This is a genomic window from Nonomuraea sp. AD125B, assembly GCF_041402765.1.
GTDB lineage: Bacteria > Actinomycetota > Actinomycetes > Streptosporangiales > Streptosporangiaceae > Nonomuraea > Nonomuraea bangladeshensis.
Map to the genome: position 1 here is coordinate 268770 of NZ_JBGLOU010000004.1, position 54370 is coordinate 323139.

A 54370-nucleotide genomic window follows, 5' to 3' on the forward strand; every position below is an offset into this window, starting at 1 on the left:
GGCGCCCGACCGCGTCCGTAGTTCATGCACCCTGCGTACGTCCCACAGGTGACGATGCAGGTCGAGCCGGAAACACCGATGAGGCCGCGGATGCGGATGCGCGCGCGCCACCGGCCGGTCCGCGTCCCACAGCTCCAGGCCGAACCGCTGCCCCGCCGCCGCCCGGACCGGCGGCGTACGCGCCACGAGCCGCAGCCCGGGCGCGTACCTCGCGAGCGCGACGGTCAGCCCGGGCCGCAGCAGACCGTCGGGCGCCACCCGCGGCAGGTGCCAGCGCAGCAGCTCAGGAGCCAGATGCCGGAGATCATCCCGTACGCGCGCCGCGACCTCGTGCCCATGAACGCGGGCCACGGAACGCAGGTCGAGATCGACGTCCACGCGCGCCGCGGCGCACGCCCCCGCCCAGTCGCCGACGGCACGGCGGGCGGTCGCACGTTCGATCATGGTGGGCGGCACGGCGAACTCGCGCACGCGCAGCCAGAGAAGAAGGCGAGAATCCTCGTCCGCGATCATGGAGCGCATCAGCACTCACCTTGCGCGAACGGGACCCCCAATCTGCTGAAAGAGAGGTTCATCCCGATCAGGATATAGCCACGGCCCCCGTCTCGATCAAGCCCGAATCCGTCCACAATCCCAGAGCGACCTCGACGTGCCGTACGACCTGCAACAACTCCCACGACTGGAGCCGCGACTCGACCTCCCTGATCCGTCCCAGGAGAGCATCACGTTGCCCGGCCGTCGCCCGAAGGCATTCCTCAACGCATTCAACGAGCTCCGCCGGCATCAACTCACTCGGACGACGCTCACGCCAGAACCACAACGCGAAAAGAGCGGCTTCGCGAGGAGCGCCGTACCAGTAGAAACGCGCCTGAACATTCGGATCGATTTCCCCTGCCCCCGGCACCCGCCAACCACGTTTCTTGGCCTCCAGCCGCCTCGCCGCATAATCCCGCACCGCGACCTGCCGAGCCGCCCGACTGGCCTCGACCAGCTCCAACGCCCGCAACAACGCCGACTCCTCCCGCTGGAACCGGCCCGCCTTGGCCTCCAAATAGCCCAGCGTCGCCCGAAATCCGAGCGGCCTGTACAACTGCACGCAGGAACGCAAAGCCGACACCCGCCACCGAAAAGGCAGGGCAGGATCACGCACCCTGCGGGCGTAATTACCGAAGCTCACGGGGCTTGTCGAACCACCGCCCGGCCGAGGGCAACAAGAGCAGAACGACCACCACCCAGCCGAAACTGTTTCCGACGACCACCGACCGCCAGTCGACGGTGGAATAGAGGACCATGTCCACGACCTCGACGCCGGCCGGCACCACCTGCATGGCGACGAGCGACCAGCGCAGGTAGATCCGGCGACTGTTCCACCGGCTGAGCAGCCATCCGAGAAGGGCCGTGCTTCCCGCGACGAACGCCAGTACGAGCAGGTACACCCAAACAAAGCTTGAGAAGAAAAGAGCCAGGAAGAGCCCGGCGCCCACCAGGCCGAATGCCACCTGGATCGTGATGAGAATGCGAGCCGCCTTGAGGGTGACCGGCATGGGGGGTGCCTCAACGGAATTCGCCACAGCGCCATTCTCCCGGACGGAGGAACCTTCTGGCGATGCCATCAATGCAGCGAAACGTACGGTTCCCACATCACAACGAGCACCGCCACCACCGCGAGCGCCACGCCCTGCATCACCACGACCCCGTGACGCCGCCGCCTCCAGGCGACGACGGCGATGACCACCAGGGCCAACGCCACGAGGGCGTAGGAGCCGTACGCGACGGCGGAGCGAACGGCCATCTCCGCATCCCACTGCTCGGGAGTGGGGTCCCCGCCCGAGCAGAGCCTGCTGGCACCGTCGCACAGGACGCCGCGATTACGAACCCAGAGGATGGCGGACCCCGCCGCCAGCAGCAGGCCGACATTCACGGTGAAGGCACCGCCGACGCCGAGGAGGCGTCCAGATGAGCCGTCACCGTTCACGCGCGAAAGCCTGCCAGCCGATCGGCATCGCCCGCCACTCGACCGCCCATCTTCCGCCGACGCGAGGCCCGTTCCAGGGACCTCTGGGAGTGGGCCTCGCTCATCGGCGCCGGCGCCTCTTGATCAGGGGATGTAAACCTCGTAGTAGTAACCCGCCCGCCAAACGCCGCCTCCGCGGAACCAGTGACAGCCGACGAGCGCGGTGTATTGACCGTTCTGCGCAGCGTCCTCGAAGGCGACTTCGCAGTCGGCCAGGGTCGAGTAGGGGCCTTGCAGATACCAGTCCGGCGTCGGCCAGCCGCCGGTGGCCACGGCCGTGCTGGTCTGGGTGCCTGCGACGGCGGGTGCGGCACTGATCAGGGCACTGGCGCCGAGCGCCACGGCGAGCACAGCGGAACGTAATCGGCGGACCTTCATGGTGGGTGACTCCTCGCATCCGGGAAGGAGAACACCTTCAAGTGATCACCGGCCACGACAATCGTCAAGACCTGTGGTCAAGACGGCATCTCCCGCAAAACCCGCGACCGAATGCGCCTCGATGCGAAGTCCGACTCCGATCACCGCACCTAATCATGATCAAGGTGCTGTGGCTGCACGGCCAGTGGGTGCTTCCTCCCGATAAGCGGCGACCGCGAGCCGGACGAACGAGCGGATCAGCGGATTCGTGTCGCCCTCGTTCCACGCCACCACCGCGCGGCTCGGCGGCATGTCGATCAGCGGCACCACGGCGAGCCCGTCCGCCTGCGGGTGGTTCAGGAGGGTCATGCCGACCGTGCCGTTCCAGAGAACGGCCTGCCTGCATTCCTGGACGGCACGCACCACCGGGCCCTCCCGAGGCGTCCCTCCGTTCCAGTACGTCTGCCAGGCGGGGTCCGTGCCCTCCGGGAACAGGAACCAGCGGCGGTCGGCCAGATCGGCCAGCTTCACGCTTTCCCGGCCGGCCAGTGGATCGTCCGCGCGCACCAGCGCGCCCACCGGGTCGGCGCGCAACTCCCGTACGGTCAGGCCGGTCTCGTCGAACGGCCCGCGGGTCAGGGCCACGTCGACCAGCCCGGCGTGCAGGCCGCAGGTGGGGTCGGTCAGGTCGGTCTCACGGATGCGGACCTCGACCTGCGGGTGGAGACGGCGGTAGGCGTCGGCCAGCCGGGCCGCGGCCGGGTCGGAGGTGTCCCCCAGGAGACCCACCGTGATGGCCGCGGCGCCGGCCGCCGCGGCCACGCGTACGCGCAACCGGTCGGCCTGGTCGAGCAGGGCCCGCGCCTCGTCCAGCAGCACGGCCCCCACCGGGGTGAGCGAGACGCCGGAGGGCGCGCGGTCGAACAGCGCGGCGCCGACCTCGTTCTCCAGTTGCTTGATCGCCCGGCTGAGCGGCGGCTGACTCATGTGCAGCCGGGCGGCGGCCCGGCCGAAGTGGAGTTCGTCGGCGACCGCCACGAAGTAGCGCAGCGTGCGTAGCTCCATGGTGCGACGATACCCGTACGGTATCGGCGGCACAGAACAGATCTTGGACAGCCGCAGTGCGCCGACGGTGGGATCGGGACATGACCGATCGACTCACACCCGTATCAGTGGTCGGCCCGGACGACGGCGAGACGATCGTCCTGGGCACCACGCGACTGCGCATCCTCGAAGACGGCAGCAACACCGGGCACCGCCTCGGGATCGCCGAATCCGTCCTCGCGCCGCACACGCCCGGACCGCCGCAGCACCGGCACGCCCAGCACGACGAGGGCTTCTACGTCATCTCCGGCGCGGTGCGGTTCACGGTCGGCGACGAGGACCACGACGCGACGGCGGGGACGCTCGTGATGGTCCCGCCCGGAGCCCCGCACACCTTCGCCAACGTGACCGACGAACCGGCCGTCATGCTCAGCACGTTCACGCCCGATCTGTACGTGCAGTACTTCCGCGACCTGAAGGACATGATCGCCGGTGGCCGGGCGATGACGCCGCAGGCCAACATCGAGACGATGCGCCGCTACGCCACCGAGCCCGCCACTCCTGGATGGGCGCCGTGAACGTCGCGTACTGGATCGTCGCCGGCCTGCTCGCCCTCTTCTACCTCTACGCGGGCGGGGTGAAGGTGGTCAGGAGCCGCGAACGGCTCCGGCCGATGATGGCCTGGGTGGACGACACGCCGATGCCGGCCGTCAGGGGCATCGGCGTGATCGAGGTACTCGGCGCGATCGGGCTGATCCTCCCGCCGCTGACCCGCATCGCGTCCTGGCTCGCCCTGGCCGCGGCCATCGGCTTCGTGGTCCTCCAGATCGGCGCGACCGCCCTGCACCTGAGACGCGGAGACCGCCAGATCGCCCTCAACATCACCCTTCTCCTCGCTGCGGCTCTCACTGCCTGGCTGGCGACGACATGGCTGTGAACAGGCGTGCCGCGTCGCATCCCTCCCGTCCGGGGGGTGTCACGGCGGACCTTCGTAGTCAGCCGGTGGCGTGTCGGCGGTGTACGGGGAAAGAGGCAGGGACCGGTCGGCAAGGAACGCGGTGATGGCCTTCGGCACCATCGCGTGGCCACCTTGGTAGACGTTGTGACCGGCGCCGACCAGGTAGATCAGGCGTGAGTTCGGCAGCAGATCGCGGTACGTCACCGCGGACCTCCAGGACAGATAGTCACACGAGCCCTTGACGATCAAGGTCGGAGTGGGCAGGCCGGCCAGCGCCGGACGGGGGTCGCTCGGCGGCGGGGCGGCCGCTGACTGCGGATACTGCATCGCGTAGAAGCCCGTTCCCCGTACCGGCGGCCGGTCCGGGAGAGTCGCGCCGCGGCAGTACAAGGCAGGCTCGCTGAGTTCCACCACCCTGTCGTTGACGGCGTCGGCCTCGGCGTCAGGCAGGAAGGCGTGCGCAGCCCGCGGGTTGACCTGCAACAACAGATAGCTCAGCAACGAGCGGGGGGCGAGCAGACGGGCGTACAGCCGCACCTTCCGATCGCTGTCGAGGCGACTGCTGACGAGATCGCCGCTGTGGTCATCGGGATCGGCCGCTCCTGGAGAGGTCAACACCAGCTTGGAGACGCGGTCCGGGTGAGCGGCCAGGTAGCGCGCGGCGATCTCGCCGCCGTAGGAGTGGCCGATCACGATCACCTTGTCCAGACCGAGTCGGCTGCGCAGACCCTCCAGGTCGGCTACCGCACGCTCGCGGGTGTAGCCGCGCGGATCGGCCAGCCGAGCCGAGCCGTCGGCGCCGAGTTGCGCATAGAGGTAGACGTCGAACCCCTGGTCGGCGAGGAAGGCGAACGCCTCGGCGTTGTCCCGCAGCTCGGGCACTCCTGGACCGCCGTGCACCACGATGATCGGTGGACGGCTCGCCGCCGCCCGTACCGGCAGCTTGATCACGGTGAGCCGGGATCCCGTGGACACCTGAACCGTCATGGCACCGGGCACGGACATGAACGATGAGGGCACAGGCTGCGGCGTCGACACGGCCCAGGCGAACACCGCTCCCGGCAGGAGCGAGCCTGCCGCGAACACCATCCACCGCGCCGCTCGCCGCCGTTCCGGCGGCACTCGCCAGGCCGCGACCACCGCCGCACCGCTGTAGCCGATCACCAGGAACGCCCCCACGCCCGCGATCATGAACAGCGCCGGCATCGCTGTGATCGTCGCGACCGCGAACAGCGCGGCCATACCGCCTGCCGCAGCCACCAGGGTCACGGCGGCCGCGGCCAGACATGTCACCACCCGCGACCGCCGCGGGCTCGCGAGCGGGGGTTGTCGCTCCGCGCCGACGCCCTGTGTCGCTTCCGGAGACATGGAGGCAGGTAAACACGGCACAGGCTCATCACGCCCCCGGGAAACACCTGAGTGGTCCCCTTGCCGGACCCTGAGAATGCCGTAGGGGTACGGGAACTTGATCGGACGGCGAGGTGGCGATCGGCCGCCATCTGCCGCAGCCGCCTGCTCTTCGCCCCCCGTTAGTCTGTGCGTGTTGACCCTTCACCCGGGAGAAGCCATTGCGATCGGACATCAGCCTGGATGAAATGGCTACTGAACTGTCCCGGCTCGCTGATCTCTCGACGGCTGTTCCGCTGCCGGAATCCGAGGTCGTGGCCCTGGAGAAAGTGATCGGCGCGCCGCTTCCTGACGAGTTCCGGTCGTTCCTGCTGCGTTTCGGCCGGGGAGTTTCGCCCGGCCACTTGCTCGACCTGCGTTGGATCGTGGAAGAGACCCAATGGGAGCGTGAGTGTTTCCAGGAGGAACCTGAGGTGGCTGCCTACCCTTGGGAGCCCTTCCCGGTGACTCGGGATGATGTGCGGCAACTGCGGCGCCTCGCCGCCGATGGGGCGGATCCCACCCTGTGGATGGACAAGCCCGCGCCTGGAACCATGTTCCTGTGCAGCCACGGGTGCTCGTGGATCAGCATGCTCGCCATGAACGGCGAGTACGCCGGCACCGTCTGGCTCACCGAGTGGGGTCAGGCGAAGGACATGTACTGGTGGCCATCGGCTCCCTGGAGGGATGTCGAGCCGTCGGGCCGTCTGCATGGAGGCTGGAGCGAGCCGGTGCCGTTCCTGGACTGGTACATGCGCTGGACCCAGCGGCTCGTCAGCTGACGTCGGCGCTCGCGGCAGCCGGACTTGCCTTGACGGCAGAGACGTTCAGGCTGCCTTCAGCAGACACACGAAGGCCCGCTCCCAGGAACCCCTGGTAGCGGGCCTTGCTGCTGTGCGCGGCCGAGAGGACTCGAACCCCTAACCTTCTGATCCGTAGTCAGATGCTCTATCCATTGAGCTACGGCCGCTCGCTGCGTAAGCAAGCATAGCGGGTTTCGGAGAGTGCCTCGAACCATAAACCGCGATCTCGTGTCCGCCGTCCAGATCCACGCAGGTCGCGGGCGTACGAAGGAGGGTGATCCCGGGATGGCGGCGGGGTGGTGGGATGGAGGGATGAGGCGGACGGTGTGGGGGGCCGGGCTGGCGTTCGCGATGGGGATGTTGCTCATCGCGGCGGGGTCGCGGCTTGAGCGGGGCGTGCCGGAGTGGGTGCTGGTGGTGCCGTTGGGCGTCGCATGTGCCGGGGTGCTGGTACGGCGGCGGGCCCCGGTCGTCTGCCTGGGGCTCGGGGTGGTGGCGGTCGGGCTGGACGCGGTGGTGGGGCCGTCGCTGGGGACGGTGCTGGTGTTCACCGACAACCTGTACGCGGCCGCCCTGTACGGGCCGGCCCGGCTGGCGCGCGGGCTGCTGATGGTGACGGCGGTGCTGGCGATCGGGGCCGGGGCCGGGGCGGGGTTCTGGGCGGCGGACTGGCGGCTGCCGGCGGTCATCGGGGTGCAGGCGTCGCTGGTGCTGGTGACGCCCGTGCTGACCGCCCTCCTGATCCGCGAGCAGCGGGATCGGGCGGCGGTCGAGCGCGTACGGGCCGAGCAGGTGGCGCGGCTGGCGGAGCTCGACCGGCGCGCGGCCATCGCCGCGGAGCGGACGCGGATGGCGCGTGAGCTGCACGACCTGATCGCCAACCATTTCAGCGCCATCGCCATCCAGTCCACGGCGGCGCTGTCGCGGACGGATCTCGATGCGGGGACGGTACGGAAGATCATGGAGTCCGTACGGGAGAACAGCGTGGAAGGGCTGGCGGAGATGCGGACCATCATCGGGCTGCTCAGGGAGGAGGACGCACTCCCAGGGAGTGGGGACGGGGAGCGGCCCGAAGGTGAGGCCGTGCGGCTGCGGCTGGCCGAGGTGGAGGTGCTGGTGGAGCGGGTCGTGGCGGCGGGCATGGCGGGCTCGTTGCGGGTCGAGGGGACCGTACGGGAGGTGCCCGCGGCCGTCGACCTCGCGGGTTACCGGATCGTGCAGGAGGCGCTGACCAACGCGCTCAAGCACGGCGAGTCGCCGGTCGAGGTGGTGGTCTCGTACGAGGTGGGCCGGGTGGTCCTGCGGGTGTGGAACGCGGTGGGCGGCGAGCGGCGGGCGCTGCCCGGGGCCGGGGCCGGGCTGGTGGGGATGCGCGAGCGGGCCGCGCTGGTGGGCGGGTCCTTCGAGGCCGGTCCGTCCCCGGCCGGTCCGTTCGAGGCCGGCCCGTCCGAGGCCGGGCCGGGCTGGGAGGTGGTGGCGGTGCTGACGACCGAGGAGCGCAGCCCCGCGGCCGCGGAAGGCATGGGCGGCCTGTCGTCGCAGGTCGTCGGCCTGGTGTTCCCGCGAGGAGCCGCCTCATGACCCCGCCCGTACGCGTGCTCGTGGCCGACGACCACGCCGCCGTCCGCGCCGGCATCGTGCTGATCCTCGACGGCGTCCAGGACATCGAGGTCGTCGGCGAGGCCGGCGACGGGGAGCGGGCCGTGGCCATGGCCCGCGAGCTGCGGCCGGACGTCGTGCTCATGGACGTCCGCATGCCGCGCCTCGACGGCATCTCGGCCACCCGCGAGCTGGCGGGGGTGTGCGACGTGCTGATCCTGACGACGTTCGACCTCGACGAGTACGTCTTCGGCGCCCTCCGCGCGGGCGCGGCCGGGTTCCTGCTGAAGGACACCGACGCCGAGTCGCTGGTCGAGGCGGTACGCGTGGTCGCCCGCGGCGACGGCCTCATCTCCCCGTCCGTCACCCGCAAGCTGATCTCCGCCTTCGCGGAGAGGAGCCGCGGGCCCCGGCCGAGGGAGCGGGCGCCCGAGGGCCTGACGCCCCGCGAGCGCGAGGTCCTGGCCTGCATCGCCCGCGGCCTGTCGAACGCCGAGATCGCCAAGGAGCTGGACATGGCGGAGGCGACGACGAAGACGCACGTCAGCCGCCTGCTGAACAAGCTCGGGCTGAAGAGCCGCGTCCAGGCGGCCATTCACTACTCAGAGAGCACTTAGGACCGTAATGTGAGCGGGGTGAACATGCCTCCGCCCCCACCACCTCCACCGCCGCCGTTCCCGCCGCCCCCGCCGCAGGGGCAGGGGCCGGAGCCGCGGAACACCGGGGTGATCGTCGGGCTGGCGTTCGCGGGGCTCTTCGGCTATGTCGTCATCAACTTCTTCGTCGGCCTCGTGGCCATCAGCGTGGCGCACACGGCGGCGATCGCGGTGGCCGCCGGCTTCCTGGCGCTGCTGGGGCTCGGGGTCGGGGTGACGTTCCTGCTGCTGCGCAAGTCCTGGTCGATCGGGCTGGGGCTCGGGCTGATGATGGGGTGGGCCCTGGTGTCGATCGTGTCAGCGGGTTACTGCACCGGGCTCAACCCCGGCATGTACACCTGACGACCCGCCGATGCCCCCCTACCATGAGATCTTCGTCGGCCTCGGCGTGCTGGCGGCGTCCGTCGTGTTCGTACGTGAGGCCCGCCGCAGAGGCGCGCTGAACGAGCACTCCCTCATCGCCGTGACCGGCGCCCTCGTCGGCGGCGCGATCGGCATGCGGCTCGCGGGCTGGCTGGAGACCCTCGACCTCAAGGACCTCTGGCTGTACGGCTCCCGCAGCATCCTCGGCGGCCTCACCGGCGCCTACGTCGGCGTCCTCGTCGCCAAGAAGATCAGCGGCTACCGCGAGCGCACCGGCGACCTGTTCGCCCCGGCCGTCGCGCTCGGCATGGCGATCGGCCGCATCGGCTGCCACCTCACCGAGGCTCCCGGCCGTCCCACGAGCCTGCCCTGGGGCGTGCACGCCCCGCCGACGACCCCCGACTGCCCCGGCTGCCTGACCGGCGCGGCCATGCACCCGTCGTTCCTGTACGAGATCGCCTTCCAGCTCGCCGCGTTCGCCGCGCTCATGTGGGCGCGCGGGCGGCTGACCCGGCCGGGGGAGCTGTTCACCCTCTACCTGGCCGGGTACGCCGTCTTCCGCTTCCTGGTGGAGTTCACCCGGGCGAACGAGACCCTGTGGCTCGGCCTGACCGGACCCCAATGCTTCCTGGCGATCGGCCTGCCGCTGCTCGCGGTCCGGGTGACGATCGGCTACCGGCGCGGCTACTACGATCCACTCATCTCCCCTCGAAAGGTCACGTCATGAGCGCAGGGATGAGCCTCCGGGGCGACCGCATCCTCAGGTACGTCAACGCCTTCTGCCCCCACTGCCACGGCCGTGACCTGGACCGGATCGAGCGGCTGAGCGGCTATCTCGCCGAACGCGACGGCAAGGTGTGGCTGGAGCGCGGCTGCCGCGAGCACGGCTTCATCCGCACCCTGTACGACGAGGACCCGGAGATCCTCGCGTACCTGGAGGAATGGACCGCTCCCACCAAGCAGCACATCCCGGACGTCCAGGGCAACTTCGCGCCGGTCCCGCTCGCGTACCTCGACGGCCTCCCCGAGATGCAGACCCAGCACACCTGCATCCTCCTGGAGGACATCGCCGAGACCTGCAACCTGCGCTGCCCCACCTGCTTCGCCGACAGCTCGCCCGACCTGTCCGGCGTCGTCCCCGTGCCCGACGTGCTCGCCAACGTGGACCAGCGGCTCGCCCGCGAGAACGGCAAGCTCGACGTGCTCATGCTGAGCGGCGGCGAGCCCACCCTCCACCCCGAGCTGAAGACGCTGCTCGCCGAGCTGACCGCGCGCCCGATCACCCGCATCCTGGTCAACACCAACGGCGTGCTCGTCGCCAGGGACGACTCCCTCCTCGACCTGCTCACCGAGCACCGGGAACGGGTGGAGGTCTACCTCCAGTACGACGGCGTATCGGCCGAGGCGTCCAGGCACCACCGCGGCGGCGACCTGCGTCAGCTCAAGGCCCAGGCGCTGGCCCGCCTGTCCGAGCGGGAGATCTTCACCACGCTCGTCATGACGGCCGCCCTCGGCGTGAACGACGGGGAGATCGGCGACGTCGTACGCCTCGCGCTCGAAACCCCGTACGTCGGCGGCGTCTCCCTGCAGCCCCAGTTCGGCTCGGGCAGGTCGGGCGCCATCGACCCGATGGACCGGCTCACCCACACCGGCGTGCTCAAGCGCCTCGGCCCGCAGACGGACGGCCTGGTGACCTGGCGCGACCTCACCGCCCTGCCCTGCTCGCACCCGCACTGCTGCTCGGTCGGCTATCTCCTGCGCGACGACGCCGGCCAGTGGCGCTCGCTGACGGCGCTCATCGGCCACGACCGGCTCAAGGCGAACCTCGGCCTGGTCTCCAACCGCATCGCCGACAGCGAGATCCCGCGCGAGCTGCGCCTCGCCGTACAGGAGTCGCTGCTCGGCCTGCTGTCGGAGCAGTCGTCGCTGTCGCATCCCCAGGTCGGCGACCTGTGGCGGAACATCTGCGAGAACTGCGACCTCGGCATCTCCACCCTACTCACCCTCGCCTCCTCGGCCCTGCCGGGGCGGCGCAGAAAGCTGCGCCGCATGCTGGCCGAGCGGGTGGTGCGGATCACGGTCAAGCCGTTCATGGACGTCTCCACGATGATCGAGGAACGCCTCACGCAGTGCTGCGTGCACGTCGGCACCCGCGAGGGCGAAAGCGACCAGTGCGCGCCGTTCTGCGCCGTCCAGGCGTGGCCGCAGCTGTCCCGGCAGCGCCTGTCGCTGGTGGCCCGATGAGCGCGCAGCCGGAGGGCAGGGCGCCGTACGATCCGCTGCGGCTGTGCGTGTACGCCACCGTCGCGCTGCTGGCGTGGCTGCTCGGGCCGTGGGCGGTGCTGGGGTTCGCGGCGCTCGGGTTCGCCGGCTACTGGAAGGCGCGGCGGGCCGGGCTGACCCGGAGCAAGTGCCTGCTACGGGACACCCGGCTGGTGCTGGCCTATCTGGGGCTGCTGGCCGCCGTCGCGGTCGTGGCGATCATCGTGTGAGTGCAAGCAGGTTGAGCACCGTCCACTCCTTCCCGCCTAGGGTCGTCGGCGCGCACGTCTTCTCGGCGCAGGTCGCGGGAGGCTGCGCGTCCGCGTCCCAGTGGAGGACGGTCGCGGACGCACTCTTCGACACCGCGATCGGCGTGCCCAGCGTGCCGGGCCGCTGCTCGCCGAGCCCGATCGTCGTGCCGGTCTCCAAGTCGAAGAGGACGGCGAGCGGCCCTCCTCCGGTCTGCGGCGGCGTCTCCGGGACGGTGAGCACGTACCGGTCGGCGTAGGGCGCGCGGGGCGCGTACAGCCGCAGCCCGAGCAGCAGCATCGTGGCGCCGGTCCCGTCCACGCGCTTGACCGCCAGGCCGCCGTTGTGTGCCCCGGCGCACCAGCGCGGCCCGCACCGCAGGAACCGCGTCCCCTCCGGCGCCCGTACGTCGAAGGAACGGCCGGTCTCCAGGTCGACGGCCCGGTCCTGGTTGGCGAGCGGGCTCCCGCTCCCGCTGCGGTGCGCCGCCCACGGCCAGGAGGTCAGCGTGAGCCCGTCGCCGCCGGGCACCCGCGCCGGCGTCCCCCCGGTCAGCGGCACCCGGAGGACGCCGCCGTTCGAGGGCGACCAGACGAGGGAGTCGTCCGTGACCCCGAACGCCGCCACGTTCCCGGTGGTCGTGACCACGCGGGTGGCCGTCCCGCCGGTGCGCGGCACGGCCCAGAAGGTCGTGGTGCCGCCGGTCGTGACATACCAGGCGATGTGGCCGGGGCCCGCCGTCACGCTGTCCGGCCCGTCCTTGCCCTTGACGGCCGGTACCTGGGCGAGCGTCCTCGTCGTACGGCGGGTCATGTCGTACACGTCCAGCCGGGACGGCTTCCCCTTGGCCGGCGCGGCCACGAGCAGCAGCACCTCCGCCGGGCTCAGCGCGGTCACCGGCAGGATCCGCGCCCCGCCTGCGGTCCTGGCCGGCACCTTGGCCAGGGCCTGCGGCCGGCGCTTCTCCACCTGCGGCCACGGCTCGTCGACCTTCGTCCACCGCTCCTCGACCTGCGTCCACCGCTCCTCGGCGCGTCGCTCGGAGCCGGACGCGACGGACAGGGCCGCCGTGGTGCCGCCCGCGACCGCCACCGCCGCGACGGCCGCGAGCGCCATCCGCACCCGCTGCCGGATCCGGCGGGCGTGCCGCCTGGCGGCCACGCCCTGCGCGAGGTCCACCTGCTCGACCTGGTCGGCGGCGGTGCGCAGGGTGCGGATCAGGTCCTGTTCGCCTCTCATCGTGCCTCCTGCAGCACTCGCTTGATCCGGAGCTTGTCGAGGGCGCGGGCGGCCTGGCTGCGTACGGTGCCGCGGGAGACGCCGAGGAGGTCGGCGATTTCCTGGTCGGACAGGTCCTCGTAGTAGCGCAGCACGAGCACGGCCCGCTGCCTGCGGGGGAGTCGCTGGAGCTCGGCCCACAGGTCGGCGTCGCCGTAACGGTCGTGGGCGCCGTGGTCGGGGACGGTGGCGACCAGGCTCTCCCTGCGCCGCCTGCGCCAGGACCTGATGTGCAGCCGGACCATCGTCGTGCGGACGTACCCCTCGGGGTCGTCTTTGTTGCGCACGCGGGTCCAGGCGTCGCCGAGGCGGGCCAGAGCCTCCTGTACGAGGTCGGCCGCGTCCTCGGAGTTGCCGGACAGCACGTAGCCGTACCGGAGGAGGGCGTCGCCCCGGGCCCGGACGAACTCGTCGAAATCTTCCACGAACCCAGGGAGCGACTGAGGGGTCTTACTGTTGCACGTGAAACGTCGCCGCTACTCGGCGGGGACGTACAGCGAGAGGGTCTCGGCGACGCAGGCGGGGCGCTTCTCGCCCTCGATCTCGATCGTCATCTTCAGGTTGGACAGGTAGCCGGCCGGGGTGCCCTTGACGTCGGTGAGCTCGCCGACGGCCCGGATGCGCGCGCCCACCGGCACCGGCCGCGGGAAGCGGACCTTGTTGAGGCCGTAGTTGACGCCCATGGCGATGCCCTCGACCTTGACCAGCGAGAACATGAACGACGGCAGCAGCGACAGCGTCAGGTAGCCGTGCGCGATGGTGCCGCCGAACGGCCCCTCCTTGGCCCGTTCCACGTCCACGTGGATCCACTGGTGGTCGTCGGTGGCGTCGGCGAAGGTGTTGACCTGATCCTGGGTGACGGTGCGCCACTCGGTGGGACCGAAGGTCTCGCCGACGGCCGCCTTGAGCTCCTGAACGTTCGCGAAGGTCCGCATGACGCGAAACGCTATTGCCCGGCCGCCGCGGCTGCCAAGTCGCCGGGTCGTCCGCGCGGCGTCGCGACCGTTGCGAAGATCTTTACCCGAAAACCATCGCATAGGTGTTCGAGTCCGCGCTACAGTCTTGGGAGCGGCAATCGAACAAGGGTTCGGCCTGGTGAGAGGGGGTGTGTCCGATGGCGGTGCTCGCGCCACCCCGCGCCCGGACACGCCGTAGCACTTTCTTCCCAAATCTAAGACGGCCGCTATATCCGGCAATAAAGTCCGAGAGCGTGGACCCTGTGCGAAACCCCTACGCTCCCGGCGCGGGACAGCGTCCCCCGGAGCTCGCCGGCCGTGACCGAGAGCTGCAGCAGTTCGAGGTGGTGCTCGAACGCGTCGCCCGTGGCCGTCCCGAGCGCAGCATGGTCGTCACCGGGCTGCGCGGTGTCGGCAAGACCGTGCTGCTCAACACGTTCAAGTCCATGGCCATGCAGCGGCTGTGGGGCACGGGCAAGATCGAGGCCCGGCCCGACCAGTCGATCCGGCGGCCCGTCGCGGCCGCCCTGCACATGGCCATCCGCGAGCTCGCGCCGCGTCACCGCGCGCCCGAGCGCATCGAGGAGTTCCTCGGGGTGCTCAAGGCGTTCGCGATGCGCGACCCGGCCGCGGCCAAGGGCACCTCGCACTGGTCGCCCGGCATCGAGGTGCCCGCCAGCCGCGGGCGCGCCGATTCGGGCGACCTGGAAATCGACCTCACCGAGCTGTTCGTCGACGCCGCGAGCGTGGCGACCGACCTCGCGGTCGGCATCGCGCTGTTCATCGACGAGATGCAGGACGTCCCGGCGTCCGACGTCTCGGCGCTCTGCGCCGCCTGCCACGAGCTGTCGCAGTCGGGCGGCCCGCTCATCGTCGTCGGCGCGGGGCTGCCCCACCTGCCGAGCGTGCTGTCGGCCAGCAAGAGCTACTCCGAGCGCCTCTTCCGCTACGCGCGCATCGACAAGCTCGACCGGGAGGCGGCCGACCTCGCGCTGATCCTGCCCGCCCGCGAGGAGGAGGTGGAGTTCACCCGCGAGGCCCTCGACGCCCTCTACGAGGCCGCCGACGGCTATCCCTACTTCGTCCAGGCGTACGGCAAGGTCGCCTGGGACCTCGCGCCGCGCACCCCGATCACGCTCGACGACGTCAAGGTCTCCGCGCCCGAGGCCGAGGAGGAGCTCGCGGTCGGCTTCTTCGGCAGCCGCTACGAGCGCGCCACCCCGGCCGAGCGCGACTACATGCACGCCATGGCGCAGATCGGCGACGAGCCGGTCGCCACCGCCGAGGTCGCCGAGGCCCTCGGCCGCAAGCCGTCCAGCCTGTCGCCCGCCCGCGACAGTCTGATCAAGAAAGGGCTGATCTACAGCGCCGAACGCGGGTTGATCGCGTTCACGGTGCCGCATTTCGGCAGATTCCTGCGCGCCCAGCCGGTGTGAGCCGGGCACGCTCCTAGTCCTCTATTGGGCTGTCTAGAGGGGAAGCTAGATAGCCCAATAGAGTCATATCCGCATGGCCGTCGAGGCTTCTCTACGGCTGTCTAGCCTCAGGCCGATACAGGGCTATATTCCGGCAGAGACGAGTCGCTGTCCTCGCCGCTGACCACCGCCATCCGCACCGCCGGTCGCCGCCCGCTGAGATAGACGGCGAACACCACGTCGTCCTGCTGCTGGTTGCGGAAGGAGAAGAAGCGCCAGCACAGCTCGCGCCAGCTGTCGTACGGCTCGGCCGAGGTCAGCTCGTGCCGGTGCGCCCGCCAGGTGCCGCTCGCCCGCAGCCGGGCGAGGGTCGTCGACTCGGCGGGCCCAGGGCGCTGCTCGCAGGGGGCGCGGTAGCGCACCCGGTCGAGCAGCTCCTCGATCTCCGGCGACAGCGCGGCGAGCACCAGCGCCCCGGCCGCCGTCAGCCACGACAGGCCGGTGGCGGCCGTCCAGCCGGTCACGGGCGCCCACACCGACACGACGGCCATCCCGGTCAGCACCACCGTCCTGGCGATCGAACGCAGCCCCACCGGGGCCGAGCTCACCTCGCCGAAGCAGCCGCAGCCCGCGTCCGGCCGCCGCCTGCGCAGCTCCAGCAGCACGTACGTGGACATCGCGAAGAACGCGACCGTGCCCCACCGGAAGAACGGATGCGTGGAGAGCGCCAGCCCGGCCGCCAGCACCGCCTCGACGACCGCGCACACCAGCAGCGCGGGCGCCTGCAACCGGCCGGGCATCAGCACGGCCGGGCCGAGCCGGGACAGCGCGCCGGGCTCGCCGCCGGAGCGTACCGTGACGATCTTGGCCACCGTGCCCAGGGCGAGCAGCACGACGAGGATCGGCAGCTGTGATTCCAGCACGCGGGTCACCCCAATCCGATCTGAGCGTTGAAGCAGCCTTTCACCAAATCACCGCCGAGCTCCACGTACGAGTACGGCGAGAGCTCGGCGACCCGCCCCCGCGGCGAGGTGTCGCACTCGACGCAGCGGTCGCAGAACCGCCCCGCCAGGCAGCCGCAGGCCACCACGGGGACGTTGGCCGAGCGGCCCGAGCAGACGTTCCTGATCTGCAGGAGCGAGCCGAGGGCGAGGTACGGCAGTCCGGCGCAGGACACCCCGGCGTCCGCGCAGCCGGTGTCGGAGCGCTCCAGCATCGGGTAGGCGGCGCCGCGTTCCTCCTCGTCGAAGGTGTCCGACCAGGTCGCGGTGCCGGCGATGCGCTGCTGCACGCCGGCGTACGCGGGGGGCGGGGGCGGCACGGCGCGGGCCGGGTAGGGCGGCTGCGAGGTCGCCGGCAGCAGCGCCTGGCTCGCGCCCTCCTGGCGCAGGCCGATCGCGTCGAACAGGTAGCCGGGCTCGAACTTCGGATGCCGCACCTGGAGCCGTCCCGACGCCCGGTAGGGGATGACGATCGTGCGGTGCCCGCGGTGCGGCCCGCAGTCCAGCTCGACCGTGAGGTCCTTACGTCCGTCGATGGACTGGATCGTTCCGGTGATGCGGGTCGTGTCGGCCCAGATGCGCTCGACGACGCGGCCCTCGCGCAGGGTGCGCATCATGACCAGCGACCCCACGGGCAGGGCGGCGGGGGCGACGTCGGCGCCGTGCCAGGCCGTCGCCCAGGGGGCGATCACCAGGCGTTCCTGGGCGCCCTCAGGGGTCTCGATGATGATCAGGTGCGGGCTGATGTCGAGGATCTCGCCGGCCACCGCTCGCAACGGCCCGCCTCCGGCTTCGCCTGATTCCTTGGGATTGTCGGGGCCCGGGAGACCGGGCTCGCGGCCGAGCGCGGCCGCGGCGAGCACGCGGCGGCGCTCGATGATCGGATACCCCATCCGCCCTCCCTCGCTCGCCTACTAGGGTCACACGACTCGCGAGTGGATCACGCCCTGCGGCGCACAGGGGAGCAAAATACGCAACCTTGAGGAAGTGCCCTGACATCCGGCGGTGGAAGGATCGCCACCGACCTGGACGGACTTTTGTCGTCGGCGGGCCGAAACCTGAATTGCAGTTCAGCCCGAAAAGGGCATCCGGCTGCGATTCTGGCCACGATGCAGACCACGGACTGGGAAGAAGAGTTCCGCGAGTACGTCACGACCCGCGGTCCCGCCCTGCTGCGCGCCGCGAACCAGCTCACCGGGCACCCCCTGGACGCCGAGGACCTGCTGCAGAACGCGCTCACCAAGACGTACCAGGCGTGGGGGCGCATCGAGGACCGCCGGGCCTTGGACGGGTACGTGCGGCGGGCCATGGTCAACATCAACATCTCCCAGTGGCGGCGGCGCAAGCTGGAGGAGTACCCGTCGGGGGACGAACTCCCCGAGGTGGTGGCCGCGGCGGAGGGGGCGCCGAGCGGGGAGATCCACGAGCGGCTCGAGCAGGCGCTGAGGGAGCTGCCCGAGCGGATGCGGGCGGCGATCGTGCTGCGGTACTACGAGGACATGACGGAGCCGGAGATCGCCCAGACGCTGGGGATCAGCGTGGGGACGGTGAAGAGCACGGTGTCACGCGCGATGAGCAAGCTCCGCTCCGCCCTGGGGCTCGCGGGCTCGTAGGCTCGGCCTCGCCGGGCCGGGCTCAGGGCGCGGCCGGGTTCAGGGCGCGGCTGGGTTCAGGGCGCGGCTGCGACGGCGGCGTCATCGCATCCGGATCCGGTCGTGGCCTCGCATCCGGCGGCGTCCGTGGCGAGGTCGGCGCCGGCGGTCGCACAGGGGCGTACGACGTCCCTGATCTTCCTCAGACTGGCCAGGAAGGTCTCAAGCTCCTCATCCGGCAGCAGCCTGGTGAACGTCCTGTCGATGTCCTGGAGGTGCTCGGGCAGCACGGACTCCAGCCGGTCCTGGCCGGCCGGCGTCAGGACCGCGTACGAGGCACGCCGGTCGCTGGGACAGGCCTGCCGCGCCACCAGCCCTTCCCGTTCGAGCCGGTCGACGACCCGGGTCACCCCGCTGGTCGACAGCCCGGTCTGCGCGGCGAGATCGCTCATCCGCAGCCGCTGCTCGGGGGAACGTGCCAAACGGATGACGGTCTCGAAATCGATCTCCGACAGGCGGGCGCGCGCCAGCGCGGGATGCAGCCGCGCCATGATGCCGGCGTGCACCTCGGTCAGCAGGCCCAGGGCCGTGAGCCGGGAATCGTGGTAGTTCATCACGCTCATAGCATAGACGACGATAGTTGACGTGCGGAATATTCCTCGTGTAGAAAGTTGTTGCAGCAGACATCCGCACCGCGACTGTCACGAGGAGAACACCATGAGCACCCGTACCTGGGAGAGCCTGACCATTCCCGCCGCCGGCACGTACAACCTCGACGTCGCCCACACGCGCATCGGCTTCGTCGTCAAGCACATGATGGTCAGCAAGGTCCGAGGACATTTCGGCACCTTCAACGGCTCGGTCACCATCGCCGAGAACCCGCTCGAATCCTCCGCCGAGCTCACCATCAAGACCGAGAGCATCGACACCGGCATGCCCGACCGCGACGGTCACCTCCGCAGCGACGACTTCCTCGCCGCCGACAAGTTCCCGGAGATCACCTTCAGGAGCACCCGCGTGACCGGCCACTCGGGCGACGAGTTCACCGTCGTCGGCGACCTGACCATCCGCGACGTCACCAAGGAGGTCGAGCTCACCGTCGAGTACGGCGGCGCCGGTACCAATCCCTGGGGTGCGGCGGTGTGGGGCTTCTCGATCACCACGGAGTTCGACCGCGAGGAGTTCGGCCTCACCTGGAACCAGGCCCTGGAGACGGGCGGCGTCCTGGTCGGCAAGAAGGTCAAGATCGAGATCGAGGGCGAGGCCAACCCGGCCGCTTGATCACGCGATCGCGTAGGGTTATCCACAGCCCCGAAGCCCGCCCACGCTCTGGGCGGGCTTCATCCACAGCCAGTTACCCACAGGCTGTTGATAACTCTTGGTGAAGGCGGGAGCGGATTCGCTTTGCCGCCTCGCCAGAAGGCCGGTACTCTGTGCTGAGCCGCACCGGCTACCAGGAGGATTCGCCTAGTCAGGTCTATGGCGCCGCACTGCTAATGCGGTTTGGGTTTAACGCCCATCCGGGGTTCAAATCCCCGATCCTCCGCAGACGAAAGGCCCTCTTCCCGATCACACGGGGAGAGGGCCTTTTTCGATCTCTGTGGACAGCAGTGGAGGGCCGTCACAGTCTCTGGCGCGTGTACCGCTGATCAGGTTCTTCGAACTCCATGCCGTTCTCGTCGAGAGCGTTGTAGATCGTCAGACGGTCGTGAGGGAAGAGGAATCCGACAGCGACCGTCCCGTGCGCCAAGTCGTCGCCCTTCCACTCGAGGAGCTCCACGGCCTGCAGTCTCTGCCCCTGCAAGTTCGCCAGCTCGTCAGGGACGCCCTCTCGCCATGCCAGCCGCAATCCTGTCCCCGCCCAATCCAGTGGCTGAGCCGGATCGACCGCGTTCCACGTGATCGAGATCTCATCGAATTTCTGGTGGACGATCTCGACCTGCTCGCCCTCGAAGTCCAGCAGGACCAGGCCGTCGGAGAACCAGACATCCTCGTCGAGGTCCCACACCAGCAGGGCTCGGGTCAGCCTCCGCCCTTCCAGCATGGCGAGTCTTCCACCATGAGCGGTGGCGACGGCGGAACTCCCGCTCAACCATGCGGGGCTGTATCCGCTGATTCCGAAGTCGAACATCTGGCGATCATGCCAGGAGTCGACGTGGGGAAGCCCAACTTTCACGAGCAAGCTCCGGCGCTGACAGAGGGTGCCGGCACCCGCTCCTAGCTTCACCCTGTTGCGCGATCATCGGGTGATGAGAGCACAAGTGGCTGCCTTCCGATGGCCGGATCTCGAACTCGGAGGAAGCATCGACGATCCTGCCCATGCCTGCGAGCTGCTGGAGATGTACGTCGGCCCGCAGGGAGAGCCGGGCGAGGAGCGGTTCCGGCTCACCGTCTGCACCCCGTCGGCCCTCGCCGATCAGCTGCGGCAGCATCCCTTTCTCGTCGGCCGCCATTGGCTGTTCGTGCCCGAGCTGCGTCCCGCCGAGGTGGCCAAGTGGCTGAGCGACCGGATAGCGGTGCTGGAGGCTCCGACCTGGAGCGAACTCGCCGAGAAGATCGGCCGGATCGGAGAGTGGGAGTTCGAAGACTACGACGGTTGAGGCCCTCGGGTCGGGTTGCAGCAGTTCACCGCTGTCCCATGCCGTTCCAGACGGAACGGTCAAGATCCGAGCTGCTCATGCGGTTTGGGTTCAACGCCCGTCCGGGGTCAAATCCCCGATCCTCCGCAGATGAGCAGATGAGAGGTACTCGTCCAGAGCATGAGGAGGGGCCTTTCTGATCTCCGGAAACTCACTTGCGGCTCTCAGCGTGAGTCCCGCGGCGCCGGGGAGCGGGCAAGCTCCTCCAGGCCGGATACCCGACGGCCCCGTGGGTCGCCTGGCCTGGGCCTTCGCCTGGCTGACGGTCGCCGTTCGGCTGGACTGGCAGTGGTACATTTTTGATCATCCGCCATGATCTTGGGCGAATTTTGCCCAGCCGAAATGAGGTCCTCCATGAAGAGAACGAGGGTACGTAGGGCTGGAGTCGTGGCGCTGGCCCTGACCAGCCTGATGGGGGTGGGCGCCGCCGCGGCGCAGGCCGACGCCCAGCGGCTCGCCAGCTCCTGCCTGTCCAGCTTCTGTCTGTACGAGCACGACAACTACGCGGGCGCGGAGCAGGAGTTCCTCTTCACCTCCAACAACACCTGCGCCAATGTGACCACGCTGAACAACAAGGCCAGCTCCATGAGGAACCCTTCGGCAGGCCGGATCCAGTTCTACAACAACGCCAACTGCTCGGGTTCCTACGGCTACGCGGCCGCCCCGAGGTCGGCTGACAGTGACCTGACGAACAACGGCTTCGACAACCTGACGAGCTCCGTGAAGCGGGTCAGCCCGTAGCAGGATCGGCCGGCGGTCCTCGGCGGATCGGAGGAATCCAGGTGTCTGTCCGGGCGTGGGGAGCGACCGTGGTCCTTCTGACCACGGTGACGGCCTGTGCGGGGGCGGGAGCTCCGGCGCCCGCCCCGGTGCCGGCGCCGGGGGTGGAGGCGCGCGAGCTGTCCGTGCCCTTCGACCGGTACAACCTCTCCGCGGCGGACATCTCGATTCTCGACAACGCCGAGGACCTCCTCGTCCGTGACTGCATGCGGGGCAGGGGCATGGCGTGGCAGACGCTGCCGCCGGCGGTGGAGAGCGACCTGGACCCGCCCAACCGCCGTCGCTACGGTGTCGTCGAGCCGGAGATAGCGCGCCTGTACGGTTATCACGTCGCTCCTGATCGCCCCTCCGTGGCCCGGCGAGCCGCGGCGCGCGAAAGCCGCGCCGCACGCCTGTCGGACAAGGAGCGGCAGGCCGTGTACGACGAGGCCGGCGGCTGCCTGCGACAGGCGCGGGACCGCATCGAGCAGGGGGCGCCGCAGGTCGACGCGGAGCTGTTCAACAAGCTCATTTCGCAGACGTTCGGGCAGTCCCAGCGAGATGCGAAGGTCGTCCAGGTCTTCCAGGACTGGAGCGCGTGCATGCGGGCCGAGGGGCTGCGTTATGCCGACCCACTCGCCGCCATCTCCGACCAGCGGTGGCTGGGAGGCGGCCCGCCCACGCCGGAGGAGATCCGCGCGGCCCAGGCGGACGTGCGGTGCAAGGTGAAGACCGGTCTCGTCTCCGTCTGGTCGGCCGCCGAGAAGCGCATCCAGGACGATGTCGTCCGTGCCCATCCCGAGGAGTTCGAGGCGCTGAAAGCGGCCAAGGACCGGCAACTCGAGTCCGCCCGCGGGATCATCGCCGGGGCCCGGTGAACCTCACAGCTCCAGACCATGGCTTGTAAGCCTTCCGTCGGTTCTCACCAAGTACGGGTGTAGATCGACGAAGGGAGCAAGGCCGGTGCGTCTCAGACGGGGGAAGCTCGCCACCGACCCCGTGGCGTTCGAAGCCTTCTACCGGCGGCACATCGACGCGGTCACGCGTTTCCTGTCGCGCCGGGTCGACGACCCGCACACGGTCGCCGATCTGGCGGCCGACGTGTTCCTCGCGGTGTTCGACTCGGCGCACACGTACCGTCCGGGCAAAGGCAGCGAGATCGCGTGGCTGTACGGCGTCGCGCGCAACACGCTGTCGGCCGAGCGGCGGCGGGCGTTGCGGGAGTCCCAGCTCACCCATCGGGTGAGCGGGCGGCGTCCGCTCGACGGCGACGACGTGGCCCGGCTGGAAGAGCAGATTGACGCGGAACAGCCCGCCAGGGCGGCCTTCGAGGCCATGGCCGGGTTACCCGACGGGGAGCGCGCTGTCCTGGAACTGGTGGTTCTGGAGCAGCTCACGCCGTCAGAGGCGGCGGTGGCGCTGGGAATCCGGCCGGGGACCGCCATGGTGCGACTGCACCGCGCCCGCAAGACGCTCCGCGACCTGCCCTTCGTCATGGAAGGAATCCCACGATGAGATTCGAGGAGCAGTTGCTGATGGACCTCAAGACCGAGATGGCCGCGCGGAACGAACGCAGCCGCCGCGTCGGCCGCCGCCTGCTCGCGGGGGCGGCGGTGGCCGGGCTGGCAGCCGTGGCGGCGGTGGCTGTGCCGCTGCTCACCGGGCCTGAGCCGGCGTACGCGGTGAGCAAGAACGCCAACGGCACCATCACCGTGGAGCTCAAGGAGTTCAGGGACGCCGACCAGCTGGAGGAGGACCTCAACGAGCTGGGCGTGACCGCCGACGTCACCTACCTCAAGCCCTACACGAAGTGCAAGGACGACCGGGGCGCGCTCGTCGGCGGTGAGTACGACACTCCGGAGGAGTGGCGCGCGTCCGCGCACTACAAGGTCGCCAGGCCGGGGCCGAAGGGTTTCGTCATCGATCCCCGCTATGTGGGGAAGGGCCAGACGGTGGTGCTGGAGTTCACCGAGAACCCGAAGGGACCCGTCAAGTCGCAGCTCAAGGCGGAGGTGATCGAGGGCCGCGTCAAGCCGTGCGTCCCGGTGCACGACCCGACGCAGCTCGGCTGACCGGTGGCTGTGCGAGGCCGGTCCACGCGTCGGGGTGGTCGGTGTGCCCCCGACGGGCCGGTCTCGCCCGTCCCCTGCTCGTCTCGATCACGTGGTCGTCTTCACCGGGGGCAGCCTTTTGTCTGCCGGCCTGAATCCCACGACACCATCGAGAGCGCAGGCCCTCTTCCCGAGCACCCGAGTACGGGGAGAGGGCCTTTCTGATCTCTGCGGCCACAGGGTGAACCCCAGAGCCTTCTCGTGGAGCGCCGGACGTGACCAGAGATCAGGACAGGGTGTCCTTGACCTTGATCTGGCCGTCGTCGATCACGAATAGCTGGTTGTTGTTGGGGACGCACTGCCACAGATATACCTGCGCGCCGTTGGTGCGGTTGTTGGTGACGTCCAGGCATATGCGGTTGCCTGAGTTGAGGGTGGACTTGAGGATGATCATGCCCCTCTGGACGACCCAGAGCTGGTTGGCGTTACTCACACACTGCCACTGGTACACCCGGGTGCCATTGGCGCGATTGTTGGAGGCGTCCAGACACATCTCCTGGCTCTTACCGATGGTGTCCTGCACCTTGATGAGGCCGTCCTCGATGACGAACCTCTGGTTGGGGTGGTCCATGCACTGCCACAGGTGGAACTGGACGCCGTTGCCACGGCTGTTGGTGGTGTCGACGCACATCGCGGGCCCGGCCAGGGCGGTGCGGCCGGCGCGCTGGTGAGCGGAGGCCGCGGCGGGCAGGATGGTGGCCGCACTCACTGCGGCGGAGGTGACGGCGACTGTCAGCAGACGGCGAGCAAGCATGGTTGCCTCCCGGAAGAGTTTGGTCGGAACTCCAACATCATGCTGTGACAGATAGTTATTTATCAAACACTCTCCGTATGCAATGTCGCGAGTGGCTCCACCACGAGTGGCCGGGCACGTTGGGCAAGGCTGAACGGCCGCGAAGGGCCGAGATCCGACCTGCTGGTGCGGACCGGCCCAAGACCGTCAGCCTGGACCGGCTCCTGGCTCACCGAGGCATCGAGGTCGAGCCGCGGGTCGGTCACGAGTCAGGACAGCCTCCGGTGCCGTCCGCCGTCTGGCACGCCCGGGGCCCGAGAGCTTCGTCAGGCGCGCCGTGAAGCTGCGGAGGGGTCAAGCTCCGCCGTTCGCGGGAGCAGTCTTCTGTCTGCCGGCCTGAAATGCCATGACACGGTCGAGAGCGCCAGGAGAATGAGCGCCGGGAGTAATTCATACCAGGCGTCGCCCGAGGCGACATGCGAGAACACCCCTCCTGTGAAGAGGAAGAAGAGCCCGGCATAGGCCCATTCCTTGAGCAGCGGATATCGGGGCAGGAGGATCGCCGCCGCGCCCAGGAGTTTCCACACCCCCAGTAGTGTCAGGATGTAGACGGGGTATCCCAGTTGCACGATTCCCCATGCGTAGGGCGGCGCCAACGCCCCTTCGCCCTCTGTTCTCAACAGCTGCTGGACACCGGAACCGACCAGTCCCAGGGCGACCGCGATGGTGGAGAGCCAGTAGATGGTTCTGCGCTTGTTCGCCATGCCCACCGACGCTATGGCGAGTTCGTCGGTCCGTGCTTCTCCATTCCTGATCGATCCCGTGGGAGGCAAGGCAGTGGGCAAATCATGTTGGGGTGGAGCGGGCTTTCGTCGCGGAAGCTCCGATTCCCGCGCGGATGGATCACCAAGAACCGCTAAGTGAGAACGGCACCTAGGGGCGCGATCCACCTACTTGTCCTGAGACGGCGTGGCTATACCGGAAGGGTCACGTACGACCAGGGACAGGAAGGGGCCACCCGCCGTGGACGCGAACGGCATCGACGCCGCGCCCGGGTACCGGGCCGCGCTGGCGGTGGCGGACGCCGTCCTGTACGAGGGCTACCTGCTGTACCCCTATCGCCGTTCCTCGCCGAAGAACCAGGTGAGGTGGCAGTTCGGCGTGCTGCTGCCGGAGCCGTGGGCCAGGGCGCACGGGCTGGAGGGCGGCGGCGTGGCGGGCTCCGCCGAGTCGTGGTGGCAGCAGACCGAGTGCCTGCTCGTCGCTCCCGCCGACGCGGTCGTGCGGGGCCGGCTCCGCTTCCTGCAGCTGCGCCGGCGTACGCCCGAGGAGCGGTTGCCGGACGGCGGACACCGGGAGGCGGACCGGGTCGGCGAGGCGCTGAGCTTCGACGAGGCGGTTCCGCGCGAGCTCGACGTATGGGCATCCGTGGCGGAGCTGCGGTCCGGTGAGAAGCGGCTCGACCTGGGGGTTCCTGGCGGTGAGACGGTCACTCCGCTGCCCGGCTCGGCCGGGCGGACGCGGTGGCGTGAGTGGCCGCTGAGCGCGCGGGTGACGTTGTCGCTGAAGCCATGTGAGGCCCCTGCGGCGCCGCTGCCTGAGGGGGAGACGCTCTACAGGCTCCGCGTACGGACCGAGAACGCCGGCCGGGAGCCGTCGTCGCCGGAGACGCCCAGGGAAGAGGCGCTCCAGCACGCCCTGATCGCCTGTCACACCCTGCTCACCGCGCCAGGCGGCCGGTTCGTCTCGCTGCTCGAACCCCCGGACTGGGCGCGGGACGCGGCCGGCGCGTGCGTCAACGCGCACACGTACCCGGTGCTGAGCGGCGACCAGGTGGTCCTGTCGTCGCCGATCCTGCTCTACGACAACCCGCGGATCGCGCCGGAGAGCCCCGGCGACCTGCACGACGCGGCCGAGATCGACGAGATCCTGTCGCTGCGCACGCTGACCCTCACCGACGCCGAGAAGCGCGAGGCGCGCGCCACCGACCCGCGCGCCGCCGCCATCCTCGACCGGGTCGAGGCGATGACCCCGGAGGACCTGGCCCGCCTGCACGGCACCACCCGCGATCCGGGACCGGCCGGGCCGGTGCCCTGGTGGCATCCCGAGGCGGACGCCGGCGTGTCGCCGGAGACGGACGCCGTCGAGGTGGCCGGGACGCTGGTGCGCAAGGGCAGCCGGGTGCGGCTGCGCCCCAGGCTGCGCGGCTCCGACCCGCAGGACATGTTCCTGGACGGCAGGACGGCTCTGGTGGAGGCGGTGCTGCTGGACGTGGACGGCGCCCGCCACCTCGCCGTGACGCTGGAGGACGACCCGGCGGCCGAGCTGAACCAGTGGTACGGCCGCTACCGGTACTTCGCGCCCGAAGAGACCGAGCCGCTGGACGGGTCACTGGACGGGTCACTGGACGGGCCACTGGACGGGGAGCCCGCATGAACCGGGTGCTGGTGGCCGGGATCGGCAACGTGTTCCTGGGCGACGACGGGTTCGGCGTCGAGGTGGTCCGGCGGATGGACGCCTCGGCCCTGCCCGGGTCGGTGGTGGTCGCCGACTACGGCATCCGCGGCGTCCACCTGGCCTACGAACTGCTCGGCGGCGCGTACGACACGCTGATCATGGTGGACGCGGTCGAGCTCGACGGCCCGCCGGGCACCGTGGCCGTGCTGGAGATCGACGACGAGCCGGCGCCGGACGCCCTGCCGCCGGTGAACGGGCACGGCATGCATCCCCAGGCCGTCCTCGACCTGCTCGGCAAGCTGGGCGGCAAGGTGCCCAGGGTGCTGCTGGTGGGCTGCCGGCCCCAGACCGTCGACGAGGTCATGGGCCTGTCGGAGCCGGTCGCCGCCGCCGTCGAGGGCACGGTCGCCGCGGTGACGGCGCTGGCCCGTGACGAGACGTACCGACAATCCGACAGGGAGCGCGCGGATGCATGAGACGGGAATGTGCGACGAGATCGTCCAGGCGGTCCTGCGAAGGGCGGAGGGACGGCGGGTGGCCGCGGCACGCGTCCGCGCCGCCTTCGCCGGGCACCGGCCCGATCCGGCGGTCGTCGAGCAGGGCTTCCGCGTGGCCGCGGCCGGGACCCCGGCCGAGCACGCGCGGATCGAGCTGGTCACCGAGCCGCCCGCGGTGAGCTGCCGCGACTGCGGCGCGCGGACGCCCGCGGCCGACGCGCTCGCACTCGTCGCCTGCCCGCGCTGCGGCGGCGTCGACGTCGAGATCGCGGGCGACACCGGTGTCGTCGTCGAGTCGATCACCTACCAACCGGACGTTCATGCGAGCGAGGTGCGCACATGACGCAGACGCAGCAGCAGGGCGGCCAGACCGCCGCCGGCTACGACGAGATGCACATCCTGTGGATATCCGAGGGCATGAGCTGCGACGGCGACACCGTCTCGGTCACCGCGGCGACCCAGCCCGCGATCGAGGACGTGGTCGCCGGCACCATTCCCGGCCTGCCCAAGGTCCACCTGCACAACAAGGTGCTGTCGCCCAGCCTCGGCGGCGAGGACTACCTGGCTCCGTTCCGTGCCGCGGCCCGCGGCGAGCTGGAGCCGTTCATCCTCGTCATCGAGGGCTCGGTGCCCAACGAGAACATCAACGGCGACGGCTACTGGACGTCGTTCGGCAACGACCCGCACACCGGCCAGCCGCTGACCCTGAACACCTGGATCGACCGGCTCGCCCCGCAGGCGTGGGCGGTCGTCGCCATCGGCACCTGTGCCACCTACGGCGGCATCCACGCGATGGCCGGCAACCCGACCGGCTGCATGGGCCTGGCCGACTACCTCGGCTGGGACTTCCGGTCGGCCGGCGGGCTGCCGATCGTGAACGTGCCCGGCTGCCCGGTCCAGCCGGACAACTTCATGGAGACCCTGACCTGGGTGCTCTACCACGCGGCCGGCAGCGCGCCGCCGCCCCCGCTGGACGAGATGCTGCGGCCCCAGTGGCTGTTCGGCAAGACGGTCCACGAGGGCTGCGACCGGGGCTCCTACTACGAGCAGGGCGACTTCGCCCACGACTACAACTCCCCGAAATGCCAGGTGAAGGTGGGCTGCTGGGGCCCGGTGGTGAACTGCAACGTGCCGAAGCGCGGGTGGATGCGCGGGATCGGCGGCTGCCCGAACGTGGGCGGCATCTGCATCGCCTGCACCATGCCGGGGTTCCCGGACAAGTTCATGCCCTTCATGGACATGCCGCCCGGCAGCAGCCTGTCCTCGACGTTGATCAAACCGTACGGCGCGTTCATCCGCCGGATGCGCGGCATCACCAACCACACCGCCAACAGGGAACCGCGGTGGCGGCACAACCGTGAGGCGCTGACCAGCGGCTACGACCCGCGCTGGCGCCCGTAGGCCCGTCGGCGCGCACGAGAGAGAAGAGCACTGCGGATGGCCATCGAACAGCAGGAGAGAGTCACGCCCAAGCCGGGGCAGCTCGTCGAGATGTCCTGGGATCCGATCACCAGGATCATCGGCAACCTCGGCATCTACACCAAGATCGACTTCGAGAACCAGCGCGTGGCGGAGTGCCACAGCACGTCCTCGCTGTTCCGCGGCTACTCGGTGTTCATGAAGGGCAAGGACCCGCGCGACGCCGGGTTCATCACCAGCCGCATCTGCGGCATCTGCGGAGACAACCACACGACGTGCTCGATCTACGCGCAGAACATGGCGTACGGCATCAAGACCCCGAAGCTCGCCGAGTGGATCATCAACCTCGGCGAAGCGGCCGAGTACATGTTCGACCACACGCTCTTCCAGGACAACATGGTCTTCGTCGACTTCTGCGAGGCGATGGTCAAGGGCACCAACCCGAGCGTCCTGCGCCGGGCCGCGACCACCGACGCGCCGAACGCCGCCATCCACGGCAAGCGCACGATCGCCGACATCATGCAGGCGTTCAACCCGTTCGAGGGCGACGTCTACAAGGAGGCGCTGACCATCAGCCGCGTCACCCGCGAGATGTTCTGCCTGATGGAGGGCAGGCACGTGCACCCGTCGACGCTCTATCCGGGAGGCGTCGGCACGATGCCGTCACCGACGGTCTTCACCGACTACCTGGCGCGGCTGATCAACATCGTCGACTTCGTCAAGAAGGCCGTCGCGCTCAACGACGACGTCTTCGACTTCTTCTACCAGGCCCTGCCCGGCTACGAGGAGGTCGGCCGGCGCCGGGTGCTGCTGGGCTGCTGGGGGGCGTTCCAGGACCCCGACGTGGTCGACTACCGCTATCAGACGATGAACGAGTGGGGCAGGGCGATGTACGTCACCCCCGGCATCGTCGTCGACGGCGAGCTCATCACGACGAACCTGATCGACATCAACCTCGGCATCCGCATCCTGCTGGGCAGCTCCTACTACGAGGACTGGGTGAACGAGAAGCCGTTCGTCACCCAGGACCCGATCGGCAACCCGGTGGACATGCGCCACCCGTGGAACCAGACCACGCTGCCCGCCCCGCAGAAGCGCGACTTCGACGGCAACTACAGCTGGGTGATGAGCCCGCGCTGGCTCGACCCGCGCACCGGCGACCACCTGGCCCTGGACACCGGCGGCGGCCCGTTCGCCCGCCTCTACACCACCGCGCTGGCCGGGCTCGTGGACACGCCGTACGTGAAGTCGACGGGTTCGAGCGTGCAGATCAACCTGCCCAAGGGGCCCGACCTGCCGGAGATGACGCTGGAGTGGCGGATCCCGCAGTGGTCCAACGCCATCGAGCGCAACCGGGCCCGGGTGTACTTCGTGGCGTACGCCGCCGCGATGGCCGTGTGGTTCGTCGAGCGGGCGCTGGAGCGCGTACGCGGCGGCGACACCAAGGTGTTCCAGGACTTCGACGTGCCGGACCAGGCGATCGGCGTCGGCTTCCACGAGGCGGTGCGCGGCGTGCTGTCGCACCACCTGGTGATCGAGAAAGGCAAGATCGCCAACTATCACCCGTACCCGCCGACCCCGTGGAACGGCAGCCCGCGCGACCGCTACGGCACGCCGGGGCCGTACGAGGACGCCGTGCAGGACATGCCGATCTTCGAGGAGAACGGCCCGGAGAACTTCAAGGGCGTCGACATCATGCGCGCGGTCCGCAGCTTCGACCCGTGCCTGCCCTGCGGCGTCCACATGTACCTCGGCAAGGGCCGCACGGTGCGCAAGCTGCACTCGCCCATGTTCGGCGGCGGCCATGACTGACCCGCCCAGCCCGCCCAGGCTGGACGAGCGCACCGTCGCCGGGCGCCTGGAGCTGCTGGAGGAGCTGCTGAGCGGGCTGGAGACGACCTCGGGGCCCACGGCGGAGCGGGCGCTCGACGCGGTCGCCACGCTCGCCGAGGTGTACGGGGAGGCGCTGGCCCGCGTCGTGGACCGCGTCACCGCCGCCTCTCCCGAGCTCGCCGTGGCGCTGGCGGACGACGTCCTGCTGGCGCACCTGTTCGTGCTGCACGGGGTGTCCGTCGGCAGGGCTCCGGCGGGTGAGCCGGGAGCGGCGTTCATCCCGCTCGACACGCTCGTCCGGCGGCCCGCCACCTCCACGGCGGCCCCATGACCGCGAGCGCGCTCGGCCGGGTGATCGGCCGGCCGGTCGCCGGGCGGCGGCGGGCCGCCGAGCCGTGCGAGCTGTGCGGCGAGCCGCTGCCCGGCGAGCACGCCCACCTGCTGGAGGAGCGCAAGGACCTGGTGCTGTGCGCCTGCCGCGCCTGCGCGCTGCTGTTCGAGCAGGGGGAGGCCGGGCCGGGCCGGTTCCGGCTGGTGCCTGACCGGCGGCTCCGTCTCACCGGGCCGTCGCCGTCCGAGCTGGGCGTGCCGGTGGGCCTGGCGTTCTTCGTCCGCAGGTCCGACGGCACGGTCGTGGCCTGCTATCCGAGCCCGGTCGGCGCCACCCGGTGGGAGGTGGACGCCGCCGCGTGGGAACGGCTCGCCGGCCGGTACGCGGAGCTGGAGTCGATGCGGCCGGCGGTGGAGGCGTTCCTGGTCGCGATCGTGCGCGGCATGGACGAGCGCTGGCTCGTGCCGATCGACGACTGTCACCGGCTCGTCGCCCTGGTACGCCAGGAATGGACGGGCATGTCCGGCGGCCCGCGGCTCTGGGAGCGGATCGCGACCTTCTTCGCCGAGCTCGACCGAGCCGAATCGAACAGATGAGGAGGACGACATGGCAGGCATCCGCGTAGGCAAGCCCGACGTGAAGCCCGACACGCCCTCGCACGTCAAAGGCGTGCGGCAGGGCAACGCGAAGGGCGCCTACCGCCATCAGGCAGGCCACCACGGGGACGACACCGCCGACGCGCGGCGCTCCACGGGCGTGCGCCCCGGCAAGGAGAACCCGATCCTGCCGGTCATGCCGAACCTCTCGCCCAGCTAGACCGAGAGGAGGTGGAGATCGACATGCGGCATCCAGGCAAGGTGCTGGCCCTGGTCGCAGGGGTCGCGGTCATGACGATGATCATGCGGGAACTGCCCGCGCTGAAGCGCTACATCACCATGAGCAGAATGTGAGAGAGGAGCGAGGCGGCCGATGTGCCTGGGCATTCCCGGCGAGATCGTCGAACTCATCCCCGGACAGCCCGAACTCGCCAAGGTCGAGGTCGCGGGCGTCCGGCGGGCCATCAACGTCGGGCTGGTCAACCAGGACGGCATCCGTACCGGTGACTGGGTGCTCGTGCACGTCGGCTTCGCCATGTCCAAGATCGACGAGCGGGAGGCGGCGGCCACGCTCGAGCTCCTGCGCGGTCTCGGACAGGCGTACACCGACGAGCTCGACGCGCTCGCGGAATCCGACATCACCTGAGAGGCGGGACAGTGCGGTTCGTCGATGAGTACCGCGACGCGGGCGAGGCCAGGAGGCTGGCGGCGCGGATCCGGGACCTGTGCGAGCCCGGCCGGCGCTACACGTTCATGGAGGTGTGCGGCGGCCACACGCACACGATCTACAAGCACGGGCTGGAGGACCACCTGCCCGAGCAGGTGTCGCTGGTGCACGGGCCGGGCTGCCCGGTCTGCGTCATCCCGATGGGGCGGGTGGACGACGCCATCGCCATCGCCCGCGAGCCGGGCGTGATCATGACGTCCTTCGGCGACATGATGCGGGTCCCGGGCGGGCAGGGCTCGTTCTTCGACGCCAAGGCCGCGGGCGCGGACATCCGCATGGTGTACTCGCCGCTGGACGCGCTCAAGATCGCCCGGCAGAACCCGGACCGCACGGTCGTCTTCATGGCCATCGGGTTCGAGACCACCGCCCCGTCCACGGCGATGACCGTGCTGCGCGCCGCCGCCGAGGGCATCGGGAACTTCGCCGTCTTCTGCAACCACGTGACGATCATCCCGGCGATCAAGGCCATCCTGGACTCGCCCGACCAGCGGCTGGACGGCTTCATCGGGCCCGGTCACGTCTCCACCGTCATCGGCTGCCGGCCGTACTCGTTCATCGCCCGCGAGTACGGCAAGCCGCTGGTGTGCGCGGGGTTCGAGCCGCTGGACGTCCTGCAGTCGGTCTACATGCTGCTGCGGCAGCTCGCCGAGGGCCGGGCCGAGGTGGAGAACCAGTACACGCGGGTGGTGCCGTGGGACGGCAACCACCGGGCGCTGTCGGCGATCTCGCAGGTGATGGAGCTCCGGCCGCACTTCGAGTGGCGCGGGCTGGGCTTCATCGCGCACTCCGCGCTGCGGATGCGGGAGGCGTACGCGGCCTACGACGCAGAGACCCGCTTCCCCGTGCCGGGGGTGCGGGTGGCCGACCCGAAGGCGTGCCAGTGCGGCGAGGTGCTGAAAGGCGTGCTGAAGCCGTGGGAGTGCAAGGTCTTCGGCACCGCCTGCACGCCCGAGACGCCCATCGGCACCTGCATGGTGTCCTCGGAGGGCGCCTGCGCCGCCTACTACAACTTCGGCCGCTTCACCCGGCGCCGCGAGGTCGCGCCGTCGCCTGGACTGAGGAGCGGCGGGAGCGCAGCGACCAGAGCGACGAGGGAAGGCGGCGGGTTTGAGCGACCGAGCAGCCTCACGAAGTGAGGCCATGAGTACAGCATCCCGCGAGGAGCAGGTGCTGGAGCGGATCGAACGCGTCCGCCGCCGCAGGCCGAAGCTCACCGAGGAACGGGTGACGATGGCGCACGGCGCCGGCGGCAAGGCGTCGCGCACGCTGATCGAGGCCGTCTTCGTCGACGCCTTCCGCAACCCGGCGCTCCAGCCGCTCGACGACGGCGCCACGCTCGACCTGGGCACCGGCCGGCTGGTCTTCACGACCGACGCGTACGTGGTCTCGCCGCTGTTCTTCCCCGGCGGCGACATCGGCGACCTCGCGGTCAACGGGACCGTCAACGACCTGGCGGTCTGCGGGGCCAGGCCGATGCACCTGTCGGCGGCGTTCGTCCTGGAGGAGGGGTTCCCGATCGCCGACCTGCGCAGGATCGCCGCCTCGATGGCGGCCGCGGCCGAGCGGGCCGGCGTACGGGTGGTGACCGGCGACACCAAGGTGGTCCAGCGCGGCAAGGCCGACGGCTGCTACGTGACCACGGCCGGCATCGGGGCGCTGGAACGGCCGGTCGCGCTGGGCGAGTCGCAGGTCAGGCCCGGGGACGCGGTGATCGTGTCGGGGCCGATCGGTGAGCACGGCATCACCGTCATGATCGCCAGGGGCGACCTGGACATCGAGGCGGACCTGGCCTCCGACACCGCGCCCCTGCACGACGCCGTCGCCGCGCTGCTCGACGCCGTACCGGTGCGGATGATGCGCGACGCCACCAGGGGCGGGGTCGCGACCGTGCTGAACGAGGTGGCCCGGGGCGCCGGGGTGGCCGTGACGCTGGACGAGCGCGCGGTCCCGGTGCGCCCGATCGTGACCGGGGCCTGCGAGCTGCTCGGCCTGGACCCGCTGTACGTGGCGTGCGAGGGCAGGTTCGTGGCCGTGGTCGACGGTGACCACGCGGAAGCCGCGGTGGCGGCGCTGCGCCGGCACCCGGTGAGCGAGGGCGCTGCGGTGGTGGGCTCGATCGAGCCGGGGCCTGCGGGGATGGTGCTGCTCAACACCGCCTTCGGCGGCACCAGGATCGTGGACCTGCTGGTCGGGGACCCGCTGCCGCGCATCTGCTGAGTGCGCTGATCAACGGCGGTCGTTCGCCGCGGCGACGACCGCCTGCCCGAGCGCGATGCCGCCGTCGCCCGGCGGCACCCGGGAGTGGACCAGCACCTGGAACCGCTCCCGTTCCAGGCCGGACACCACGGCCTCCAGCAGGACCGTGTTCTGGAACACGCCGCCGGACAGCGCCACCGTCCGCAGTCCTGTCCCTTCACCCAGCACCCGGACCGCGCGGACCACCGCCGCGGCCAGCCCACGGTGGAACCGCGCGGCGACCCGTCCCGTGTCCACCCCGGCCGTGACGTCCTCGGCCGCAGCCTGGACCAGGTCGCCCGCGGCGATGACCAGGGGCTCGCCCTCGATCAGCCGGGCCGAGTACGCCCCCCGCTCGCCGGGATCCACCCGGGCCTCCAGCTCGGCCGCCGCCTGCCCCTCGTACCCGATCACGTCGCGCACACCCGCGATGGCCGCGACCGCGTCGAACAGCCGCCCGGCGCTGGAGGTGAGCGGCGAGTTCAGCCCGGCCCGCGCCATCCGCACGACCGCCGGCCACTGCTCCCGATGCCGCTCGACCACCGCCAGGCCGGGCAGCGCGTCGCCGTGGATCCGGTCCAGCCAGGCCGCCGCCATCCGCCACGGCTGCCGCACCGCCGCCGCGCCGCCCGGCATCGGCACCGCCTCCAGGTGCCCGGCCCGCGTGAAGGACACCAGGTCGGCGACGAGCAGCTCCCCGCCCCACAGCGTGCCGTCCTCGCCCAGCCCGAGCCCGTCGAACGCCACCCCGATGACGGGCCCGCCGTGACCGTGCTCGGCCAGGCAGGAGGCGATGTGGGCGTGATGGTGCTGGACGGCGATCAGGTCCACGTCCTCGCGGTCGCGCGCGTACGCGGTCGACAGGTACTCCGGGTGCAGGTCGTGGGCGACCACGGCCGGGCGGACGCCGAAGATCCGGCAGAAGTGCTCGACGCCCTCGGCGAACGAGCGCAGGGTCTCGTAGCTCTCCAGGTCGCCGATGTGCTGCGACAGGAACGCCTGGTTGCCTCTGGCCACGCAGAAGGTGTTCTTGAGCTGGGCGCCGCAGGCGAGCACCGGCCGGGGAAACCGCCACGGCACGCCGACGGGGGCGGGCGCGTACCCTCGCGATCGGCGGACGACCAGCTCCCGGCCGCGGAAGACCCGCACCAGCGAGTCGTCGGCCGGCGCCTCGATCCGCCGGTCGTGCACGAGGAACCCGTCGGCGACGCCCGCCAGCCGCCGCAGCGCCTCCTCGTCGCGGTAGGCGATGGGCTCGTCGGTGAGGTTGCCGCTGGTCAGCACGTACGGCACGGCCAGCCGGTCGGCGAGCAGGTGGTGCAGCGGCGTGTACGGCAGCATCACCCCGAGCTCGCGGGCCCCGGGCGCCACGGCGCCGGCCACCGGGGCGTCACGGCGGCGCGGGGCCAGCACGATCGGGCGTGACGCGCCGGTGAGCAGCCGTTCGGCCGCCGGTTCCAGGTGGACCAGCGTCCCGGCCGCCGCCGCGTCCGGCGCCAGCACGGCGAACGGCCGGCTCTCGCGCCGCTTGCGGGCACGGAGCGCGGCCACGGCGGCTCCGTCGGCGGCCAGGACGGCGAGGTGGTAGCCGCCCAGCCCCTTGATCGCCAGGACCCGGCCCGCCTCCAGCCACCCGGCCGCCACCTCGACCGGATCCCCGGCCGTCGGCAGACCGTCCGCGCCGAGGGCGCGCAGTGACGGGCCGCACGCCGGGCAGCAGACGGGCTGGGCGTGAAAGCGCCGGTCACCGGGGTCGCCGTACTCCCGCGCGCAGGCGGCGCACATCTCGAAGTCGGCCATCGTCGTGGCGCACCGGTCGTACGGCACGCCGGTGACGATGGTGAACCGCGGCCCGCAGCCGGTGCAGTTGGCGAACGGGTAGCGGTGCCGGCGGTCGCCCGGGTCACGCAGCTCGCGCAGACAGGCGGCACACGTCCCGGCGTCCGGCGACACCAGCGCGCCGTCCGGCTGCTCGCCGCGCCGGCTGGCCACGATGCGGAACCCGGACCCGCCCACGGGCTCCGCCGGCTCCACCGACACGCGCTCGACCAGGGCGAGCGGCGGCGCCTGCCCGGTCAGGCCGGCCGTGAACGCGTCCAGCACGGACGGCTCGCCCTCCGCCTCGATGAACACCCCGCCGGGGTCGTTGCCGACGAACCCCGACACCCCGTACGCCCCGGCCAGCCCGCACACGAACGGCCGGAACCCCACCCCCTGCACCAGCCCCTCGACCCGCACCCGGATCCGGCGCGCCCCCGTACCGGACACGTCACGTCTCGCCGGTCAGCACCCGCTGGGTCAGCTCCCACAGCACGTGGCAGAGGGTGATCTGCGCCTCCTGGATGCGGTGCACGGACGCCGACGGCACCACGAACAGGTGCGCCACCCGATCCTCCTGCGCCATCGGCCCGCCGTCGTAGCCGACCAGCCCGACGGTGAGCATGCCGCGCCTGGACGCCTCCGCCATGGCGTTGAGCACGTTGGCCGAGCCCCCGCTGGTGGACAGCCCCACGGCCACGTCGCCGGGGCGGCCGAGCGCGGCCAGCTGCCTGGCGAACACCAGCTCGTACCCGACGTCGTTCGACAGCGCCGTGAGCAGCGCGACGTCCTGGGCGAGCGGCACCGCCGCGACCGCGCGCGCCGGCTCCGGCGGGGCCGCGAACACCTGCGCGACGGCCTGGGCGTCCGTGCTGCTCCCCCCGTTGCCGAAGGCGAACAGCCGGCCCCCCGCCTCGAACGCCGCCGCCATCGCCCGCGCGCACGCCACCAGACCCTCGGCGTGCAGGTCGACCAGCGACCGGCGCAGCGCGACGATCTCCTCGGCCTTCCTCCGGGTGGACGCGCACAGGTCGGCGACCACGGCTTCCCGATCGGCCGGCGCCGGCGCGAGGAACGGATAGAGGGCCTCGATGCCGCTCTCCTCTCCGCGCGGGCCGATCGCGATGGCCTCCTTGGCGTGCACCAGGACGACGTCGCCCGGCCGTACGTCCACCAGGGCCACGCTGACCTCCTCCGGCCCCGACTCCGCCTCCACCAGGGCCAGCCCGTCCTCCAGCAGCCGCAGGACGCGCATCGGCACCGCCGCGTCGGAGCACGTGACGCAGACCTCGTCGTGGCACGGCTCCGTCATCGGACCGCCTCCAGCTCGTGGAAGACGTGCACGAGCTCCCACAGCACGTGGTACATCGTCATGTGCACCTCCTTGACGACCAGCGGGTCGGCGGAGCGGACGGCCAGCACGTGATCCGCCTCGGGCGCCCCCCGCCCTCCGGTGAGCGCGACCGTGAGCAGCCCCATCGCGCGCGCCGCCGCGAGCCCGTTGCGCACGCCGGCGCAGTCGCCGTCGGCCGACACCCCGAGCGCGATGTCGCCCGGCGCGGCCAGCAGCCGCAGCTGGGCGGCGAAGATCCCGTCCAGGCCCTGAGTGCGGGCGATCCCCGTGGCCACGGCCATGTCCGTGGTCAGCGAGATGGCCGGGAGCGCCGGCTTGCCCATGACGACCGGGTGCGCGAACTCGACGGCGACGTGCTGCGCGTCGGCCACCGACCCTCCGGTGCCGAACACCAGCAGCTTGCCGCCCCCGCGGAACCGCTCCGCCATCTCCTGGCAGGCGCGCACGATCCGCTCGGCGTCCTCCCCGAGGGCGGTCGCCGGCCCCACCCGTCGCTCGAACGCGGCGGACACGGCGCTCATCGCCTCGCCCATGACGCCTCCTCCCACCCGGTCTCCTCCCGTACGTCCGGGAGCCCGTGGCCGCCCGTCTCCTGGCTGACCCGCGCCCATCTGACCAGACAGGTCTCCAGCAGCTGCCGGACCTCGATCAACCGGCGCATCCACGCCTGCAACTCGGCCATGCCGCCGGTGGTCAGCTCGTAGCGCCTGCGCGCCGGCCCCGCCTCGGAGGCGACCCAGGAGGAGGCCAGGTGGCCCGCGCGTTCGAGCGAACGCAGTGCCCGGTAGACCTGTCCGGGCTCCGCGTCGGACGCCCCCAGCCGCGCCAGCCGCTCGATCAGGTCGTACCCGTGACCGGGCCGCTCGCAGATGAGCAGCAGCAGGAAGGGAGGGAGCAGGCCGCGCACGTCACTGCCCGACATGGATCCCCTCCTCCGGTGCGGTCATGGCCGGTCGTGAGGACAGTAGGTCGCCGCCCGCCACGGGGGCGGGCGGCGCGTCCGGCATTTGCACGACTCTTCGCCGTAGCCACGCCAAGAATCTCCCGGACGGTCCTCAGCCGGTCAGGCGCAGGCGTAGCCGGACGGCAGGGCGGTGTCGCCGTTGGGCCTGCTCGCCTGGAAGCCGAAGCTGGTGCTGGCGGCTCCCGGCGCGAGCGTGCCGTTGTGGCCGACGCTTCTGACCGTGACGGTCTGGCCGCTGGTGGTGACGGTGGCGTTCCACGAGCCGGTCAGGGTGTGCCCGGCCGGCAGGGTGAAGGTGACGGTCCAGCCGGTGATCGTCGAGGTGCCGGTGTTGGTGATGGTCAGCGGTTGGATCACGTATCCGTTCCCCCACTGGGACTGCACGGTCGGGGTGGCGCGGCAGGCGCCGGTCGTACCTCCCTGGGTGGTGATCTGGACGGTGCCGGAGGCCGCCGAGACGTTGCCGGCGGCGTCGCGCGCCCGGACCTGGTAGCGGTAGACGGTGCTCGCGGACAGGCCCGTGTCGGTGAACGAGGTCGTGGCCGAGGTGCCGACCTGGGCGAACGTGCCGCCCGTCGCCCCGGGGGCGCGCAGGATCTCGTAGCCGGCCAAGCCGGAGCCGCCCTGGTCGGTGGAGGCGGTCCAGGTCAGCGTGGCGCCGGTGGCGGTCACGCCGGACGCGACCGGCGTTCCCGGCGTGGTCGGCGGCGTGGTGTCGGTCTGACTGGTCGTCAGGCCGAAGAACTCGACGGCGTAGCGGGCCATGCCGCTCTGCGGGAGAACATGCCCGGCGCCCTGGATGCTGTACGCCTCCACCTGCACGGTGCCGGACGGATCGGCGTACCGGCTGCGGCTCCAGCCCGCCTGCGGGGTGTCGGTGCCGGTCGGGGTCTGGCTCAGCCCGAACACGTTGGTCCACTGCTCGATCGACTCCCGCAGCAGCGAGTAGGGCACGAGGGTGTCGCTGGTGCCGTGCCACAGCTGCATGCGCGGGCGGGGCCCGGAATATCCCGGGTACGCCTGGCGGACCGCGTCGCCCCACTGCTGGGGTGTCCGGTCCATGCTCCCGCCGGTGCACCGGCTGCTTCCCGGCGGGTAGTCGGAGGCGCCGGCGAAGCAGTTGAAGGGCACGCCCATGAAGGAGGCCCCCGCCTTGAACAGGTCCGGGTAGACGGCGAGCATGTGCTGGGTCATCATGCCGCCGGACGAGCTTCCCGTGGCGTACACCCGGTTCGGGTCTCCCCGATAGGTCCGCTCGACGTAATTGATCATCGAGACGAGCGAGACGGGATCGCTGCCGCCGCCGCGCTGCTTGGCCGCGTCCGACCAGGTGTCGAAGCAGTTGCCGAACCCCGCCGACTGGGTGGCGGTCGGGTAGATGACGATGAAGCCGTACCGATCCGCCAGCGAGGCGAACTCGCTGCTCTGGTGGAAGCCGGGGCCGGAGCCGCCGCAGCCGTGCATCGCCACCACGATCGCCGGCGAGGCCGGGCGCGAGTCCGGCACGTAGACGTGCATCCGCATGTTGCCCGGGTTGTCGCCGAAACCGGTCACCTCCACCAGGGCGGCGGCGACGGCCGGCGATCCGAGTGCCACGGTCATGACGGCAAAGAGCGCCGCGGCGCAGGCACCGGCCAGCACCGTGGTCAAACGTCTCATGCGCGCTCCTCCTCTCCACATCCGCGGCACGCGCCGCGGACTGGAAAGTAAAAGGACGACGATCCACCGTCAACGCCCGCTCGGTGCGCATGCCGGCCGGTTGACCTGGCACAGAGCCATTTCCCCTGGTTATCAAGTAACTTGCTATCAAGCTCCTTGATAAGGGGGCGCGAAACTTACATCGGAGCCCGTTCCGAGGGAGCGCGATATCGTCTCCTGGTGATCGATCCGGGTGCCCCCGCGGCCGCCGCGCCGGACGCGCCGCCGCCCCGTGTCAGCTACCTGGTGTTCCGGCTGGAACGCCGCATCCGCGCCTGCCTCGACGAAGCGCTCGCCCGGCACGGCCTGACGACCACCGCGTACATGGCGCTCAGCGAGCTGCGCCTGCGCGACGCCCCGTCCTCGGCCGACCTGGCCCGCATCGCCTTCGTCACTCCGCAGGCGATGAACCTGGTCATCCGCGATCTCGAACAACGCGGCCTGATCCGCCGCGACCCGCACCCAGGTGGTGGCCGCGCCCTGCGCACCCGCCTCACCCCGAAAGGTCTGAGCACGCTCCGGCGATGCGACCGTTCGCTCGACGGCATCGAAGCCGTCATGCTCGCCGAGATCGACGACCCGGACCGCACGACACTCGCGGAAGCGCTCACGCTGTGCGCCCGAGCCCTCCACCCGGACGCACGCGGCTCACAGGGAATGCAGGGCCCGCCGTAACGCCTCGATCATGTCCTCGTTCATCCGCCTGGTGAGCGCCGTGTCCGCGATCACGGCGGCGCCGTGGAAGGCGCCCGGATACAGGTGCAACTCGGTGTGAACACCCGCCTGCACCAGGCGCTGCGCGTAGGCGATGCCCTCGTCGCGAAGGGGATCGAACTCGCAGACCGACACGTACGCGGGAGGCAGGCCGGACAGGTCCTCCGCGCGGGCGGGCGCCGCGTACGGCGAGACCGGCCCGTCCCCGTCGGGCAGGTAATACCGCCAGCTCAAGATCGCGTCGCCCCTGTTCCACATGGGCGTGTCGACGAAGTCCCGCATGGACGGCGTCTCCAGCCGGTCGTCGGTGACGGGCACGTCGAGCAGCTGGAAGCACAGCGGCGGCCCGCCCCTGTCCCGGGTGAGCATCGCCAGCGCGGTCGAGAGGTTGCCGCCCGCGCTGTCGCCGCCCGCGGCGATCCTGCCCGGATCGACGCCCAGCTCGGCCGCCGACGCGTGCACCCACTCCAGCGTGGCCATGCAGTCCTCCAGCGCCGCGGGGAAGGGGTGCTCGGGGGCGAGCCGGTAGTCGACGGCGATCACCAGCGCCGGGATCCGGTCCGCGAAGCGCAGGTTCCTGACCTGGAAGAAGTCCAGCTCGCCCGAGACGAACCCGCCGCCGTGCAGGTAGATCAGCGCAGGCAGGGGAGTCTCGCTCTCGGGCCTGTAGAGCCGGACCCGCACGTCACCGGGGATCACCCTGTCCTCGACCGTCACTGGCCGCTCCGGCGTGTACTGCGGCAGGAGCTTCGTCATCTGCTCGATGACGGCCGGATCCATGGTGGCGGGGTCGAAGGGCGGCTTGTCCCGCTTGATGAACTCGCTCAGCTCCACACTGGGGATGGTCTCGACGTACGGGAGCAGGTCCGGATCGTAAGCACGGCTCATGTCGCGTGAGTCAACCGTGTCCAGAAGACCTGGCCAACCCCCTACATCCCCCTCATCAGGCGACGACATCGCGGGCGGTGGTCGCCCCGGCCCACCGCCCGCGTACGGCTCAGCTGGGATAGGGGCGGTTGAACCGGGGCGGGGTGAACGGGACATAGCGGGGGGCGGGGTCGGCCGCCAGGGCCGCCGCACGGGCGTTCATCGCCGGGGCGGACGTCGCGGGCCAGTGACCGCTCCGCAGCCGGTCGAGCATGGTCAGCAGCGCCGCCTCCTGTTCCGCCGGCGAGAAGTCGCAGTGGCCGACGGTCTCGGTGTACGTCTGGCGCAGCAGGGAGCCCGCTCCTGCCCGGCGCACCTTCTCCTCGTACGACTGCTGCTGGGCGACGGTGGAGATCTGGTCACCGGTGCCGGACACGGTCAGCACAGGGATGCGCAGGTCACCGGTCAGGACGATGCCGTGCGAGAAGCGCTCGACGGCGTCCGGGTTTGCCGCGATGCGGGGCGCCGCGGCCAGGTCGCTCAAGTCGGCCGCGAGGTCCAGACCTGCCGCCTTGTACAGGTCGCGGACGGCACGCCGGAGGACGGGATCGGCGAGGCTCAGTTGCTTCTCGTAGTCCACATCAGTGTTCCAGGACGGGTTTCCGCCGACCACGTCCATGATCTGGCGTCGGCTGCTCATGGCCTGTCCCACGTAGGGCAGGGGCCCGCCGGCGAGCGCCAGGTAGGCGCCCTGCTGCAACGCGTCGGCGTCCCCTCTGCCCGGAGGCGGCGGCGTGGACCCGTCGGGGTTCCGTCCCCAGGCCGGCAACTGGCCGACAGCGGCGGCCAGCGCGATCCTGGCCCGCCCCTCGGGGGTCTGCTGCGCCGCGGCCAGGGCGTCGATCCATGCCTTCCGGGCCGAGTCGACGTCCTTCGGGATGTCGACGACCGGCAGCCCCGGCGCGACCAGGCGCTCAAGCACGAAGACCGTGTCGAGCTTCTGATTCCACTGGCCGACGGATCCGCCGAGGCCGCCGCACATCGGGACGGCGGCGTCGAAGGCGCCGGGGTGGACCTGGGCGACGCCGGCGGCGACGAAACCGCCCATCGAGGTCCCGGAACCGATCGCGTACCGTGCCGGGCCGTAGGCGTCCTCGAAGCGGGCCAGCGCCTCGGCCTGGTTGTCGATGGCGGACCGGATGTCCCAGCCGGTGATCGCCCGGCTCGTCCCGCCGCGGGCCACGCCGTCGGCCAGCAACCGCGCGGTCAGGGGCTCGTTCCGGCCCGGGCCGGCGAAGTCGAGGGCGACCACCACGGCGCCGTTCCAGCGGGCCGGGACGACGAACTCGTAGGGCGTGCCGTCAGCGAGGGTGCCGCTGATGCAGGTGGGGCGGGCGGGGGAGTCCGGCAGGCACGGCGTGCCGCCGGGGGGCGTGGCGGTGGCGGTGGCGGCGGTCCCGCTTCCGGCGACGGCCGCCAACGCGAAGGCCAGGCACGCGATCGTCTTACGGCGGATCACAGCGACAGCCCCTTCGACTCGACCTTCCACCCGTCCTCGGTGCACAGTCCGCAGTCGGGGCCGACGAAGCGCGCCCCGGCGGCCCGGTCCCCGCGCAGGACGTAGTCGAACCAGTCCGCGGCCACCTGCCAGCCCTTGGTGGCCTCGAGACCGGCGATCAAGCCGGTGTGGCCGGCCGCGGTGTCGCTGACCAGGGCGGCGGGGACGTCGAGCAGGGCGTAGTTGTCGATGCTGTTCTGGTGGGCGACATCGTCCGGACCGCCGTTCACCAGCAGCGTCGGAGTGTGCAGATCGGCGAGACGGTCGCGCCCGTAGCCGCCGAAGGCCGGCTCCGCGAAGTATCCGGTGTTGAATCCGGCGACCGCGTCGATCACGGGATCGGTCCCGGCGGCGAGGGCTTCGACGCCGCCGCAACTGTGGCCGAGCACTCCGACCCGCGTCGTGTCCACCCGCCCGCCGAACTGCTTGCGGGACTGCTTCGACCCGGTGGCCCAGTGGGCGGCCGCGAGGAGGGCCTCGGGGTGCGCGATCGTGTTCTCGGGGGTGTTGGGGACGGCGAATTCGTCCACCCCGCCGTTGGCCACGACGATGTATCCCTGGGAGGCCAGGCCGGTGAGGAAGGTGATCCCTTCGAGGTTGCTCGTCGCGCAGGCGCCGTTGCCGTAGACGATCACGGGCAGGCTGTCCTTGGGCAGTGCCTTGAGATCGGCCGGACGATAAACGGTGTGCCCCGGCAATCCCTCGGCGGCCTCACGCACCGTGGGCAGCACGGCCCGCGTCGAGGCGCCGGCCGAGGGGGTCTTCGGCGGCGGATTCGGGGCGGACGACGCCGCGGTGCCGGAGCCGGCGAGGACGACTGCCCCCGCGGTCGCCGCCAGCAGGATCCGGGCGGTCATGGAGCGGGCAAACATGGTTGCGTTGCCTCCACGGTGGATGGACGGGCAGGGGGTGTTGGGCCGGGGCCCGAAGAGGTCCGCGAATGGCCGGCGGGGCGCCTGGCAGCCGCTGTGAGGCGGATGTCCGCCGTCAACGCAGACGATCGTTCAGCCTTCTGTCATCAATGTCAATCCCCTGTTTGCCGCCCGGACGACTGGGCGGAGTGATCGCCCGCAGTGGTCGGCGGTCGCGTGCTCGGCGACCTGCCGCGACCGTCTGGACCTCCTGGCCTGCGGCGACCGGGTGACCTCGGCGGCGGATCAAAGCGTGACATTCGAATAACGAGCGCGCGATCAGGCGTTGTCAATATACTTCTGATGTGAATGATCGAGAGAGCTCTGAGGCGGAGGGCGTCGATTTTCCGCGCTTCCAGGTGGGCGCACCCCCGCAGCACCTGATCACGACGCTGCTCGGGGACTACTGGATCGGCCGGCCCGAGCAGTTGCCGTCCGCGGCCCTGGTGCGGCTGACCGAGGAGTTCGGTGTCTCCGCCGTGGCGGCCCGGGCCGCGCTCAGCCGCCTGACCAGGCGGGATCTGCTGGAGTCTTCCAAGATCGGCCGGCGCACCTACTACCGCCTGACGGATCGGGCCGCGGCGGTGCTGCTGGAAGGGCGGCAGCGGATCATGTCCTTCGGCCTGGAACAGGGCGCGTGGGACGGACGATGGGTGATGGCGGCCTTCTCCATCTCCGAGGAGCAGCGCGACCTGCGCCACGCGCTGCGCGCCAGGCTGCGCTGGCTCGGCTTCGCCCCGCTCTACGACGGGCTGTGGGTCTCGCCGACCGCGAACGCCGACAGCGCCGCGGCCGTGCTGACCGAGCTGGAGATCCCCATGGCGACGATCTTCCGCGCCGAGGCCCTTGACCTCCCGGGCATGCGGGCCCCGCAGGAGGCGTGGGACTTCGATCAGCTTCGGCGCACCTATGAGGGCTTCGTGGCCCAGTACGCGCCTCTTCTGGAACGCGTCCGCAGGGGCGCGGTCGGCGCGTCCGAGGCGCTGGTCGCACGTACGGGGATCATGGACACCTGGCGGACGTTCCCCAACCACGACCCCGACCTGCCGACGGAGCTGTTGCCGGCCGACTGGCCGCGCGCCGCGGCAAGAGACCTTTTCGTGGAGATCTACGACACCCTGGGGCCGCTCGCCGAGTTCCGCGTCAAGCAGATCGTCGCGGAGTTCCAGCCCGAGCTGGCCGAGCTGGTCGCCCACCATCGGACCAGCTCCATCCTCGCGCTCACCTGATCGCTCCCGGCGGTGGGGCGGTGCTTCGGCTCGCCCCGCTCGTCATCGCCTCCGCACAGCCGCCTCTTGACAGGTGTGCATCTCTAGATGTGACACTTATCCCCACGACCGCAGAAATAACTGCAGCATTAGTTGGTCGCGGAAGGATCACCATGAGAATCCCCAGGACCATCCTCGCGGGTGCGGCGGCTCTGGCCCTCGCCGGCGTCGCAGCCTGCGGCGGAGGCGACGGCGAGACGCAGCGGCCGGCCGGTGCGACAGCTCTGTACGACGCCCTGCCTGAGGCCATCAAGGAAGCGGGCGTCATCCGATTCGCCGGGGATTCCCACCCGCCCTATCGGATCGTCGCCAACGACGGCAAGACCGTCACGGGCATCGACAAGGAGTTGCAGGACGCCCTCGGCAAGGTGCTGGGGGTCCGCACCGAGATCTCGATCGTCAGCGGCCTGCCCGCGGCGCTGTCCGGCATGCTCGCCTCCAGGTACGACGCCTTCAACGGTCCGGTCAAGGACAGCGCCGAGCGGGAGAAGCAGTTCGACGCGCTCGTGTGGATGGTCACCCGGACCTCCTACCTGATCCCCAAGGCCGGATCCTCGGCCATCAAGAGCTCGAACGACCTGTGCGGCAAGCGCGTCGCCGGCACCGCGGGCAGCATCGTGGAGGACCAGGCCAAGCGCCTGACCGAATGGTGCGCCAAGCAGGGTCAGCCGGGGCTCGACTTCATCGGCTTCGCCGACACCAACGGCACCATCCTCGCCGCCAAGTCCGGCAGGGCCGACGCGGCCGGCATGACCGAGAGCGCCGCGCTCGACGTGCTCGCCAAGGAGAAGGACGCCTTCACGTACGTCACGCAGACCGAGGAGCAGGGCGCCGGTGTCGACCAGCTGGCGATGCTCGTGCCCAAGTCCAGCGGTCTCGGCCCCGTCATGCTCGAAGCGTTCAAGGAGATCTTCAAGAACGGCGAGTACAAGAAGATCATGGACAAGTACGGGCTCCAGAACGTGGCGGTCCAGGAGCCCAAGATGAACACCGCGGCGGCGCAATGAGCGTGGCACCACAGGCCGTGGACGTCGCCGCCGCCCGCCCGCGGATCCGCCCTCTGCGCTGGGTGGCCGGAGTCGTGCTGCTCGTGCTCGCCGCGCAGTTCGCCTGGTTCCTCGTCACCAACCCGCGCTTCGAGTGGCCGGTTGTCGGCAAGTATCTGTTCGACCCGAACGTCCTGCGTGGCCTCGGCATGTCGCTGCTGCTGACCGTCATAGTGATGCTGCTGGGCAGTGTGCTCGGGGTGCTTCTCGCGGCGGGCAGGCTGAGCGGCTTCCGGCCGGTGGCCTGGGCCTGCGGCGGCTACGTCACGATTTTTCGCAGCATTCCGCCCCTGCTCCAGCTGATCTTCTGGTTCAACCTCGGTTACCTGCTGCCGCGGATCCCGCTGGGAGTGCCGTTCGGCCCGACCTTCGTCTCGTGGCCGACCAACTCGGTGATCAGCTCGCTGACCGCGGCCGTCATCGGGCTCACCCTGCACGAGGCCGCGTACATGGCCGAGATCGTCAGGGCCGGCATCCTGGCCGTGGACGGCGGCCAGCGTGACGCCGCCCGCGCCATGGGGTTCACGGCCAGGCAGAGCTTCGTCAAGATCGTGCTCCCGCAGGCGATGCGGGTGATCGTCCCGCCCGCCGGCAGCGAGTTCATCAGCCTGCTCAAGGGCACCTCCCTGGTCAGCGTGATCGCGATGGCCGACCTGCTGTACTCGGTGCAGGTGATCTACAACAGGACCTACGAGATCGTGCCGCTGCTGATCGTCGCCTGCGCCTGGTACCTGGTGGTGGTCACCGCCTTGTCGCTCGGCCAGCGGCGCCTGGAGCGGCACTTCGGAAAGGGGCAGCGGTGAGCGGCGCACCGGTCCTGCGCATCCGCGACGTACGCAAGCAGTTCGGCGACCATGTGGCGCTCGACGGGGTGAGCCTGGACGTGCACGAGGGCGAGGTCGTCACCGTGATCGGCCCGTCCGGGTCGGGCAAGTCGACCCTGGCCCGCTGCGTCCACCAGTTGGAGAGCATCGACGGCGGGGCCATGTACCTCGACGGGGAGCTGCTCGGCTACGAGTTCCACCGGGGCCACCTGCGCCCCCTGCCCGACCGGCGCGTGGCCGCCCAGCGCAGTCGCATGGGCATGGTCTTCCAGCAGTTCAACCTGTTCCCGCACTGGAACGTGCTGCGCAACGTCGTCGAGGCGCAGGTGCTGGTCCACGGACGGAAGCCGGAGCAGGCACGTGAGGAGGCGCTGCGGCTGCTGGAGCGCGTGGGTCTCGCCGACAAGGCGGACGCCCATCCCCGGCAGCTCTCCGGCGGACAGCAGCAGCGCGTCGCCATCGCCCGGGCGCTGGCCACCAACCCACGGATCATGCTGTTCGACGAGCCCACCAGCGCGCTGGACCCCGAGTTGGTGGACGAGGTGCTGAGCGTCGTGCTCGGCCTCGCCCGCGGCGGCATGACCATGATCATCGTGACGCACGAGATGAGCTTCGCCCGCGAGGTGGCGGACCGGTGCGTCTTCATGGAGAACGGCCGGGTGATCGAGACCGGCACGCCGGAGGAGATCTTCGACAACCCCGCCTCGCCCCGCCTCCGGGCCTTCCTGTCGCGCTTCTCCGGGCGCGCGGCCCGGACCCCGGAAGAACGCCTGCTGGAGGAGGAGACCACCTCTTGAGTTTCACGGTAATGGCCGTCGGCGACCTCATCGTCGACGAGCCCGACCCCGCGTCCTTCTTCGCCCCGGCCCGGGAGACGCTGGGCCGGGGCGATGTGGTGATCGGCCACATCGAGGTGCCCCACAGCACGTCCACCGCTCAGGTCAGCACCGACGTCCCCGCCCCGCCCGCCGATCCCGCCGCGCTCTCCGCGGTCGCCGACGCCGGCTTCCACGTGGTGACGCTCGCGGGCAACCACGTCTACGACGTCGGCGACCAGGGGGTGGCCGACACGATCAAGTACGCCACCGAGGCCGGATTGACCACCACGGGTGCCGGCCTGACCCTCGACCAGGCGCGCCGCCCCGCCGTCGTGGAGCGCGAGGGGTCGCGGATCGGCGTGCTCAGCTACAACTGCGTCGGCCCCCGCGAATCCTGGGCGACCAGCCGCAAGCCCGGCTGCGCGTACATCAAGGTGCTGACCCACTACGAGCTCGACCACGCCAGCCCCGGCGGGCCGCCCGCCGTCTACACCTTCGCCGACCCCGCCTCTCTGGAGCGGATGGCCGAGGACGTGGCGGCCCTGGCCGCCGAGGCCGACGTCGTGCTGGTGTCGCTGCACAAAGGCGTCGGGCACACGCCCGCCGTCCTCGCGATGTACGAGCGGCCCGTGGCGCACGCCGCCATCGACGCCGGCGCGCACGCCGTGTTCGCCCACCACGCCCACATCATGCGGGGCGTCGAGATGTACCGCGGCCGGCCGATCTACCACGGGCTCGGCAACTTCGTCACCGTCACCCGCGCGCTGACGCCCACCATGGGCGACGCAGGCGAACGGGCCGCGTGGGCGCGCCGCAGAGTCGAGCTGTACGGCTTCGCGCCCGACCCGGACATGCCGTACTACCCCTTTCATCCGGAGAGCAGGAACACGGCGATCGCGGTGTGCCGGTTCGATCGGGACGGCCTGGTCTCGGCCCGCATCGTGCCCTGCTGGATCGACGACGCGGGCCGTCCGGTGCCGCTCGGCGACGACGAGGAGGGACGGCGGGTCGTGTCGTACATCGAGCACATCACACGACAGGCGGGTCTGAAGACGGAGTTCCAGTGGGAGGGAGACGAGGTGGTGCTGCGTGGCTGACCGCCCGCTCGCCGGCCGCACGGTGATCGATCTGACCACCGCACTGTCCGGACCGTACGCGACCCTGTTGCTGGCCGGGCTCGGCGCCCGCGTGATCAAGGTGGAGAATCCGCTGACCGGCGGCGACACCTCCCGCAACAACGCCCCCTATCTCGGGGCGGACGGGCTGACGCTGGGCCGCCACGGGGACGACGACATGTCCGTGTCGATGCTTCTCCGGGGCCGCAACAAGGAGAGCGTCACGCTCAATCTCAAGCACCCCAAGGCCCGGGACCTCCTGGCCGGCCTGGTCAGGGTGTCGGACATCATGATCGACAACTACAGCGCCGGCGTCATGGCGCGGCTCGGCATCGGCCACGACTGGGCGAGCGCGATCAACCCGCGCATCGTGTGCACGTCGATCAGCGGCTTCGGCGCGCAGGGCGGCCCCGGCTCGGGCAAGGCGATGGACACCATCATCCAGGCGCTCAGCGGCGTGATGATGACCGCGGGCGCGCCCGGCGAGCCACCCGTCCGCTTCGGGCTGCCGGTGGGCGACCTCGTCGCGCCGCTGTACGCGGTGATCGGCACGCTCGCCGCGGTCCTGCGGGCCGACGCGACCGGCCAGGGCCAGCACGTGGACGTGTCCATGCTGGGGGCGCTGACCTCGCTGGTCGCGTGCGAGCCATTCGACGCCTACGAGAAGCTGGGCCTGCCCATGCGCACGGGGACGACCGTGCCCAGACTGGCGCCGTTCGGGACGTTCCCCGCCGCGGACGGCTGGTTCGCGCTGTGCGGCCCCACCGACGCCTTCGCCCGCGGCCTGTTCGCGGCGATGGGCCGCGACGATCTGGCCGCGGACCCGCGGTACGCCTCCCGGGACGCGCGCGTGGCCAACGCCGGCGAGCTGCACAGTCTGGTGGCCTCGTGGGCGGCGGACCGCCCGCTCGCCGAGATCCTCGACGCGCTCACCCGGCACGGCGTCCCCGCCGCCGAGGTGCGTGAGCCCGGCGACGCCGTACGCGACCCGCTCGTGCTGGAACGAGAGGAGGTCGTGCCGCTGGAGCATCCGCGCCACGGTCGTGCCGCGGACCTGTACGGGACCGGCGTGCCGATCCGCTTCTCCGACTCGGAGACGGGGCTCGACCGGTCGGCGCCCGCCCTCGGCGAGCACAACGCCGAGATCTACGGCGGCCTGCTCGGCTACTCCGACGACGAGCTCAAGGCCCTGGCCGAGGAGGGGGTGATCTGACATGCCGATGGCGCTCGCCATGCTGGAGGAGGCGTACGCCCGGCGCGGCGCACCCCCGGCCGCCTCGAAACTCCCGGCCGGCGACCGGACGCCGGTCGCCGGCCACGTCGGGGCGGACGTGCCGGTCGAACTGCTGACCGCCGCGGGTCTCCGCGCGCTCCGCCTCACGGGCGACCCGGAGTCCGGCTCCGAGCTCGGAGACCGGTACCTGGGCCGAGGGGTGGACCCGATGGCCCGCTCGGTGCTCACGCGGCTGCTCGCCGGGTCCTTCGGCGACCTGGACCACCTCGTGATCTCGCATGACTGCGAGGCCTCCCTGCGGCTGTTCTACGCGCTGCGCGAGCTGCGCCGCGTGGAGCCGGGCACGGGACTGCCCGAGGTGTACCTCGTGGACATCCTGCACCTGCCGCACCGCACGACCGCCCGGTACAACCGTCGCAGGATCGGTGAGTTCGCGGCCAGGCTGGAGGCGTGGACCGGCCGTACCCTCGACCTCGCCGGGGCGGTGGCGGCGCACAACGAGCGGCGCCGCCTGCTGGCCGCCGCCGCCGAGCTGCGCAGGGCGGTGCCCGCCCGCCTGACAGGGCGGCAGTTCCTCGCGGTGGCCAACGCGGTCCTGCCCGTGGACGAGCACATCGCGCTGCTGGAACGGCTGCTGGCCGAGGCGGGACAGCTTGAGGAGCACGCCGGGCGGCGCGTCTTCCTGAGCGGCAGCGACCACGACACGCCACACGTGTACGAGGCCGTCGAGTCCGAGGGCTACGTGATCGTCGGCGAGGACCACTCCTTCGGCGGCCCGTCCCCGGAGGGGCCCAGCGGCTCGGGCGGCCTGGACGCGCTGGTCGAGCACTACCACTACAGCGGTCCGACCGCCCACCGGGCCACCGTGAGCGAGCGCGCCGCCCACGCGGCGAGAGCCGTACGGCACTGCCGTGCCGAGCTCCTCGTCGCCTACTCCAGGGTCGGGGACGAGGCTCCAGCCTGGGACTTCCCCGCCCAGCGGGCGGCTCTCGACATCCCCGCCGTGCTGCTGGAGCGCCAGGAATACGGGCGTGCCGATCTGAGCGCCCTGCGGAAGGAACATCCATGCGCAGTGTGAAATCCCTCGCCACGGCGGCCGAGGCGGGCAGACACCAGCGCGAATGGTTCGCCGACCTGCGCAGGCGGGTCGCCGCCGGCGAGCCGTTCGCCCTGCTGAACGCGGACGTCCCGCACGAGATCTTCCGCACGATGGACATCCCGTACGCGGTCAGCCAATGGTGGGCGTCCCTGGTGGCCGCCAAGCAGCGTTCGCAGCACTACCTGGAGCTGGTGCGGCAGCGCGGGTACCCCGACTACTCGGAGCAGTACAACTCGGTCACCCTCGGCTCCGCCTTCGATCCGGAACCGGAGGCCGGTCCGTGGGGCGGCCTGCCCAGACCAGACATCGTCGTCGGAGACGTCACGGGCGACATCACCCGCAAGATCTTCGACATCTGGGGACACGAGCCAGGGGTGACCTTCTACCCGCTGGAAAGCGCCGCCGAGAACGAGGTCTCCGTCAACTGGTGGGAGCTCATGCCGCACCGCTGGGAGCAGGCCATCGGCCCGGCCAGGCTGGACCTGCTCACCGCGGAGCTGGAGAACCTCGTCAGGTTCCTGGAGACCACCACCGGCAGGCGGTTCAGCGAGTCGCGTTTTCGCGAGGTGATGGCCCTGGTCGACGAGCAGGAGGAGTGGAACAGGAAGACCCGCGACCTCATCGCCCGCACCCGGCCCGCCCCGCTCGGCGTCGTCGACAGCATCCCCAGCGTCATGCTCCCGCAATGGCACCGTGGCACCGAGTGGGCCAGGGACATCGCCAAGCGTTTCTACGAGGAGGTGCGCGACCGGGTCGAGACGGGTCAGGCCGCGTGCCCGGACGAGCGGGCCCGGTTGATGTGGATCGGCCGCGGCCTCTGGTACGACATGGGCTTCTACCAGCGCTTCCAGGACGAGTACGGCGCGGTGTTCGTCTGGTCGATGTACCTGGCGATCGCCGCCGACGGGTACATCCGCTACGGCGACGACCCGATGAGAGCGCTGGCGGCGCGCTTCGCCGCCTTCGGCGACCAGCTCTACACCCCGCCGTGGTCGAGCGAATGGTACGTGAAGGAGGCCCGCCTGCACGGCATCGACGGCGTGGTCCACCTGGTCTCCGACGATCCCCGAGGCAGCTACTTCACGGCCAGGGCACTGGAGGCGGCCGGGTTCCCGGTGATCGAGATCCACGCCGACAACGTCGACGCCCGCACCTTCGGTGACGAGGTGGTCAAGCGCGTCGGTCAGTGGCTGGAGAACGTCGTCCTCGCCTGACCTTGAACATCAGGCAAAAATTTGACGATCGTCTTGAGATCGTCACACATTCCAATGAGGGGGAATCCCATGGATCTTTCCGGCAAGGTCGCCGTCGTCACAGGTGCGGGCCGCGGGCTCGGCCGCGCGTACGCCGAGGCGCTGGCCGCGGCCGGGGCGGCGGTGGTCGTCAACGACGTGGACGCCGGAGCGGCCGCGCAGGTGGTCGAGGCCATCACCGGTGACGGAGGCAAGGCCGTGGACGTCGTCGCCCCGGTCGGCACCGCGGAAGTGGCCGAACGGCTGGTCGCCACCGCGGTCAAGGAGTTCGGCCGGCTGGACGTGATGGTCACCAACGCGGGCGTTCTGCGCGACCGGGTGTTGTGGAAGATGTCGGACGAGGACTTCGACGCCGTCATCGACGTTCATCTGCGCGGCACGTTCACCTGCGCGCGGGCGGCGGCGGTGCGGATGCGCGAGCAGGGGACGGGCGGCCGGTTGATCCTGATCTCCTCGCCGGCCGGGCAGCGCGGCAACTTCGGCCAGACGAACTACGCGGCGGCCAAGGCCGGCATCGTGGCGATGGCCCGCACCTGGGCGATGGAGCTGGCCAGGGCGAACGTCACGGTGAACGCGGTCGTCCCGGTGGCCGCGACCGAGATGACCAAGACCATTCCCGCGTTCGCGCCGGTCATCGAGGAGGCCGAGCGCACCGGGAAGCCGTTCCCGGACTGGCTGCGCAAGGACGAGGGACTGGGCACGGTCGAGGACGTGGCGGGGCTCGTCGTCTTCCTCGCCTCCGACGCCTCCGCAGGCGTGACCGGCCAGGCGATCGGCATCGGCGGGGACCGCCTGGCGCTGTGGGCGCATCCGAAGGAGAAGACCGTCGCGTTCGCCGACGGCGGCTGGACGGCCGAGGCCATCGCCGCCTCATGGGAGGCGGGTGTCGGCGCCGAGCCCGAGACGTACGGCATTCCCGCGCCGAAGGCGCCCGAGGGAGCCTGAGATGCCGGAAATGAACGTGGACGAGCTGGTCGCGATCGACGTGCACACCCACGCGGAGATCTCCAAGGACGGGCACGGGTCGCTGAGCCCGGAGCTGTTCGGGGCCTCCGCGGACTACTTCAAGGCGCACGGGCACCGGCAGCCGACCATCGAGGAGATGGCCGCCTATTACCGGGAGCGGAAGATGGCGGCGGTGGTGTTCACCGTGGACGCCGAGCACGCCACCGGGCACCCGCGCATCTCCAACGAGGAAGTCGCGGAGAGCTGCGCCGAGCACGCCGACGTGCTGATCCCGTTCGCCAGCGTGGACCCCTGGAAGGGCAAGGCCGGGGTCCGCGAGGCGCGGCGGCTGGTGGAGGAGTACGGCGTGCGCGGGTTCAAGTTCCACCCGAGCATCCAGGGTTTCTCGCCCGACGACCGCATCGCCTATCCCCTCTATGAGGCGATCCAGGAACTCGGCGCGATCGCGCTGTTCCACACCGGGCAGACGGGCATCGGCGCGGGCGTCCCCGGCGGGGGCGGGATCCGGCTGAAGTACGGCAATCCCATGCTGGTGGACGACGTGGCCGTGGACTTCCCCGAGCTGCGGATCATCCTGGCCCACCCGTCGTTCC

The 54370-nt window shown here is 70.7% G+C and carries 63 protein-coding genes and 2 tRNA genes (2 of these 65 only partly in view); 40 read left to right on the plus strand and 25 right to left on the minus strand.

All coding sequences use genetic code 11. The features are described 5' to 3' along the window. The 6 genes from ACBR40_RS13145 to ACBR40_RS13170 form a co-directional block, all read right to left on the minus strand. A protein-coding gene (locus ACBR40_RS13145) for a hypothetical protein (RefSeq protein ID WP_371248824.1) crosses the window boundary here: on the minus strand, positions 1–522 show its 5' portion. It extends 786 nt beyond the left edge of the window; 522 of the gene's 1308 nt are visible here — the first part of the coding sequence; it begins with the start codon at positions 520–522; the stop codon falls past the left edge of the window. Positions 523–580: 58 nt separating this feature from the next. Continuing rightward, entirely contained in the window at positions 581–1096 is a 516-nt protein-coding gene (locus ACBR40_RS13150) for a hypothetical protein (RefSeq protein ID WP_371248825.1), read from the minus strand. 67 nt (positions 1097–1163) lie between these two features. Then, positions 1164–1544, minus strand: a complete 381-nt coding sequence (locus tag ACBR40_RS13155; protein WP_371248826.1) for a hypothetical protein — start codon at positions 1542–1544, stop codon at positions 1164–1166. A 68-nt stretch (positions 1545–1612) separates the two neighbouring features. Beyond that, complete coding sequence (locus ACBR40_RS13160) at positions 1613–1975, minus strand: hypothetical protein (protein ID WP_371248827.1); 363 nt, start codon at positions 1973–1975, stop codon at positions 1613–1615. Positions 1976–2098: 123 nt separating this feature from the next. Beyond that, on the minus strand, positions 2099–2392 hold the full coding sequence (locus ACBR40_RS13165) for a hypothetical protein (protein WP_371248828.1): 294 nt from the start codon (positions 2390–2392) through the stop codon (positions 2099–2101). Between the two features lie 159 nt (positions 2393–2551). Then, the gene (locus ACBR40_RS13170) at positions 2552–3436 is read right to left on the minus strand and encodes a LysR family transcriptional regulator (protein WP_371248829.1); all 885 of its coding nucleotides are present in this window, start codon (positions 3434–3436) and stop codon (positions 2552–2554) included. 80 nt (positions 3437–3516) lie between these two features. Here ACBR40_RS13170 and ACBR40_RS13175 point away from each other — a divergent pair, with 80 nt between their 5' ends. After that, on the plus strand, positions 3517–3993 hold the full coding sequence (locus tag ACBR40_RS13175) for a cupin domain-containing protein (protein ID WP_371248830.1): 477 nt from the start codon (positions 3517–3519) through the stop codon (positions 3991–3993). After that, positions 3990–4352 carry a DoxX family protein gene (locus ACBR40_RS13180; RefSeq protein ID WP_371248831.1) on the plus strand — a complete coding sequence of 121 codons (363 nt, stop codon included), beginning with the start codon at positions 3990–3992 and terminating at the stop codon, positions 4350–4352. Before ACBR40_RS13175 ends, ACBR40_RS13180 begins: the two co-directional genes overlap by 4 nt. Positions 4353–4391: 39 nt before the next feature. Here the strand turns inward: ACBR40_RS13180 and ACBR40_RS13185 are convergent, their stop codons facing one another. After that, positions 4392–5615 carry an alpha/beta hydrolase gene (locus ACBR40_RS13185; protein WP_371248832.1) on the minus strand — a complete coding sequence of 408 codons (1224 nt, stop codon included), beginning with the start codon at positions 5613–5615 and terminating at the stop codon, positions 4392–4394. Between the two features lie 353 nt (positions 5616–5968). Here ACBR40_RS13185 and ACBR40_RS13190 point away from each other — a divergent pair, with 353 nt between their 5' ends. Continuing rightward, entirely contained in the window at positions 5969–6541 is a 573-nt protein-coding gene (locus ACBR40_RS13190) for an SMI1/KNR4 family protein (RefSeq protein WP_344213798.1), read from the plus strand. 115 nt (positions 6542–6656) lie between these two features. Here ACBR40_RS13190 and ACBR40_RS13195 read toward each other — a convergent pair. Beyond that, positions 6657–6729: transfer RNA gene (locus tag ACBR40_RS13195), tRNA-Arg, on the minus strand. 145 nt (positions 6730–6874) lie between these two features. On the opposite strand from ACBR40_RS13195, the gene ACBR40_RS13200 reads away from it, so the two are divergent. The 6 genes from ACBR40_RS13200 to ACBR40_RS13225 are packed head-to-tail and all read left to right on the plus strand — an operon-like array spanning position 6875 to position 11672. Beyond that, positions 6875–8143, plus strand: a complete 1269-nt coding sequence (locus ACBR40_RS13200) for a sensor histidine kinase (protein WP_371248833.1) — start codon at positions 6875–6877, stop codon at positions 8141–8143. Then, a complete protein-coding gene (locus ACBR40_RS13205) occupies positions 8140–8778 on the plus strand; it encodes a response regulator transcription factor (protein ID WP_344213794.1) in 639 nt (212 codons plus the stop codon). Before ACBR40_RS13200 ends, ACBR40_RS13205 begins: the two co-directional genes overlap by 4 nt. Positions 8779–8796: 18 nt before the next feature. Then, the gene (locus tag ACBR40_RS13210) at positions 8797–9159 is read left to right on the plus strand and encodes a hypothetical protein (RefSeq protein WP_371248834.1); all 363 of its coding nucleotides are present in this window, start codon (positions 8797–8799) and stop codon (positions 9157–9159) included. 10 nt (positions 9160–9169) lie between these two features. After that, a complete protein-coding gene (locus ACBR40_RS13215) occupies positions 9170–9907 on the plus strand; it encodes a prolipoprotein diacylglyceryl transferase (RefSeq protein WP_371248835.1) in 738 nt (245 codons plus the stop codon). Next, positions 9904–11424, plus strand: a complete 1521-nt coding sequence (locus ACBR40_RS13220; RefSeq protein ID WP_371248836.1) for a radical SAM protein — start codon at positions 9904–9906, stop codon at positions 11422–11424. Before ACBR40_RS13215 ends, ACBR40_RS13220 begins: the two co-directional genes overlap by 4 nt. Then, positions 11421–11672, plus strand: a complete 252-nt coding sequence (locus ACBR40_RS13225) for a hypothetical protein (protein ID WP_329588231.1) — start codon at positions 11421–11423, stop codon at positions 11670–11672. The genes ACBR40_RS13220 and ACBR40_RS13225 overlap by 4 nt, the downstream gene beginning before the upstream one ends. Here ACBR40_RS13225 and ACBR40_RS13230 read toward each other — a convergent pair. From ACBR40_RS13230 to ACBR40_RS13240, 3 genes are read right to left on the minus strand one after another with little or no spacing between them, the layout of a single operon-like run. Then, complete coding sequence (locus tag ACBR40_RS13230) at positions 11662–12930, minus strand: hypothetical protein (RefSeq protein WP_371248837.1); 1269 nt, start codon at positions 12928–12930, stop codon at positions 11662–11664. The genes ACBR40_RS13225 and ACBR40_RS13230 overlap by 11 nt on opposite strands. Further along, positions 12927–13394 carry a SigE family RNA polymerase sigma factor gene (locus tag ACBR40_RS13235; protein WP_344213782.1) on the minus strand — a complete coding sequence of 156 codons (468 nt, stop codon included), beginning with the start codon at positions 13392–13394 and terminating at the stop codon, positions 12927–12929. Before ACBR40_RS13235 ends, ACBR40_RS13230 begins: the two co-directional genes overlap by 4 nt. A gap of 51 nt (positions 13395–13445) precedes the next feature. Continuing rightward, entirely contained in the window at positions 13446–13904 is a 459-nt protein-coding gene (locus tag ACBR40_RS13240) for a MaoC family dehydratase (RefSeq protein ID WP_242374063.1), read from the minus strand. Positions 13905–14179: 275 nt separating this feature from the next. On the opposite strand from ACBR40_RS13240, the gene ACBR40_RS13245 reads away from it, so the two are divergent. Next, entirely contained in the window at positions 14180–15361 is a 1182-nt protein-coding gene (locus ACBR40_RS13245; protein WP_091081101.1) for an ATP-binding protein, read from the plus strand. Between the two features lie 107 nt (positions 15362–15468). On the opposite strand, the gene ACBR40_RS13250 is transcribed toward ACBR40_RS13245, so the two are convergent. After that, positions 15469–16263 (minus strand): MauE/DoxX family redox-associated membrane protein, encoded by a 795-nt coding sequence (locus ACBR40_RS13250; RefSeq protein ID WP_371248838.1) that lies wholly within the window; start codon positions 16261–16263, stop codon positions 15469–15471. A gap of 5 nt (positions 16264–16268) precedes the next feature. Beyond that, positions 16269–17234, minus strand: a complete 966-nt coding sequence (locus ACBR40_RS13255) for a hypothetical protein (RefSeq protein ID WP_371248839.1) — start codon at positions 17232–17234, stop codon at positions 16269–16271. Positions 17235–17450: 216 nt separating this feature from the next. On the opposite strand from ACBR40_RS13255, the gene ACBR40_RS13260 reads away from it, so the two are divergent. Beyond that, complete coding sequence (locus tag ACBR40_RS13260) at positions 17451–17954, plus strand: SigE family RNA polymerase sigma factor (protein ID WP_344213773.1); 504 nt, start codon at positions 17451–17453, stop codon at positions 17952–17954. 56 nt (positions 17955–18010) lie between these two features. Here ACBR40_RS13260 and ACBR40_RS13265 read toward each other — a convergent pair whose 3' ends face one another. Further along, positions 18011–18547, minus strand: a complete 537-nt coding sequence (locus tag ACBR40_RS13265; RefSeq protein WP_371248991.1) for a MarR family winged helix-turn-helix transcriptional regulator — start codon at positions 18545–18547, stop codon at positions 18011–18013. Between the two features lie 103 nt (positions 18548–18650). On the opposite strand from ACBR40_RS13265, the gene ACBR40_RS13270 reads away from it, so the two are divergent. Together ACBR40_RS13270 and ACBR40_RS13275 are read left to right on the plus strand one after the other, a co-directional pair. Beyond that, complete coding sequence (locus ACBR40_RS13270) at positions 18651–19214, plus strand: YceI family protein (RefSeq protein ID WP_344213771.1); 564 nt, start codon at positions 18651–18653, stop codon at positions 19212–19214. A gap of 175 nt (positions 19215–19389) precedes the next feature. Beyond that, positions 19390–19479 (plus strand) — tRNA-Ser (locus ACBR40_RS13275). A 75-nt stretch (positions 19480–19554) separates the two neighbouring features. On the opposite strand, the gene ACBR40_RS13280 is transcribed toward ACBR40_RS13275, so the two are convergent. After that, positions 19555–20064, minus strand: coding sequence for a hypothetical protein (locus ACBR40_RS13280; protein ID WP_371248840.1), 510 nt, complete (start codon positions 20062–20064; stop codon positions 19555–19557). Between the two features lie 130 nt (positions 20065–20194). Between ACBR40_RS13280 and ACBR40_RS13285 the strand changes: the two genes are divergently transcribed. From ACBR40_RS13285 to ACBR40_RS13305, 5 genes are all read left to right on the plus strand, one after another. Continuing rightward, complete coding sequence (locus ACBR40_RS13285) at positions 20195–20533, plus strand: Imm8 family immunity protein (RefSeq protein WP_371248841.1); 339 nt, start codon at positions 20195–20197, stop codon at positions 20531–20533. 393 nt (positions 20534–20926) lie between these two features. Further along, positions 20927–21313: a peptidase inhibitor family I36 protein gene (locus tag ACBR40_RS13290; protein WP_371248842.1), complete on the plus strand. Its 387-nt coding sequence runs from the start codon at positions 20927–20929 to the stop codon at positions 21311–21313. A gap of 68 nt (positions 21314–21381) precedes the next feature. Continuing rightward, positions 21382–22209, plus strand: a complete 828-nt coding sequence (locus ACBR40_RS13295) for a hypothetical protein (RefSeq protein WP_371248843.1) — start codon at positions 21382–21384, stop codon at positions 22207–22209. An 85-nt stretch (positions 22210–22294) separates the two neighbouring features. Continuing rightward, positions 22295–22846, plus strand: a complete 552-nt coding sequence (locus tag ACBR40_RS13300; RefSeq protein ID WP_344213767.1) for an RNA polymerase sigma factor — start codon at positions 22295–22297, stop codon at positions 22844–22846. Next, positions 22843–23403 carry a hypothetical protein gene (locus ACBR40_RS13305; protein ID WP_371248844.1) on the plus strand — a complete coding sequence of 187 codons (561 nt, stop codon included), beginning with the start codon at positions 22843–22845 and terminating at the stop codon, positions 23401–23403. Before ACBR40_RS13300 ends, ACBR40_RS13305 begins: the two co-directional genes overlap by 4 nt. 265 nt (positions 23404–23668) lie before the next feature. On the opposite strand, the gene ACBR40_RS13310 is transcribed toward ACBR40_RS13305, so the two are convergent. After that, positions 23669–24196, minus strand: a complete 528-nt coding sequence (locus tag ACBR40_RS13310; RefSeq protein WP_344213763.1) for an RICIN domain-containing protein — start codon at positions 24194–24196, stop codon at positions 23669–23671. Between the two features lie 305 nt (positions 24197–24501). Then, positions 24502–24939: a DoxX family protein gene (locus ACBR40_RS13315; RefSeq protein WP_371248845.1), complete on the minus strand. Its 438-nt coding sequence runs from the start codon at positions 24937–24939 to the stop codon at positions 24502–24504. A gap of 259 nt (positions 24940–25198) precedes the next feature. On the opposite strand from ACBR40_RS13315, the gene ACBR40_RS13320 reads away from it, so the two are divergent. The 11 genes from ACBR40_RS13320 to hypE all read left to right on the plus strand — a co-directional run bounded on the left by ACBR40_RS13320 (position 25199) and on the right by hypE (position 34252). Beyond that, positions 25199–26611, plus strand: a complete 1413-nt coding sequence (locus tag ACBR40_RS13320) for a hypothetical protein (protein WP_371248846.1) — start codon at positions 25199–25201, stop codon at positions 26609–26611. After that, positions 26608–27108 carry a hydrogenase maturation protease gene (locus tag ACBR40_RS13325; protein ID WP_371248847.1) on the plus strand — a complete coding sequence of 167 codons (501 nt, stop codon included), beginning with the start codon at positions 26608–26610 and terminating at the stop codon, positions 27106–27108. The genes ACBR40_RS13320 and ACBR40_RS13325 overlap by 4 nt, the downstream gene beginning before the upstream one ends. Next, positions 27101–27472: a hydrogenase maturation nickel metallochaperone HypA gene (locus ACBR40_RS13330; RefSeq protein ID WP_344213755.1), complete on the plus strand. Its 372-nt coding sequence runs from the start codon at positions 27101–27103 to the stop codon at positions 27470–27472. The genes ACBR40_RS13325 and ACBR40_RS13330 overlap by 8 nt, the downstream gene beginning before the upstream one ends. Further along, positions 27469–28530, plus strand: coding sequence for a hydrogenase expression protein HypE (locus ACBR40_RS13335; protein WP_371248848.1), 1062 nt, complete (start codon positions 27469–27471; stop codon positions 28528–28530). Before ACBR40_RS13330 ends, ACBR40_RS13335 begins: the two co-directional genes overlap by 4 nt. Positions 28531–28566: 36 nt before the next feature. Further along, positions 28567–30360: a nickel-dependent hydrogenase large subunit gene (locus tag ACBR40_RS13340; RefSeq protein WP_344213751.1), complete on the plus strand. Its 1794-nt coding sequence runs from the start codon at positions 28567–28569 to the stop codon at positions 30358–30360. Next, on the plus strand, positions 30353–30712 hold the full coding sequence (locus ACBR40_RS13345; protein WP_344213749.1) for a hypothetical protein: 360 nt from the start codon (positions 30353–30355) through the stop codon (positions 30710–30712). Before ACBR40_RS13340 ends, ACBR40_RS13345 begins: the two co-directional genes overlap by 8 nt. Further along, on the plus strand, positions 30709–31308 hold the full coding sequence (locus ACBR40_RS13350; RefSeq protein WP_344213747.1) for a DUF5947 family protein: 600 nt from the start codon (positions 30709–30711) through the stop codon (positions 31306–31308). The genes ACBR40_RS13345 and ACBR40_RS13350 overlap by 4 nt, the downstream gene beginning before the upstream one ends. A 10-nt stretch (positions 31309–31318) precedes the next feature. Next, positions 31319–31528 carry a hypothetical protein gene (locus ACBR40_RS13355; protein ID WP_344213745.1) on the plus strand — a complete coding sequence of 70 codons (210 nt, stop codon included), beginning with the start codon at positions 31319–31321 and terminating at the stop codon, positions 31526–31528. 153 nt (positions 31529–31681) lie between these two features. Beyond that, on the plus strand, positions 31682–31954 hold the full coding sequence (locus ACBR40_RS13360) for a HypC/HybG/HupF family hydrogenase formation chaperone (RefSeq protein ID WP_344213741.1): 273 nt from the start codon (positions 31682–31684) through the stop codon (positions 31952–31954). Between the two features lie 11 nt (positions 31955–31965). Continuing rightward, complete coding sequence (hypD, locus tag ACBR40_RS13365; RefSeq protein WP_371248849.1) at positions 31966–33171, plus strand: hydrogenase formation protein HypD; 1206 nt, start codon at positions 31966–31968, stop codon at positions 33169–33171. A gap of 4 nt (positions 33172–33175) precedes the next feature. Then, a complete protein-coding gene (gene hypE, locus ACBR40_RS13370; protein WP_371248850.1) occupies positions 33176–34252 on the plus strand; it encodes a hydrogenase expression/formation protein HypE in 1077 nt (358 codons plus the stop codon). Positions 34253–34261: 9 nt separating this feature from the next. Here the strand turns inward: hypE and hypF are convergent, their stop codons facing one another. From hypF to ACBR40_RS13395, 5 genes are all read right to left on the minus strand, one after another. Then, positions 34262–36538: a carbamoyltransferase HypF gene (gene hypF / locus ACBR40_RS13375; RefSeq protein WP_371248851.1), complete on the minus strand. Its 2277-nt coding sequence runs from the start codon at positions 36536–36538 to the stop codon at positions 34262–34264. A 1-nt stretch (position 36539) separates the two neighbouring features. Further along, positions 36540–37400 carry an SIS domain-containing protein gene (locus ACBR40_RS13380; RefSeq protein ID WP_371248852.1) on the minus strand — a complete coding sequence of 287 codons (861 nt, stop codon included), beginning with the start codon at positions 37398–37400 and terminating at the stop codon, positions 36540–36542. Then, on the minus strand, positions 37397–37975 hold the full coding sequence (locus tag ACBR40_RS13385) for an SIS domain-containing protein (RefSeq protein ID WP_371248853.1): 579 nt from the start codon (positions 37973–37975) through the stop codon (positions 37397–37399). Before ACBR40_RS13385 ends, ACBR40_RS13380 begins: the two co-directional genes overlap by 4 nt. Further along, on the minus strand, positions 37960–38364 hold the full coding sequence (locus tag ACBR40_RS13390; RefSeq protein WP_344213729.1) for a helix-turn-helix transcriptional regulator: 405 nt from the start codon (positions 38362–38364) through the stop codon (positions 37960–37962). The genes ACBR40_RS13385 and ACBR40_RS13390 overlap by 16 nt, the downstream gene beginning before the upstream one ends. A 141-nt stretch (positions 38365–38505) precedes the next feature. After that, complete coding sequence (locus tag ACBR40_RS13395) at positions 38506–40065, minus strand: PHB depolymerase family esterase (RefSeq protein WP_371248854.1); 1560 nt, start codon at positions 40063–40065, stop codon at positions 38506–38508. Positions 40066–40284: 219 nt separating this feature from the next. Here ACBR40_RS13395 and ACBR40_RS13400 point away from each other — a divergent pair, with 219 nt between their 5' ends. Beyond that, positions 40285–40779 carry a MarR family transcriptional regulator gene (locus ACBR40_RS13400; protein ID WP_344213725.1) on the plus strand — a complete coding sequence of 165 codons (495 nt, stop codon included), beginning with the start codon at positions 40285–40287 and terminating at the stop codon, positions 40777–40779. Here the strand turns inward: ACBR40_RS13400 and ACBR40_RS13405 are convergent. From ACBR40_RS13405 to ACBR40_RS13415, 3 genes are all read right to left on the minus strand, one after another. Continuing rightward, positions 40753–41706: an alpha/beta hydrolase fold domain-containing protein gene (locus ACBR40_RS13405; RefSeq protein ID WP_371248855.1), complete on the minus strand. Its 954-nt coding sequence runs from the start codon at positions 41704–41706 to the stop codon at positions 40753–40755. The two genes, ACBR40_RS13400 and ACBR40_RS13405, sit on opposite strands and share 27 nt — an antisense overlap. A 109-nt stretch (positions 41707–41815) precedes the next feature. Further along, a complete protein-coding gene (locus ACBR40_RS13410; RefSeq protein ID WP_371248856.1) occupies positions 41816–43204 on the minus strand; it encodes an alpha/beta hydrolase family protein in 1389 nt (462 codons plus the stop codon). Continuing rightward, positions 43201–44100, minus strand: a complete 900-nt coding sequence (locus ACBR40_RS13415) for an alpha/beta hydrolase family protein (RefSeq protein WP_371248857.1) — start codon at positions 44098–44100, stop codon at positions 43201–43203. Before ACBR40_RS13415 ends, ACBR40_RS13410 begins: the two co-directional genes overlap by 4 nt. Positions 44101–44459: 359 nt before the next feature. Here ACBR40_RS13415 and ACBR40_RS13420 point away from each other — a divergent pair, with 359 nt between their 5' ends. The 10 genes from ACBR40_RS13420 to ACBR40_RS13465 all read left to right on the plus strand — a co-directional run. Beyond that, on the plus strand, positions 44460–45383 hold the full coding sequence (locus tag ACBR40_RS13420; RefSeq protein WP_344213717.1) for a PaaX family transcriptional regulator C-terminal domain-containing protein: 924 nt from the start codon (positions 44460–44462) through the stop codon (positions 45381–45383). Positions 45384–45535: 152 nt separating this feature from the next. Beyond that, on the plus strand, positions 45536–46429 hold the full coding sequence (locus tag ACBR40_RS13425; RefSeq protein WP_344213715.1) for a transporter substrate-binding domain-containing protein: 894 nt from the start codon (positions 45536–45538) through the stop codon (positions 46427–46429). Next, entirely contained in the window at positions 46426–47271 is an 846-nt protein-coding gene (locus tag ACBR40_RS13430) for an amino acid ABC transporter permease (protein WP_371248858.1), read from the plus strand. Before ACBR40_RS13425 ends, ACBR40_RS13430 begins: the two co-directional genes overlap by 4 nt. Continuing rightward, positions 47268–48089: an amino acid ABC transporter ATP-binding protein gene (locus tag ACBR40_RS13435; protein WP_371248859.1), complete on the plus strand. Its 822-nt coding sequence runs from the start codon at positions 47268–47270 to the stop codon at positions 48087–48089. The genes ACBR40_RS13430 and ACBR40_RS13435 overlap by 4 nt, the downstream gene beginning before the upstream one ends. Beyond that, positions 48086–49207: a CapA family protein gene (locus ACBR40_RS13440; protein WP_371248860.1), complete on the plus strand. Its 1122-nt coding sequence runs from the start codon at positions 48086–48088 to the stop codon at positions 49205–49207. The genes ACBR40_RS13435 and ACBR40_RS13440 overlap by 4 nt, the downstream gene beginning before the upstream one ends. Continuing rightward, positions 49200–50438 (plus strand): CaiB/BaiF CoA transferase family protein, encoded by a 1239-nt coding sequence (locus tag ACBR40_RS13445; protein ID WP_371248861.1) that lies wholly within the window; start codon positions 49200–49202, stop codon positions 50436–50438. The genes ACBR40_RS13440 and ACBR40_RS13445 overlap by 8 nt, the downstream gene beginning before the upstream one ends. 1 nt (position 50439) lies before the next feature. Beyond that, a complete protein-coding gene (locus tag ACBR40_RS13450) occupies positions 50440–51537 on the plus strand; it encodes a 2-hydroxyacyl-CoA dehydratase (RefSeq protein ID WP_371248862.1) in 1098 nt (365 codons plus the stop codon). Next, positions 51525–52772 (plus strand): 2-hydroxyacyl-CoA dehydratase, encoded by a 1248-nt coding sequence (locus tag ACBR40_RS13455; protein ID WP_371248863.1) that lies wholly within the window; start codon positions 51525–51527, stop codon positions 52770–52772. The genes ACBR40_RS13450 and ACBR40_RS13455 overlap by 13 nt, the downstream gene beginning before the upstream one ends. A 69-nt stretch (positions 52773–52841) precedes the next feature. Beyond that, positions 52842–53756, plus strand: a complete 915-nt coding sequence (locus ACBR40_RS13460; RefSeq protein WP_371248864.1) for an SDR family oxidoreductase — start codon at positions 52842–52844, stop codon at positions 53754–53756. A gap of 1 nt (position 53757) precedes the next feature. Beyond that, positions 53758–54370 carry the 5' portion of an amidohydrolase family protein gene (locus tag ACBR40_RS13465; RefSeq protein ID WP_344213699.1) on the plus strand. 287 nt of this gene lie beyond the right edge of the window, so 613 of the gene's 900 nt are visible here — the first part of the coding sequence; its start codon is at positions 53758–53760; the stop codon falls past the right edge of the window.

Coding starts and splice junctions, on each gene's coding strand:
- ACBR40_RS13305 (WP_371248844.1), top strand. CDS start 22,843: ATGAGATTCGAGGAGCAGTTGCTGATGGACCTCAAGACCGAGATGGCC.
- ACBR40_RS13335 (WP_371248848.1), top strand. CDS start 27,469: ATGACGCAGACGCAGCAGCAGGGCGGCCAGACCGCCGCCGGCTACGAC.
- ACBR40_RS13350 (WP_344213747.1), top strand. CDS start 30,709: ATGACCGCGAGCGCGCTCGGCCGGGTGATCGGCCGGCCGGTCGCCGGG.
- ACBR40_RS13330 (WP_344213755.1), top strand. CDS start 27,101: ATGCATGAGACGGGAATGTGCGACGAGATCGTCCAGGCGGTCCTGCGA.
- ACBR40_RS13390 (WP_344213729.1), bottom strand. CDS start 38,364: ATGTCGGGCAGTGACGTGCGCGGCCTGCTCCCTCCCTTCCTGCTGCTG.
- ACBR40_RS13240 (WP_242374063.1), bottom strand. CDS start 13,904: ATGCGGACCTTCGCGAACGTTCAGGAGCTCAAGGCGGCCGTCGGCGAG.
- ACBR40_RS13345 (WP_344213749.1), top strand. CDS start 30,353: ATGACTGACCCGCCCAGCCCGCCCAGGCTGGACGAGCGCACCGTCGCC.
- ACBR40_RS13405 (WP_371248855.1), bottom strand. CDS start 41,706: ATGAGCCGTGCTTACGATCCGGACCTGCTCCCGTACGTCGAGACCATC.
- ACBR40_RS13255 (WP_371248839.1), bottom strand. CDS start 17,234: ATGGGGTATCCGATCATCGAGCGCCGCCGCGTGCTCGCCGCGGCCGCG.
- ACBR40_RS13380 (WP_371248852.1), bottom strand. CDS start 37,400: ATGACGGAGCCGTGCCACGACGAGGTCTGCGTCACGTGCTCCGACGCG.
- ACBR40_RS13220 (WP_371248836.1), top strand. CDS start 9,904: ATGAGCGCAGGGATGAGCCTCCGGGGCGACCGCATCCTCAGGTACGTC.
- ACBR40_RS13340 (WP_344213751.1), top strand. CDS start 28,567: ATGGCCATCGAACAGCAGGAGAGAGTCACGCCCAAGCCGGGGCAGCTC.
- ACBR40_RS13385 (WP_371248853.1), bottom strand. CDS start 37,975: ATGGGCGAGGCGATGAGCGCCGTGTCCGCCGCGTTCGAGCGACGGGTG.
- ACBR40_RS13455 (WP_371248863.1), top strand. CDS start 51,525: ATGCGCAGTGTGAAATCCCTCGCCACGGCGGCCGAGGCGGGCAGACAC.
- ACBR40_RS13200 (WP_371248833.1), top strand. CDS start 6,875: ATGAGGCGGACGGTGTGGGGGGCCGGGCTGGCGTTCGCGATGGGGATG.
- ACBR40_RS13315 (WP_371248845.1), bottom strand. CDS start 24,939: ATGGCGAACAAGCGCAGAACCATCTACTGGCTCTCCACCATCGCGGTC.
- ACBR40_RS13355 (WP_344213745.1), top strand. CDS start 31,319: ATGGCAGGCATCCGCGTAGGCAAGCCCGACGTGAAGCCCGACACGCCC.
- ACBR40_RS13430 (WP_371248858.1), top strand. CDS start 46,426: ATGAGCGTGGCACCACAGGCCGTGGACGTCGCCGCCGCCCGCCCGCGG.
- ACBR40_RS13325 (WP_371248847.1), top strand. CDS start 26,608: ATGAACCGGGTGCTGGTGGCCGGGATCGGCAACGTGTTCCTGGGCGAC.
- ACBR40_RS13425 (WP_344213715.1), top strand. CDS start 45,536: ATGAGAATCCCCAGGACCATCCTCGCGGGTGCGGCGGCTCTGGCCCTC.
- ACBR40_RS13185 (WP_371248832.1), bottom strand. CDS start 5,615: ATGGCCGCGCTGTTCGCGGTCGCGACGATCACAGCGATGCCGGCGCTG.
- ACBR40_RS13415 (WP_371248857.1), bottom strand. CDS start 44,100: ATGACCGCCCGGATCCTGCTGGCGGCGACCGCGGGGGCAGTCGTCCTC.
- ACBR40_RS13215 (WP_371248835.1), top strand. CDS start 9,170: ATGCCCCCCTACCATGAGATCTTCGTCGGCCTCGGCGTGCTGGCGGCG.
- ACBR40_RS13290 (WP_371248842.1), top strand. CDS start 20,927: ATGAAGAGAACGAGGGTACGTAGGGCTGGAGTCGTGGCGCTGGCCCTG.
- ACBR40_RS13395 (WP_371248854.1), bottom strand. CDS start 40,065: ATGAGACGTTTGACCACGGTGCTGGCCGGTGCCTGCGCCGCGGCGCTC.
- ACBR40_RS13165 (WP_371248828.1), bottom strand. CDS start 2,392: ATGAAGGTCCGCCGATTACGTTCCGCTGTGCTCGCCGTGGCGCTCGGC.
- ACBR40_RS13460 (WP_371248864.1), top strand. CDS start 52,842: ATGGATCTTTCCGGCAAGGTCGCCGTCGTCACAGGTGCGGGCCGCGGG.
- ACBR40_RS13450 (WP_371248862.1), top strand. CDS start 50,440: ATGCCGATGGCGCTCGCCATGCTGGAGGAGGCGTACGCCCGGCGCGGC.
- ACBR40_RS13260 (WP_344213773.1), top strand. CDS start 17,451: ATGCAGACCACGGACTGGGAAGAAGAGTTCCGCGAGTACGTCACGACC.
- ACBR40_RS13170 (WP_371248829.1), bottom strand. CDS start 3,436: ATGGAGCTACGCACGCTGCGCTACTTCGTGGCGGTCGCCGACGAACTC.
- ACBR40_RS13225 (WP_329588231.1), top strand. CDS start 11,421: ATGAGCGCGCAGCCGGAGGGCAGGGCGCCGTACGATCCGCTGCGGCTG.
- ACBR40_RS13175 (WP_371248830.1), top strand. CDS start 3,517: ATGACCGATCGACTCACACCCGTATCAGTGGTCGGCCCGGACGACGGC.
- ACBR40_RS13310 (WP_344213763.1), bottom strand. CDS start 24,196: ATGCTTGCTCGCCGTCTGCTGACAGTCGCCGTCACCTCCGCCGCAGTG.
- ACBR40_RS13155 (WP_371248826.1), bottom strand. CDS start 1,544: ATGCCGGTCACCCTCAAGGCGGCTCGCATTCTCATCACGATCCAGGTG.
- hypE (WP_371248850.1), top strand. CDS start 33,176: ATGAGTACAGCATCCCGCGAGGAGCAGGTGCTGGAGCGGATCGAACGC.
- ACBR40_RS13270 (WP_344213771.1), top strand. CDS start 18,651: ATGAGCACCCGTACCTGGGAGAGCCTGACCATTCCCGCCGCCGGCACG.
- ACBR40_RS13230 (WP_371248837.1), bottom strand. CDS start 12,930: ATGAGAGGCGAACAGGACCTGATCCGCACCCTGCGCACCGCCGCCGAC.
- ACBR40_RS13205 (WP_344213794.1), top strand. CDS start 8,140: ATGACCCCGCCCGTACGCGTGCTCGTGGCCGACGACCACGCCGCCGTC.
- ACBR40_RS13280 (WP_371248840.1), bottom strand. CDS start 20,064: ATGTTCGACTTCGGAATCAGCGGATACAGCCCCGCATGGTTGAGCGGG.
- ACBR40_RS13265 (WP_371248991.1), bottom strand. CDS start 18,547: ATGAACTACCACGATTCCCGGCTCACGGCCCTGGGCCTGCTGACCGAG.
- ACBR40_RS13190 (WP_344213798.1), top strand. CDS start 5,969: ATGGCTACTGAACTGTCCCGGCTCGCTGATCTCTCGACGGCTGTTCCG.
- ACBR40_RS13360 (WP_344213741.1), top strand. CDS start 31,682: ATGTGCCTGGGCATTCCCGGCGAGATCGTCGAACTCATCCCCGGACAG.